Source organism: Muricaecibacterium torontonense (assembly GCF_004793925.1).
In the GTDB taxonomy this organism is placed as follows: Bacteria; Actinomycetota; Coriobacteriia; order Coriobacteriales; family Atopobiaceae; genus Leptogranulimonas; species Leptogranulimonas caecicola.
Genome location: NZ_SRYE01000002.1, coordinates 288358 through 345179, shown reverse-complemented (window position 1 = coordinate 345179; position 56822 = coordinate 288358). Strand labels below are relative to the sequence as shown.

Annotated in this window: 57 protein-coding genes and 6 tRNA genes (2 of these 63 only partly in view); 2 read left to right on the top strand and 61 right to left on the bottom strand. The window is 58.0% G+C overall.

Annotated features, from left to right (window positions below; translation table 11 throughout):
* The 52 genes from secY to tatA form a co-directional block, all read right to left on the bottom strand.
* Positions 1 to 346 carry the 5' portion of a preprotein translocase subunit SecY gene (secY, locus tag E5334_RS04500; protein ID WP_136012398.1) on the bottom strand. It extends 944 nt beyond the left edge of the window, so the window shows 346 of its 1290 coding nt (coding positions 1-346); the start codon lies at positions 344 to 346; its stop codon lies off the left edge, out of view.
* Between the two features lie 2 nt (positions 347 to 348).
* Positions 349 to 789 carry a 50S ribosomal protein L15 gene (rplO, locus tag E5334_RS04495; RefSeq protein WP_136012397.1) on the bottom strand — a complete coding sequence of 147 codons (441 nt, stop codon included), beginning with the start codon at positions 787 to 789 and terminating at the stop codon, positions 349 to 351.
* A 12-nt stretch (positions 790 to 801) separates the two neighbouring features.
* Positions 802 to 987 (bottom strand): 50S ribosomal protein L30, encoded by a 186-nt coding sequence (gene rpmD / locus E5334_RS04490; protein WP_136012396.1) that lies wholly within the window; start codon positions 985 to 987, stop codon positions 802 to 804.
* Between the two features lie 2 nt (positions 988 to 989).
* Complete coding sequence (gene rpsE, locus E5334_RS04485; RefSeq protein WP_136012395.1) at positions 990 to 1511, bottom strand: 30S ribosomal protein S5; 522 nt, start codon at positions 1509 to 1511, stop codon at positions 990 to 992.
* 12 nt (positions 1512 to 1523) lie between these two features.
* Positions 1524 to 1892 carry a 50S ribosomal protein L18 gene (gene rplR, locus E5334_RS04480; RefSeq protein WP_136012394.1) on the bottom strand — a complete coding sequence of 123 codons (369 nt, stop codon included), beginning with the start codon at positions 1890 to 1892 and terminating at the stop codon, positions 1524 to 1526.
* Positions 1893 to 1956: 64 nt separating this feature from the next.
* Positions 1957 to 2493 carry a 50S ribosomal protein L6 gene (gene rplF, locus E5334_RS04475; RefSeq protein WP_136012393.1) on the bottom strand — a complete coding sequence of 179 codons (537 nt, stop codon included), beginning with the start codon at positions 2491 to 2493 and terminating at the stop codon, positions 1957 to 1959.
* A gap of 24 nt (positions 2494 to 2517) precedes the next feature.
* On the bottom strand, positions 2518 to 2916 hold the full coding sequence (rpsH, locus tag E5334_RS04470) for a 30S ribosomal protein S8 (RefSeq protein ID WP_136012392.1): 399 nt from the start codon (positions 2914 to 2916) through the stop codon (positions 2518 to 2520).
* Positions 2917 to 3023: 107 nt separating this feature from the next.
* A complete protein-coding gene (locus E5334_RS04465) occupies positions 3024 to 3209 on the bottom strand; it encodes a type Z 30S ribosomal protein S14 (protein WP_136012391.1) in 186 nt (61 codons plus the stop codon).
* 73 nt (positions 3210 to 3282) lie between these two features.
* Complete coding sequence (rplE, locus tag E5334_RS04460) at positions 3283 to 3849, bottom strand: 50S ribosomal protein L5 (RefSeq protein ID WP_136012390.1); 567 nt, start codon at positions 3847 to 3849, stop codon at positions 3283 to 3285.
* Positions 3850 to 4106: 257 nt separating this feature from the next.
* Positions 4107 to 4424, bottom strand: a complete 318-nt coding sequence (gene rplX / locus E5334_RS04455; RefSeq protein ID WP_136012389.1) for a 50S ribosomal protein L24 — start codon at positions 4422 to 4424, stop codon at positions 4107 to 4109.
* Positions 4425 to 4439: 15 nt separating this feature from the next.
* Positions 4440 to 4808, bottom strand: a complete 369-nt coding sequence (gene rplN / locus E5334_RS04450; RefSeq protein ID WP_136012388.1) for a 50S ribosomal protein L14 — start codon at positions 4806 to 4808, stop codon at positions 4440 to 4442.
* Positions 4809 to 4892: 84 nt separating this feature from the next.
* Positions 4893 to 5153 carry a 30S ribosomal protein S17 gene (rpsQ, locus tag E5334_RS04445; protein ID WP_136012387.1) on the bottom strand — a complete coding sequence of 87 codons (261 nt, stop codon included), beginning with the start codon at positions 5151 to 5153 and terminating at the stop codon, positions 4893 to 4895.
* A gap of 22 nt (positions 5154 to 5175) precedes the next feature.
* Positions 5176 to 5385, bottom strand: coding sequence for a 50S ribosomal protein L29 (gene rpmC, locus E5334_RS04440; protein ID WP_136012386.1), 210 nt, complete (start codon positions 5383 to 5385; stop codon positions 5176 to 5178).
* A 5-nt stretch (positions 5386 to 5390) separates the two neighbouring features.
* Positions 5391 to 5816: a 50S ribosomal protein L16 gene (rplP, locus tag E5334_RS04435; RefSeq protein WP_136012385.1), complete on the bottom strand. Its 426-nt coding sequence runs from the start codon at positions 5814 to 5816 to the stop codon at positions 5391 to 5393.
* Entirely contained in the window at positions 5816 to 6523 is a 708-nt protein-coding gene (gene rpsC / locus E5334_RS04430) for a 30S ribosomal protein S3 (RefSeq protein WP_136012384.1), read from the bottom strand. Before rpsC ends, rplP begins: the two co-directional genes overlap by 1 nt.
* Positions 6524 to 6530: 7 nt before the next feature.
* A complete protein-coding gene (gene rplV / locus E5334_RS04425) occupies positions 6531 to 6893 on the bottom strand; it encodes a 50S ribosomal protein L22 (RefSeq protein ID WP_136012383.1) in 363 nt (120 codons plus the stop codon).
* A gap of 17 nt (positions 6894 to 6910) precedes the next feature.
* The gene (gene rpsS, locus E5334_RS04420; protein ID WP_135978847.1) at positions 6911 to 7168 is read right to left on the bottom strand and encodes a 30S ribosomal protein S19; all 258 of its coding nucleotides are present in this window, start codon (positions 7166 to 7168) and stop codon (positions 6911 to 6913) included.
* Between the two features lie 30 nt (positions 7169 to 7198).
* Entirely contained in the window at positions 7199 to 8032 is an 834-nt protein-coding gene (gene rplB / locus E5334_RS04415) for a 50S ribosomal protein L2 (protein ID WP_136012382.1), read from the bottom strand.
* A gap of 167 nt (positions 8033 to 8199) precedes the next feature.
* Positions 8200 to 8496 carry a 50S ribosomal protein L23 gene (gene rplW / locus E5334_RS04410; protein ID WP_136012381.1) on the bottom strand — a complete coding sequence of 99 codons (297 nt, stop codon included), beginning with the start codon at positions 8494 to 8496 and terminating at the stop codon, positions 8200 to 8202.
* The gene (gene rplD / locus E5334_RS04405; protein WP_136012380.1) at positions 8496 to 9122 is read right to left on the bottom strand and encodes a 50S ribosomal protein L4; all 627 of its coding nucleotides are present in this window, start codon (positions 9120 to 9122) and stop codon (positions 8496 to 8498) included. The genes rplW and rplD overlap by 1 nt, the downstream gene beginning before the upstream one ends.
* A gap of 47 nt (positions 9123 to 9169) precedes the next feature.
* Positions 9170 to 9790, bottom strand: a complete 621-nt coding sequence (gene rplC, locus E5334_RS04400) for a 50S ribosomal protein L3 (RefSeq protein WP_136012379.1) — start codon at positions 9788 to 9790, stop codon at positions 9170 to 9172.
* A gap of 396 nt (positions 9791 to 10186) precedes the next feature.
* Positions 10187 to 10501: a 30S ribosomal protein S10 gene (gene rpsJ, locus E5334_RS04395; protein WP_136012378.1), complete on the bottom strand. Its 315-nt coding sequence runs from the start codon at positions 10499 to 10501 to the stop codon at positions 10187 to 10189.
* Between the two features lie 41 nt (positions 10502 to 10542).
* Entirely contained in the window at positions 10543 to 12639 is a 2097-nt protein-coding gene (gene fusA / locus E5334_RS04390; RefSeq protein ID WP_136012377.1) for an elongation factor G, read from the bottom strand.
* A 30-nt stretch (positions 12640 to 12669) separates the two neighbouring features.
* Positions 12670 to 13140 carry a 30S ribosomal protein S7 gene (gene rpsG / locus E5334_RS04385; protein WP_136012376.1) on the bottom strand — a complete coding sequence of 157 codons (471 nt, stop codon included), beginning with the start codon at positions 13138 to 13140 and terminating at the stop codon, positions 12670 to 12672.
* Between the two features lie 40 nt (positions 13141 to 13180).
* Positions 13181 to 13549 carry a 30S ribosomal protein S12 gene (gene rpsL, locus E5334_RS04380; RefSeq protein WP_136012375.1) on the bottom strand — a complete coding sequence of 123 codons (369 nt, stop codon included), beginning with the start codon at positions 13547 to 13549 and terminating at the stop codon, positions 13181 to 13183.
* Between the two features lie 344 nt (positions 13550 to 13893).
* Positions 13894 to 14109, bottom strand: a complete 216-nt coding sequence (locus E5334_RS04375) for a helix-turn-helix domain-containing protein (protein WP_136012374.1) — start codon at positions 14107 to 14109, stop codon at positions 13894 to 13896.
* Positions 14110 to 14335: 226 nt separating this feature from the next.
* On the bottom strand, positions 14336 to 18754 hold the full coding sequence (locus E5334_RS04370) for a DNA-directed RNA polymerase subunit beta' (protein WP_136012373.1): 4419 nt from the start codon (positions 18752 to 18754) through the stop codon (positions 14336 to 14338).
* Between the two features lie 4 nt (positions 18755 to 18758).
* A complete protein-coding gene (gene rpoB, locus E5334_RS04365; RefSeq protein ID WP_136012372.1) occupies positions 18759 to 22268 on the bottom strand; it encodes a DNA-directed RNA polymerase subunit beta in 3510 nt (1169 codons plus the stop codon).
* Between the two features lie 290 nt (positions 22269 to 22558).
* A complete protein-coding gene (gene rplL, locus E5334_RS04360) occupies positions 22559 to 22939 on the bottom strand; it encodes a 50S ribosomal protein L7/L12 (protein ID WP_136012371.1) in 381 nt (126 codons plus the stop codon).
* Between the two features lie 129 nt (positions 22940 to 23068).
* The gene (gene rplJ, locus E5334_RS04355; RefSeq protein ID WP_136012370.1) at positions 23069 to 23602 is read right to left on the bottom strand and encodes a 50S ribosomal protein L10; all 534 of its coding nucleotides are present in this window, start codon (positions 23600 to 23602) and stop codon (positions 23069 to 23071) included.
* Positions 23603 to 24047: 445 nt separating this feature from the next.
* Positions 24048 to 24752 (bottom strand): 50S ribosomal protein L1, encoded by a 705-nt coding sequence (rplA, locus tag E5334_RS04350; protein WP_136012369.1) that lies wholly within the window; start codon positions 24750 to 24752, stop codon positions 24048 to 24050.
* A gap of 117 nt (positions 24753 to 24869) precedes the next feature.
* Complete coding sequence (gene rplK, locus E5334_RS04345) at positions 24870 to 25301, bottom strand: 50S ribosomal protein L11 (RefSeq protein ID WP_136012368.1); 432 nt, start codon at positions 25299 to 25301, stop codon at positions 24870 to 24872.
* A gap of 144 nt (positions 25302 to 25445) precedes the next feature.
* The gene (gene nusG, locus E5334_RS04340; protein ID WP_136012367.1) at positions 25446 to 25988 is read right to left on the bottom strand and encodes a transcription termination/antitermination protein NusG; all 543 of its coding nucleotides are present in this window, start codon (positions 25986 to 25988) and stop codon (positions 25446 to 25448) included.
* 1 nt (position 25989) lies between these two features.
* Positions 25990 to 26340 (bottom strand): preprotein translocase subunit SecE, encoded by a 351-nt coding sequence (gene secE, locus E5334_RS04335; protein ID WP_136012366.1) that lies wholly within the window; start codon positions 26338 to 26340, stop codon positions 25990 to 25992.
* Between the two features lie 78 nt (positions 26341 to 26418).
* Positions 26419 to 26494: transfer RNA gene (locus E5334_RS04330), tRNA-Trp, on the bottom strand.
* 18 nt (positions 26495 to 26512) lie between these two features.
* On the bottom strand, positions 26513 to 26662 hold the full coding sequence (gene rpmG, locus E5334_RS04325; RefSeq protein ID WP_136012365.1) for a 50S ribosomal protein L33: 150 nt from the start codon (positions 26660 to 26662) through the stop codon (positions 26513 to 26515).
* Positions 26663 to 26889: 227 nt separating this feature from the next.
* Positions 26890 to 28080 (bottom strand): elongation factor Tu, encoded by a 1191-nt coding sequence (gene tuf / locus E5334_RS04320; protein WP_136012364.1) that lies wholly within the window; start codon positions 28078 to 28080, stop codon positions 26890 to 26892.
* Positions 28081 to 28185: 105 nt separating this feature from the next.
* Positions 28186 to 28262 (bottom strand) — tRNA-Met (locus tag E5334_RS04315).
* A gap of 10 nt (positions 28263 to 28272) precedes the next feature.
* Positions 28273 to 28348 (bottom strand) — tRNA-Thr (locus E5334_RS04310).
* A gap of 1 nt (position 28349) precedes the next feature.
* Positions 28350 to 28433, bottom strand: a tRNA-Tyr gene (locus E5334_RS04305).
* Between the two features lie 191 nt (positions 28434 to 28624).
* Positions 28625 to 28700 (bottom strand) — tRNA-Thr (locus E5334_RS04300).
* An 80-nt stretch (positions 28701 to 28780) separates the two neighbouring features.
* On the bottom strand, positions 28781 to 29341 hold the full coding sequence (locus E5334_RS04295; RefSeq protein ID WP_265592072.1) for an NYN domain-containing protein: 561 nt from the start codon (positions 29339 to 29341) through the stop codon (positions 28781 to 28783).
* On the bottom strand, positions 29334 to 30467 hold the full coding sequence (rlmB, locus tag E5334_RS04290; protein WP_275438924.1) for a 23S rRNA (guanosine(2251)-2'-O)-methyltransferase RlmB: 1134 nt from the start codon (positions 30465 to 30467) through the stop codon (positions 29334 to 29336). The genes E5334_RS04295 and rlmB overlap by 8 nt, the downstream gene beginning before the upstream one ends.
* Before the next feature lie 107 nt (positions 30468 to 30574).
* Positions 30575 to 32056, bottom strand: coding sequence for a cysteine--tRNA ligase (cysS, locus tag E5334_RS04285; RefSeq protein ID WP_136012363.1), 1482 nt, complete (start codon positions 32054 to 32056; stop codon positions 30575 to 30577).
* A 2-nt stretch (positions 32057 to 32058) separates the two neighbouring features.
* Complete coding sequence (gene cysE / locus E5334_RS04280; RefSeq protein WP_136012362.1) at positions 32059 to 32862, bottom strand: serine O-acetyltransferase; 804 nt, start codon at positions 32860 to 32862, stop codon at positions 32059 to 32061.
* Positions 32863 to 32876: 14 nt separating this feature from the next.
* Positions 32877 to 33359 carry a 2-C-methyl-D-erythritol 2,4-cyclodiphosphate synthase gene (gene ispF, locus E5334_RS04275; protein WP_136012361.1) on the bottom strand — a complete coding sequence of 161 codons (483 nt, stop codon included), beginning with the start codon at positions 33357 to 33359 and terminating at the stop codon, positions 32877 to 32879.
* The gene (gene ispD, locus E5334_RS04270) at positions 33360 to 34124 is read right to left on the bottom strand and encodes a 2-C-methyl-D-erythritol 4-phosphate cytidylyltransferase (RefSeq protein WP_136012360.1); all 765 of its coding nucleotides are present in this window, start codon (positions 34122 to 34124) and stop codon (positions 33360 to 33362) included. It lies immediately after the preceding gene.
* Between the two features lie 2 nt (positions 34125 to 34126).
* Positions 34127 to 35194 carry a DNA integrity scanning diadenylate cyclase DisA gene (gene disA / locus E5334_RS04265; RefSeq protein ID WP_275438923.1) on the bottom strand — a complete coding sequence of 356 codons (1068 nt, stop codon included), beginning with the start codon at positions 35192 to 35194 and terminating at the stop codon, positions 34127 to 34129.
* Positions 35195 to 35345: 151 nt separating this feature from the next.
* Positions 35346 to 37925: an ATP-dependent Clp protease ATP-binding subunit gene (locus E5334_RS04260; protein WP_136012359.1), complete on the bottom strand. Its 2580-nt coding sequence runs from the start codon at positions 37923 to 37925 to the stop codon at positions 35346 to 35348.
* A 17-nt stretch (positions 37926 to 37942) separates the two neighbouring features.
* Positions 37943 to 39442, bottom strand: coding sequence for a lysine--tRNA ligase (gene lysS / locus E5334_RS04255; protein WP_136012358.1), 1500 nt, complete (start codon positions 39440 to 39442; stop codon positions 37943 to 37945).
* Positions 39443 to 39547: 105 nt separating this feature from the next.
* Positions 39548 to 40027, bottom strand: a complete 480-nt coding sequence (greA, locus tag E5334_RS04250) for a transcription elongation factor GreA (RefSeq protein ID WP_136012357.1) — start codon at positions 40025 to 40027, stop codon at positions 39548 to 39550.
* A 171-nt stretch (positions 40028 to 40198) separates the two neighbouring features.
* On the bottom strand, positions 40199 to 40423 hold the full coding sequence (tatA, locus tag E5334_RS04245; protein WP_136012356.1) for a twin-arginine translocase TatA/TatE family subunit: 225 nt from the start codon (positions 40421 to 40423) through the stop codon (positions 40199 to 40201).
* Positions 40424 to 40947: 524 nt separating this feature from the next.
* Between tatA and E5334_RS04240 the strand changes: the two genes are divergently transcribed.
* Positions 40948 to 42810 carry a carbon starvation CstA family protein gene (locus tag E5334_RS04240; RefSeq protein WP_136012355.1) on the top strand — a complete coding sequence of 621 codons (1863 nt, stop codon included), beginning with the start codon at positions 40948 to 40950 and terminating at the stop codon, positions 42808 to 42810.
* Between the two features lie 115 nt (positions 42811 to 42925).
* Here E5334_RS04240 and E5334_RS04235 read toward each other — a convergent pair whose 3' ends face one another.
* The 9 genes from E5334_RS04235 to E5334_RS04195 form a co-directional block, all read right to left on the bottom strand.
* Positions 42926 to 43984, bottom strand: coding sequence for a TDT family transporter (locus tag E5334_RS04235; protein ID WP_167604295.1), 1059 nt, complete (start codon positions 43982 to 43984; stop codon positions 42926 to 42928).
* Positions 43985 to 44063: 79 nt separating this feature from the next.
* Positions 44064 to 45167, bottom strand: coding sequence for a VanZ family protein (locus tag E5334_RS04230; RefSeq protein WP_136012353.1), 1104 nt, complete (start codon positions 45165 to 45167; stop codon positions 44064 to 44066).
* 204 nt (positions 45168 to 45371) lie between these two features.
* A complete protein-coding gene (locus tag E5334_RS04225; RefSeq protein WP_275438922.1) occupies positions 45372 to 45932 on the bottom strand; it encodes a methylated-DNA--[protein]-cysteine S-methyltransferase in 561 nt (186 codons plus the stop codon).
* A 170-nt stretch (positions 45933 to 46102) separates the two neighbouring features.
* Entirely contained in the window at positions 46103 to 49609 is a 3507-nt protein-coding gene (locus E5334_RS04220; protein ID WP_136012352.1) for a UvrD-helicase domain-containing protein, read from the bottom strand.
* Positions 49610 to 49611: 2 nt separating this feature from the next.
* Positions 49612 to 52596: a PD-(D/E)XK nuclease family protein gene (locus E5334_RS04215; protein ID WP_136012351.1), complete on the bottom strand. Its 2985-nt coding sequence runs from the start codon at positions 52594 to 52596 to the stop codon at positions 49612 to 49614.
* 105 nt (positions 52597 to 52701) lie between these two features.
* On the bottom strand, positions 52702 to 54048 hold the full coding sequence (locus E5334_RS04210) for a coiled-coil domain-containing protein (protein ID WP_136012350.1): 1347 nt from the start codon (positions 54046 to 54048) through the stop codon (positions 52702 to 52704).
* Between the two features lie 234 nt (positions 54049 to 54282).
* Positions 54283 to 54359 (bottom strand) — tRNA-Pro (locus tag E5334_RS04205).
* 127 nt (positions 54360 to 54486) lie between these two features.
* Entirely contained in the window at positions 54487 to 55392 is a 906-nt protein-coding gene (ispE, locus tag E5334_RS04200) for a 4-(cytidine 5'-diphospho)-2-C-methyl-D-erythritol kinase (protein ID WP_136012349.1), read from the bottom strand.
* Positions 55393 to 55467: 75 nt separating this feature from the next.
* Positions 55468 to 55770 (bottom strand): Veg family protein, encoded by a 303-nt coding sequence (locus E5334_RS04195; RefSeq protein ID WP_136012348.1) that lies wholly within the window; start codon positions 55768 to 55770, stop codon positions 55468 to 55470.
* A gap of 220 nt (positions 55771 to 55990) precedes the next feature.
* On the opposite strand from E5334_RS04195, the gene E5334_RS04190 reads away from it, so the two are divergent.
* Positions 55991 to 56822 carry the 5' portion of a M24 family metallopeptidase gene (locus E5334_RS04190; protein WP_136012347.1) on the top strand. The gene runs 248 nt beyond the window's last position, so the window shows 832 of its 1080 coding nt (coding positions 1-832); it begins with the start codon at positions 55991 to 55993; the stop codon falls past the right edge of the window.

Genomic DNA, 56822 nt, shown 5'->3' with positions numbered 1-56822 from the left:
ACTGCGCGATCTTGCGCTGACCGGCGTCGCCCTCCTTGGCCATCTCGCCCAGAGAAGGAATCACGGCCTGAAGCATCTGCATGATGATTTGGGCAGTGATGTAGGGCATGATGCCCAGAGCGAACACCGATACGCGCGCGAGCGCGCCGCCGCTGAACAAGTTCAGGAGAGCGAGCGCGCTCTGGTCATCCAGGGCAGTCTGAAACTGGTTCAGCATGCCCTGGAAGGGAATACCAGGCACCGGCAGATAAGCACCGATGCGATAGATCACGAGGATGCCGATCGTCAGCAGGATCTTGTCACGGAGCTCCTTGACATGGAACGCGTTGGCAATACCTTTGAGCACGATTAGTCGACCTTTCCTCCTGCGGCCTCGATCTTGGCCTGGGCGGAGGCAGACACCTTGTCTACCTTGACAGTAAGGGCCTTGGTCAGCTCACCGTCGCCGAGAACCTTCACCGGTTGAGTGGCCTTCTTGATGATGCCCTTCTCAACCAGAGTAGCACCGTCTACCACATCGCCGTCGTTGAAGCAGGCCTCAAGGCGAGCAATGTTTACAGGCGCATACTGGATACGGTTGTGATTGGTGAAGCCGGGGAGCTTAGGAAGGCGCATAGCTAGAGGGTTCTGACCGCCCTCGAACCCAGCACCCTTGCCGCCGCCGGAGCGTGAAAGCTGACCCTTGGTGCCGCGGCCGGCAGTGGTGCCGTTACCGGAAGAATTGCCGCGGCCCACGCGCTTGCGATTCTTACGGGAGCCCTCGGCGGGGCGAAGATCATTGAGTTGCATTGCTATTTACTCCTAGTTCTCTTCCACCTCGACCAGGTGCTTGATCTTGAAGATCATGCCCCTGATGCTCTCGTTATCAGGCTGCTCGACAACGTCGCCAATGCGGCGGAGACCCAGGGCACGAGCGGTGCGAGTCTGGTCCTGCTTCACCTGGGTGACGGCGCTCCTCACGAGCTTAATCTTGAGGGTGTTCGCCATGGTTAGGCCTCCTTCGTGCCGAACATCTTGGCAACGGTGATGCCACGACGATCAGCGACTTGCTCGGGGCTTTCCAGTTGCTTGAGGCCCTCTGCGGCGGCCTTGATAACGTTCATGGAGTTAGCGGTGCCGAGGGACTTGGACATAACGTTCTTGATGCCAGCCAGCTCGAAGAGAGGACGCACGGAGCCACCGGAGATGACACCGGTACCCTCGATAGCTGGCTGAATAAGTACACGACCGGCGCCAAAGTGGCCAGTCACGGCGTGGGGCACAGAGCCCTCGTCGGTCACAGGAACATGGAACATATTCTTCTTGGCATCGTCGACGGCCTTCTGGATAGCCAGAGGCACCTCGGCGGACTTGCCCATGCCAAGACCCACGTTGCCCTTGCCGTCGCCTACGACTACCAATGCGACCAGGGAGAAACGACGACCGCCCTTAACTACCTTGGACACACGGTGAATGAAGACAACGCGCTCCTGAAGATCGGAGGCGTCGCGCTGCTTAGGATTACGAGCCATCTGCAATACCTCCTAGAACTTCAGGCCCGCTTTGCGGGCACCATCAGCGAGGGCCTTAACACGGCCATGGTAGATGCGACCGCCACGATCGAAGGTGACGGTGGTAACGCCCTTGTCCAGAGCGCGCTTGCCGATAAGCTCGCCTACGAGCTCGGCAGCTTCCTTGTTGGAACCGAGCTTACCGGTGGCACGGAACTCGGGATCAAGGGTAGAGCAGGTGCAGACGGTCTTGGAATCGACATCATCGATGACCTGCGCATAGATGTTTGCGTTAGTGCGGTGCACGGAGAGACGGGGACGCTCAGCGGTACCGGTGATTTTGCTACGGACGCGACGCTCGCGGCGCTTGAGCCCGAGCTTCTTCGCCTTCTGCTTGTTCATGCGGACTTACTCCTTCTTTCACGCCGCCACCTGACGGGGTAGCGGTCTTTTAGAGGCAGAATCGCTACTTAGCAGCCTTGCCGAGCTTACGGCGGACATGCTCATCTATATAGCGGATGCCTTTGCCCTTGTAAGGCTCGGGGGGACGCTTGGCGCGAATCTCAGCAGCCACTTGGCCCACCTGCTCCTTGGAAATGCCCTTCACTACGATATGGGTGTTATCAGGCACCTCGAAGGTGATGTTCTCAGGGGCGGGCATAATCACAGGATGAGAGTAGCCCAGAGAAAGATCCAGGTCGCGGCCTTTAAGGGTGGCACGGTAACCAACGCCAACCAGTTGCAAACGCTTCTCAAAGCCTTCGGATACGCCTAGCACCATATTGTGCACCAGGGTACGGGAAAGACCCCACTGGGCGTTGGCTTCCTTCTCCTCATTCTCAGGGGTGACAACAACCTCGTTGTCCTTGACCTCAAAGCTCACCAGAGGAGAGAAGGTACGAACCAGCTCGCCCTTAGGACCTTTTACAGTCACAGTCTTGTTGTCAACTGTCACGGTGACTCCGGCTGGAATCTGGACAGGCATTTTACCGATACGGGACACGGTAGCTCCTTTCAGTCCTGCCGGTTACCAAACGTAGGCGATGATCTCGCCACCGATGCCCTGGGTACGAGCATCGCGGTCACACATCATGCCCTTAGAGGTGGAAATGATGGCAGTGCCCAATCCGCCCAACACACGGGGCAGGTCAGCGGCTGCAGAATACTTACGCAGACCAGGCTTAGAAATGCGTTTGATGCCCTTGATGACACGAGCGCGCTTCTTACCATACTTGAGCGTAATGACAAGGGTCTTCTGAGGCTTGGTGTCGTTTACGACATAGCCCTCGATGTAGCCCTCCTCGGCCAACACGCGGGCAACCTCAACCAGCACCTTGGTGGAAGGCATAGAAACATCTGCCTTGCCTGCGCTGTTGGCGTTGCGAATGCGTGTGAGCATATCGCTGATGGGATCGTTCACGTTCATTGAGATTCTCCTTCGTACCAGATGAAATCCCTGCATGCGGTTCGTCTGCACCCGTGGCACAGACGCCTAAATGCGGGTTCTCCTTGAGGTCTTAGAGGCAGCAGAAATTACCAACTGGCCTTGCGGACACCAGGGAGATCGCCCTTGTTCGCCAGCTCACGCAGGCAGACACGGCACAGCCCAAACTTGCGGTACACCGAGTGCGGACGACCGCAGCGCTGACAACGGCGCTGAAGACGCGTCGAGTACTTGGGCGTGCGCTGGGACTTGACGATCATCGAAGTCTTAGCCACAAATCCTCCTTCACATTGCAGCCCCTCGCTTTTCTGGGGCAACAAAGATTGAAACCTGTTGACGCTTATAAAGTTACTTGCCGTTCTTCTTGAAGGGGAAGTTGAAGCCCTCAAGCAGGGCTTTGCCCTCCTCATCAGTCTTGGCGGTAGTAACGATGGTGATATCCATACCGCGCACGTGATCGACCTTGTCAAAATCGATCTCGGGGAAGATGGTTTGCTCAGTGACGCCCAGCGAATAATTGCCACGGCCGTCAAAGCTCTTGACTGGCAAACCACGGAAGTCGCGGATACGAGGGGTGGCAATGTCAATAAGGCGGTCCAGGAAGTCCCACATACGGTCCTTGCGCAGAGTGACCTTGGCGCCAATGGGCATACCGGCACGCAGGTGGAAGGTGGCGATGGACTTACGAGCACGGGTTACCATGGGCTGTTGACCAGTGATCTGACGTAGGTCAGCCACAGCGGCGTCTATAGCCTTAGCATCGGTAGCGGCCTCGCCCACACCCATATTGACTACGATCTTCTCAATCTGAGGAACGGTCATGGGGTTGGTGTAGCCAAACTGCTCTACGAGCTTGGGACGAACCTCTTCCTCATAGCGGGTCTTGAGACGAGGAACATACTTCTCTTCTGCCATGTAAAACTCCTTTGGGGTATTTCAGCGCGGGGTGTCTTGGCAGCCCAAGATCCTCGCACCCCCACAACCTATTGGCATAAAGGTAGTGGGGCCAGACACAGTGCAATTCCAAATCATAGGCCATAGCAAGGGTAATTAGAACGAGAAATTCTCTTTGTGTAGCCGCATTCATGCTTTGGCCATCTGAGCCTCATTCAAAAGAAAAAGCGCCTCGATACCAAAGCATCGAGGCGCTTAACCACATTAAGGGTGTGTGCTTAGAATTGATTGCCGCACTTCTTGCACACGCGGACCTTCTTGCCCTCGTCGTTGACGGCATGGCCAACACGAGTGGCCTTGTCGCAGGAAGGGCATACCAAAGCGACGTTAGACACATCGATGGCAGCCTCCTGGCTTACAAAACCGCCCTGCTGGTTGGTCTGAGTGGGACGCTGAGCCTTTTTGACCAGCGCAACACCCTCAACCACGACTTTGCCGTCGGCGGGAAGAGCGCGCAGCACGTGGCCACGGGCACCCTTATCCTTGCCGGAGAGGACCTCGACGAGGTCGCCCTTCTTGATGTTCATCTTAGGCATGTCGTCTCACTCCTCTTACAGCGTCTCGGGTGCGAGCGAGACGATCTTCATGTACTTGTGGTCGCGCAGCTCGCGGGCGACGGGCCCAAAGATACGAGTACCTACGGGATTGCCGTCTTTATCGATCAGAACGCAAGCGTTCTGATCGAAACGAATGTAGCTGCCGTCCTTACGACGGTTCTCCTTGACGGTGCGCACGACGACGCAACGTACTACGTCGCCTTTTTTCACGTTGCCGCCAGGAGTAGCCTCCTGCACAGCGGCAACGATGACGTCGGCGATGCCGGCGTAACGGCGCTTGGAGCCGCCGAGGACCTTAATGCACTTCACCTTACGAGCGCCGGAGTTATCGGCGACGGTGAGCATGGTCTCCTGCTGAATCATGTTTCTATCCTCCGTGCCTTAAAAGTACCAGAGGTGCGCCCTGGCGTGCGACGCACATGGTCTTCTGGGCCATATTGCGGGTGGCTACTTGGCCTTCTCGACGATCTCGACGAGGCGCCAGCGCTTGGTCTTGGACAAGGGACGAGTCTCCATTACGGTGACGGTGTCGCCGAGGCCAGCCTCGTTGTTCTCGTCATGGGCGTGGAGCTTCTTGGAGACGGTGATCATCTTGCCGTACTTGGAGTGCGGCTTGCGCTCGGTGATCTGGACCGTGATGGTCTTGTCGCCGGAGATGGACGACACGACACCGGTGCGAACCTTGCGCGAATTGCGGGAATCGCTCATGTTTCTTCTTCTCCCCTCGCGTCTAGTTTGCAGCATTGGCGGCCGCGATCTCGCGGGCGCGCATCTCGGTCTGAATACGAGCAATGTCACGCTTGACATGGGACACTCGGGCAGTGTTGTCAAGCTGGCTCGTGGCCATCTGGAAGCGGAGGTTGAAGAGCTCCGCGCGGGCCTCATCGAGCTTCGAAGCGAGCTGCTCGTCAGTAAGCTCGCGAATCTCTTTGGACTTCATAGGGATTACTCCTCCTCGGCCTGGTCGGCGCGGGAGACGATCTTGGTGCGGATGGGAAGCTTGTGCTGCGCCAGACGCAGAGCCTCCTTGGCAACCTCTTCGCTCACGCCGTCGATCTCGAACATAATACGGCCGGGCTTGACGACGGCCACCCACTCCTCGGGGTTACCCTTACCGGAACCCATGCGGGTCTCAGCGGGCTTCTTGGTAATGGGCTTGTCGGGGAAGATGGTGATCCAAACCTTACCGCCACGCCTCATCTGACGGGTCATGGCGATACGGGCAGCCTCAATCTGGCGGTTAGTGATCCAGTGAGCCTCCTCGGCACGGATGCCCCAGGAACCAAAGTTGAGCTTGGTGCCACCCTTGGCGTGGCCCTTCATAGAGCCACGCTGAACCTTACGGTGAAGGACGCGTTTAGGAGCCAGCATTAGTTGCCCCTCCTCTCATTGCGGCGACGAGGACGAGAAGTGCCCTCGAGTGCGGGATTAGGTGCAGGCTGGCCAGGGAGCTTCTCGCCCACATAGATCCAGGTCTTCACGCCGCAGGCGCCCATGATGGTGCGGGCGGTAGCCTCGGAGAAGTCAATCTTGGCACGCAGGGTCTGCAGAGGCACGCGACCCTCGCGGTACCACTCGCGACGACCCATCTCAGCGCCGCCAAGACGACCGGAGCACTGAATACGGATGCCCTTGGCGCCGGACTTGCGAGCAGACTGCACGGCCTTGCGCATGGCGCGACGGAAGGCGATGCGCTGCTCCAGCTGCTCAGCGATGGACTGAGAGACCAGGCTGGCATCAAGCTCGGGGCGCTTGATCTCAATGACGTCTACGTTGACGTCGCCCTTGCCCACACCGGCGATCTTCTCAAGCTCGCGGCGCAGAGCGTCGATCTCGGAACCCTTCTTGCCAATGACCAGGCCGGGACGGGCGGTATAGATGGTGACCTTCACCTTTTTGCCAGCGCGCTCGATGTCCACGCGAGAGAGGGCAGCACGCTCGAGGCGCTTGGTCAGATACTTGCGGATCTTGAGGTCGTTGCCGACGTTCTTGGAGTAGTCCTTATCGGCGTACCAACGGGAGCGCCAGTTCTCAGTGACGCCCAGGCGGAACCCGGTGGGAGATACCTTGTGTCCCATGGATCTGCTACGCCTCCTTTCGAGGAGCAACGGTGACGGTAATGTGGCTGGTGCGCTTGTTGATGCGCGAAGCCGAACCCTTGGCGCGAGGACGGATGCGCTTGAGAGTGGGACCCTCGTCCACATAGGTCTCAACGATTACGAGGTCGTCGGGACGGAAACCCTTGTTCTCATAGGCGTTGGCCACAGCAGAACGCAGGACCTTCTCGACGTCCACGGCTACTGCACGGTTGGAGAACTGAAGAATCTCCACGGCCTGGGCCACGGACTTATTGCGAATCTGGTCTACGACCAGGCGTGCCTTACGGGGGGCAACGCGAACGTACTTGGCGGTCGCGGAAACGTGCGACGCGTTATCGGAATGCTTCATGCCTGTTCATCCCCTCTTTAAGCCTTGTGCCCGCGGAAGGTGCGGGTCGGGGCGAACTCGCCGAGCTTGTGCCCGACCATGGACTCAGTAATGTACACGGGCACGTGCTTGCGGCCGTCGTGCACGGCAATGGTGTGGCCCACCATGTCGGGGAAGATGGTGGAGGCACGAGACCAGGTCTTGATGACCTCCTTGGTGCCAGCCTCGTTCTGCGCGACCACGCGCTGGAGGAGGCGGGTCTCGACGTACGGGCCCTTCTTGAGACTCCTGCTCATAAGTGATGACTCCTACTTCTCGCGGATGCGCTACTTCGTCTTGCGACGACGGATGATGAGGCGGTTCGAACCCTTCTTGGGATCGCGGGTCTTGGCGCCCTTGGAAGGCTTGCCCCAGGGGGACACAGAGGGACGACCAGAAGTGTGGTTCTTGCCCTCGCCGCCGCCGTGGGGATGGTCCACAGGGTTCATGACGGTACCACGGACGGTGGGACGTACGCCCTTGTAGCGGTTGCGGCCGGCCTTGCCGATGGTGATGTTGGAGTGCTCGGCATTACCCACTTCGCCTACAGTGGCACGACAGGTGATGAGCACGCGACGCATCTCGGAGGAAGGCATGCGCAGCACGGCGTAATTGCCCTCCTTGCCCATGAGCTGCACCGAGGTGCCGGCAGATCGGGCGATGGCAGCGCCTTTGCCCGGCTGGAACTCGATGGCGTGGACAAGAGTACCCACGGGGATGTTGGCCAGAGGCAGTGCATTGCCAGGCTTGATGTCGGCATCGGGGCCGCTCAGCACGGTGTCGCCAACCTTAAGGCCGCGAGGGGCCAGAATGTAGGCCTTGGCGCCGTCTGCATAGTGGAGCAGGGCGATGCGAGCAGAGCGGTTGGGGTCATACTCGATGGTGGCAACCTTGGCAGGTACGCCGTCCTTGTTGCGCTTGAAGTCAATTTTGCGGAACTTGCGCTTCACACGGCCGCCCTGATGGCGGGTGGTGATGCGACCGGTGTTGTTGCGACCGGCCTTGACGGGCAGCGGCTCGAGAAGGGACTTCTCGGGCGTGGTGCAGGTGACCTCAGAGAAATCCGAGATCGTCTGGAAACGCCTGCCGGGGCTCGTCGGCTTGAGGTGCTTGATTCCCATAGTTAGATTCCCTTTCGTATGTTCCGATGGCCACAGGCTTCTAAGGGAAGAGGGCTACCGATAAGCCCAAACACCTGTGACGCCGGATTACCACGGCTCCGCGCGTATCCATAGCAGAGCCGTAAAGGCAGGCCCTCAGTGGTTGCAGAGCCTGGCATTGACGGTGGTTACTCAGCGACCGATTGGCCGAAGATCTCAATGGAGTCGCCCTCGGCCAGCGTGACGATGGCCTTCTTCCAGCGACGAGTCTTGCCAGCGACATAGCGCACGCGCTTGGTCTTAGGCTTGACCCAGGCGGTGTTCACCTTGGTGACCTTGACGTCAAAGATCTTCTCGACAGCCTGAGCGATTTCCTCCTTGGGGGCCTGGGGGGCCACCTCGAAGGTGTACTTGTTCTCGCCCATCTGATCGAAGGTGCGCTCAGACACGACAGGGCGAATGATGACGTTGTAGACGGAGTTCATTAGACGAGCGCCTCCTCAAGGGTCGTAACAACGGCCTCAGGCATGACCAGGGCGGCGTTGTCAACGAGATTGTGGGTGTTAGCCTCGCGCACACCAATGACACGTACCTTGGGAAGGTTGCGGAAGGACAGGAAGGCTTCCACGGCGTCATTGGGGAGTACCACAGTGACGCGTTTGTCGGCAACGCCCAGAGCAGCCAGCAAGGCCTTAGCCTGCCTGGTGCAAGGCTTGTCGAAAGCCATCTCGTCTACCACAAGGAGCTCGCCGTCGGCCAGCTTGGCGGAGAGGGCCGAACGCATAGCCAGCTTGGCCTCTTTGTTGTTGGTGCGCTTGTTGTGAGTGCGAGGGGTGGGGCCAAAGGGCACGCCGCCGCCTACCCACTGGGTGGCACGAATGGAACCCTGGCGGGCACGACCGGTGCCCTTCTGACGCCAGGGCTTCTTGCCGCCACCGGAGACCTCAGAACGGCCTTTGGTGTCGTGGGTGCCTTGACGCAGCGAAGAGAGGTAGTTCTTCACGACCAGGTGCATCACCGGGATATTTGGCTCAATGCCAAAGACGCGAGAGTCGAGCTCGGCCGTGCGAACCGCCTGCCCCTCTGCGTTCTTGATTTCGATGTTGGACATCTTCACTCCTTGAATAGCCTAAGAGGTTCTACTAGAGATAAGGGCCCTTAGGCCATGCGGATCTGAACCAGCGCGTTCTTGCCACCAGGTACCGCACCCTTGATGAGCATGAGGTTTTGCTCGGGATCGACGGAGACCAGCTTGAGGTTCTTGACCGTGACGCGCTCGTCGCCCATGTGACCGGCCATGTGCAGACCCTTGCGCACGCGAGCGGGATAGGCGCACTGACCAATGGAGCCGGGCTTGCGCTGGTTGCGTGAGCCGTGGGTGATGGGGCCGCAAGCGAAGTTCCAGCGCTTGATGGTGCCTTGGAAGCCCTTGCCCTTGGAGGTGCCGGTGACATCTACCGCAGCAACCTCTGCAAAATCAGCCACGGTAACCACGTCGCCCACCTTGTGATCGGCAGCGTTGTCCACGCGCACCTCGCGCAGGTAGCGCATAGGCTCTACGCCAGCCTTGGCGAAATGGCCCTTCATGGGCTTATTCACGCGGGAAGGCTTGATCTCGCCAAAACCAATCTGCACGGCGTCGTAGCCGTCAGTGGCTTCAGACTTGACCTGGGAGACAACGCAGGGGCCGGCCTGAACGACCGTCACGGGAACGACGTTATCGTCCTCGTCCCACACCTGAGTCATCCCGATCTTGCGGCCGAGAATCGTGTTGACCATACGTATTCCTTACCTTTGGTGGTCATGGGACCGCAGGCGCTGTTTGTGCCTGTCCCCAGCGGACCACATCTTGTGGGAATGTGCCAATAGGGATACGCCCGGTGCCGTGGTATAGTCGCAGCACAGAAAGACCCAAATTGACAGCTTGACTAGTATAGGGCCTAGAAGCCGTATCCACGACTTCTCCCAAATCTTTTTTTGAAGCCCAAAAACCCTGCATATCACTTCTTTGAGAGGTGGGAGTGTTTCTTGGCATTGAAAAGAGCTGCTGAGAAAAGCTCTCCTTGCTCACAGCGGCCGCTTTGGGCAAGAAAAACGCTCCCCTCCTGGCTTTGGAAGGGAGCGCTGACTGTGCAGTAACCAGTGAATTACGAGCTTATCTGGGATGCGCAGGCCTTAGGCGTCAAGCTTGATGTCGATCTCCACGCCAGCAGGAAGGTCGAGACGCATAAGGGAGTCGACGGTCTCAGAGGGGGGATCGAGGATGTCGATGAGGCGCTTGTGAGTGCGCATCTCGAACTCCTCGCGGGAGTCTTTGTCCTTGTGGGGCGAGCGGATAACGCAGTAGACGTTGCGCTCGGTGGGCAGGGGGATGGGGCCGGACACGCGAGCGCCGGTCTTCTGAGCGGTTTCGACGATCTGCTTAGAGGACTGATCCACCAGTTCGTGGTCGAATCCCTTCAGACGGATCCTGATCTTTTGGCTAGACACTTGGTACCTCCATTGGTGAGCGGTAATGCCCGCGGTTATCTTTAGGCGTTGCCGCCGGCTTTGCTAATGATTTCGTCGGCGACACCCTTGGGCACCGGCTCGTACTCAGCGAACTGCATGGTATAGCTAGCGCGACCCTGCGTTTGCGAGCGGAGGTCGGTAGCGTAGCCAAACATCTCGCCCAGGGGCACCTTGGCCTTGATGACCTTGGTGTTACGACGGTCCTCCATGCCCTCGATCTTGCCGCGGCGGGAGGACAGGTTGCCCATGACGTCACCCATGTACTCCTCGGGAGTCTCGACCTCGACGGCCTCGATGGGCTCGAGCAGCACGGGCTTGGACTTGCGCAGGGCGTCCTTGATAGCCATGGAACCGGCGATCTTAAAGGCAGCCTCGGAGGAGTCGACCTCGTGGTAGGAGCCGTCGGTAAGGGTCACCTTGACGTCTACGACGGGGTAGCCGGCGACCACGCCAGACTCCAGGGCCTCCTGGATGCCCTTGTCGATGGAGGGGATGTACTCCTTGGGCACCACACCGCCCACGATGGCGTTGACAAACTCGTAGCCGGCACCGGGCTCCTGGGGCTCCAGGTCGATGATGGCGTGACCATACTGACCACGGCCACCGGACTGACGAACGAACTTGCCCTCGGCATGCTTGACGGGCTGGCCGGCGGTCTCGCGGTAGGCCACCTGAGGCTTGCCTACGTTGCACTCCACCTTGAACTCGCGACGCAGGCGGTCGACGATGATCTCCAGGTGCAGCTCGCCCATGCCGGCAATGATGGTCTGGCCGGTCTCGGGATCGGTGTGCACCTTGAAGGTGGGGTCTTCCTCGGCCAGCTTGGCCAGACCCACGCTCATCTTCTCCTGGTTAGCCTTGTCTTTGGGCTCCACGGCCACGTCAATGACGGGATCGGCGAACTCGATGGACTCCAGGATGATGGGATGATGCTGATCGCAAAGGGTCTCACCGGTGGTGGTGTTCTTGAGACCCACCACGGCGACGATGTCTGCGGTAGAGCAAGACTCGCGGTCCACGCGGTCGTTGGCGTTCATCTCGAGGATGCGGCCAAAGCGCTCGCGATCTTCCTTCACGGAGTTGTAGACATAGCTACCGGACTCGGCAACGCCCGAGTAGACGCGCACATAGGTAAGCTTGCCCACGTAGGGGTCGGTCATGATCTTGAAGGCCAAAGCCGAGAAGGGCTCGTCATTGGAAGGCTTGCGGATCTCGGTCTCGCCGGTCTTGGGGTTGACGCCTTCCACGGGAGGAATGTCCAGGGGGCTGGGCAGATAGTCGATGACGGCGTCCAAGAGCTCCTGAATGCCCTTGTTCTTGTAGGCGGAGCCCACGAATACGGGGTTCATGCCATTGGCAAGAACGGCAGCGCGGATAGCGGCCTTGAGGACGTCTACGGGGATCTCCTCGTCCTCCAGGACCAACTCCATGAGCTCGTCGGAGTAGTCGGCGGCAGCGTCTACCAGCTCGCCGCGCTTCTCCTCGGCCAGCTCAGCGAACTCGTCGGGGATGGAATCCAGGGGCTCGGGATAGATCATGCCCTTGGCGTCCTCTTTGAAGTCCCAGGCGGTCATGGTGACCAAGTCGATGATGCCCCAGAAGTTGTTCTCGGCACCCATGGGGACCTGAGCGGCCACCGCAGGAGCAGAGAGACGATCCTTCATGGTCTCGATGGCATTGAAGAAGTCGGCACCCACGCGGTCGTACTTGTTGATGAAGGCGATACGGGGGACGTTGTAGGTAGAAGCCTGGCGCCACACGGTCTCAGACTGGGGCTGCACGCCGGCCACGGCGTCAAAGACGGCCACCGCACCATCGAGCACGCGCAGGGAACGCTCGACCTCAGAGGTGAAGTCCACGTGGCCAGGGGTGTCGATGATCTGGATGACATGATCCTTCCAGAAGCAGGTGGTGGCGGCGGAGGTAATGGTTACGCCACGCTCCTGCTCCTGAACCATCCAGTCCATGGTGGCAGCACCGTCATGGACCTCGCCGATCTTGTGGGTCTTGCCGGTGTAATAAAGAATGCGCTCGGTAGTGGTGGTCTTACCAGCATCGATGTGGGCCATGATGCCGATGTTGCGCATGTTTTCTAGCGTGTACTTACTTTTGGCCATAGGTATTAGCTCTCCTCTAGGCTGTGTGGGTTACCAGCGGTAGTGCGAGAAAGCACGGTTGGCCTCGGCCATCTTGAAGACGTCCTCGCGCTTCTTCACCGAGGCGCCAACGCCGTTGGAGGCGTCGATGATCTCGTTGGCGAGACGGTCGGCCATGGTCTTCTCCTTGCGGGACCGAGAAAAGCCCACGATCCAACGGATGGCAAGCGTAGTGGAACGACGGGAGTTGACCTCCATGGGTACCTGGTAGGTGGCGCCACCCACACGCTTTGGCTTGACCTCGAGGGTGGGACGCACATTGTCCATGGCCTTCTTGAAGACGGTCAGAGGATCTTGGCCGGTCTTCTCGGCGACCTGATCGAAGGCGCTGTAGACAATGCGCTCAGCGACGGACTTCTTGCCGTCGAGGAGAACCTTGTTGATGAGCTGAGTGACTAAACGGTTGTTGTAGACGGCATCGGGCGCGATTTCGCGACGGGTTGCAGCTGCACGACGCGGCATATAAATCTCCTTAAATGTGCTTTAGTGACGGGAGCGGGTGCTAGGAGCGCTTGGCGCCGTAGCGAGAACGGGACTGCTTGCGGTTCTGCACGGCTGCGCAGTCGTAAGCGCCACGAATGATCTTGTAACGCACACCAGGCAGGTCGCGTACACGGCCGCCGCGCACGAGCACGATGGAGTGCTCCTGGAGGTTGTGGCCCTCACCAGGGATATAGGCCGTAACCTCGATGCCGTTTACCAGGCGCACACGGGCGACCTTACGGAGTGCGGAGTTAGGCTTCTTAGGGGTGGTGGTGAACACACGGGTGCATACGCCACGCTTCTGGGGATTGCCCTGAAGTGCGGGCTTTTGGGACTTAGCCTTGGTGCTCTTGCGGCCCTGACGGACCAGCTGGTTGATGGTAGGCAAGTTTTTTCTCCTTCGTACCTTTTGACGCTCACATCGACCGTATGTAAGAGGCGACGCAGCACAACATCGCCTGGATCGGCGCAAGTGAGAATACTATGACTGGTTTTATTCGATGTCAATTGCACACCGGCCCGGGCGTATCCCATTTCACTGGGCCTCCACGGAAGCCCTTCCTGAAAAGCCCTCCCCTACCCTTACACGGTATCCACACATAAAAAGAAAGCCTCCTTTCAAAGGGAGGCTTTCTTTTCAACAGGAACTCACAAGCACCTATGCGAGTGTTTCTCGGCAATTACGACGTTTAGAAGCGCATCACAAGGCGCCGCTCATCCCATAGCGCTCAATTAAGCGTTCTTGCGAGGACGGCCGCGCTTCTTGGGGCGCAGTGCCGCGGCACCGCCGTCACGATAAGAGGCACACCAACGGAAGAATGCGCTCTTGGAAGCCACACCGTGGCTCTGCATGGCGTCGCTTGCCGTCATACCGCGATCCAGATGATCCTCGACGGCCTTGAGCTTAGTCTCGTAAGTGTACGAGTTGCGCTGAGCTCCGGTTTGCATAATCTCACCCCGTTACTTTTTGACGCTTGCACGCCAGGGGCTTATCCCCCAGTTTCGCAAGTTAGTCCAGGTAATCGAACGTTGCTGATGAATGGTTACCCGTGTGAAACCTTATATTGCAAGCCAACGCAAAATAGAGCGGATAGAATCCCATTTCACACAAAAGGGAGTCAGTTTCTACGCGAACCTGACTCCCTTTTTTATGTGTCTTGAGACTTACTGAGTCTTATTCGCCCAGCATTTCCTCTTGATGGGTCACCTGGGCCAAAATGTCGTCCAGCGAGTCGATATCCTCGTTGATCGCTTGAGGATTGATGTTATCGGTCGCAGTGCCACCGATAAGCTCCTCCTCATAACCCTGGTGCGTGGAGGGGGCGCGGGTACCGATCATGATGTTGTCGTCGGGAGCAAACACCATGTTGAGCAGCTGGGACAGATCGTCCTCGTCGGCCTGGTCCTCTTCGTCGGGCTCCAGGATGTAGAGCAGGTTGCGAGCCTCCAGACCGTCGCGTAGCTCCTCGATGGCCTTGGCGCCGATGCCGTCGATGTGGAGCAGATCATCCTCGGTCTTGCCGATAAGATCGCCCACCGTCTCGATGCCGACCTCGCTGAACTTGTTGGTCCACCGCTGGGACACCCCAAGATCGTCGAAGAGATAGAGCTTGCTCTCCTCGGAGGACAGCTTGTGGCCGTTCTTGGAGTAGGTGCCGGGAATGTACTCGTCGCCAGTCCATTCAAGCTGCTGAGGCAGCTCGGACTCCAGCGCCTTGAGCTCGTCGGGGGCCCACTCGGGCAGCGCCTTGGAAATGGGAGACGTGGAGGTCTCGATGGGCTGGCCGTGGTAGGTGAGCTCCACATCGTGGTAGGCCTTGAGGCCGGTGCCGGCAGGAATCTGCTTGCCCACGATGACGTTGGACTTGAGGTCCATGAGGTTGTCCACTTCGCCCTTGATAGCGGCCTCAGTAAGAACGCCGGCGGTACGGATGAAGGAAGCGCTGGAGAGCCAGGAGTCGATGGAGCTGGCCACCTTGAGGGTGCCCAGGATGGCAGGCTCAGCGGTAGGAGGCGTGCCCCCGGCCATGGCGATCTCGTTGACCTTGTCGGCGAACTCGTAGCGGTCCACATACTGGCCAAGCAGGTACTTGGAGTCACCGGGGTTGGTGATCTGTACGCGGCGCAGCATCTGGCGAGCGATGACCTCGATGTGCTTGTCGTTGAGGTCGACGCCCTGAGAGGTGTAGACCGACTTCACCGACTCCACGAAGGTGTGCATGGTGGACTCGATGTCGGTGAGCTTGCGCAGGTTGCGGAAGTTCACGAAGCCATGGGTGAGCTGGTCGCCGGCGCGCACGATGCAGCCGTCTTCGATGCCAGGCATGAAGCGCACGGAAGCGGGCACGTCTTTGGCCCAAAGCTCGCGGCTGGGATCCTGCTCGTCCACGATGGAGAGCTTGTAGGTGTTTTGCTCAGGCACGATATGCAGCTCGCCCGAGTAGGGAGCCAGATCTGCCTCGCGGCCCAGGATTTTCTCGTTGACGTTGCCTACCACGTCGAACATACGGCCAACGGTAGGCAGGCCCTGGGTGATGTCCTCGGCGCCGGCCACGCCACCGGAGTGAATGGTACGCATGGTGAGCTGCGTGCCGGGCTCGCCGATGGACTGAGCGGCAATGATGCCCACTGCGGTGCCGATATTGACAGGACGGCGGGTGGAAAGGTCCCAGCCATAGCACTTCTGGCAGACGCCGTACTTGGAACGACAGGTGAGCAGTGCACGGAACTTGACCTTCTCAAGGCCCGCGTCCACCAGGCGCTTGATGTCATCGACGCTCTCGATGTAAGCATCCTTTTCCATAAGAATCTCGCCGGTAGCAGGATCGACCACATCCTCCAGCAGGCAGCGGCCTACCAGATCGACATTTAGGTCGTCGGTGCCAGGAAGCACCAGGCGATAGGACACACCCTCGGTGGTGCCGCAGTCAGCCTCGCGCACAATGACGTCCTGGGCCACGTCTACCAAACGGCGGGTGAGGTAACCGGAGTCAGAGGTGTGCGAAGAGGTGTCCACCAGGCCCTTACGGGCGCCATAGGTGGAGATGAAGTACTCCAGAGGACGCAGCCCCTCGCGGAAGTTGGCCTTGATGGGCAGGTCGATGGTGTCACCGGACATGTCTGCCATGAGGCCACGCATACCGGCCAGCTGACGCAGCTGGGTCTTGGAACCACGGGCGCCGGAATCGGCCAGCATGTAGATGGGGTTGTCTTCCGAGAAGCCCTTGAGCATGACGGAACCCAGCTCGTCGGTGCACTTGGTCCAGGCATCGACAACCTCGGTGTGGCGCTCGGCCTCAGACAGGAAGCCCATCTCGTAGTTCTCGTTGATGGTATCGACCTGCTCCTGGGTATCGGCCAGCATCTTCTCCTTCTCCTCAGGGATGACGGCATCCCAGACGGAGATGGTAAGGCCGGCGCGAGTGGCGTAGTGGAAGCCGGCGTACTTGATGGCGTCCAAGATGGGCTCGACGTCTGCCAACGCATAGCGGTCGCAGCAGTCGTTTACCAGACGGCCCATGTCGGAGGAGGTCATCTTGTAGTTGATGAAGGGATAGTCGGGCGGCAGGCACTGACGGTTGAAGATCACGCGGCCTGCGGTGGTCTCCACACGCACGGCGCCTTCGGTGACGTCGTAGTCAACGTGCTCGTTCTTGGAGGTCATGACACGGAAGAAGAGACGGTCATCCTCCGTCTGCACATTGGCGTCCTCAGGGCCCACACGCACGGAGATCTTGGCCTGAATGTCGAGGTCTGCGCGAGCGTCATAGGCATGGATGACGTCCTCGAAGTCTGCGAAGACGCGAGGCTCTGCCTGCTCCTGGCTGCTCTCGCTGGTGAGGTAGTAGACGCCAAACACCATGTCCTGAGAAGGCACGGTGAGCACCTTGCCCGAGGCGGGAGTGCGAAGGTTGTTGGAGGACAGCATGAGCACGCGGGCCTCTGTTTGAGCCTGCGTGGACAGAGGCACGTGCACAGACATCTGGTCGCCGTCGAAGTCTGCGTTGAAGGGCTTGCAGACCAGCGGGTGCAGGTGGATGGCCTTGCCCTCGGTGAGGACCGGCTCAAAGGCCTGGATGGAGAGACGGTGCAGCGTAGGAGCGCGGTTGAGGAGCACCAGACGGTCTGCGATGACCTCTTCCAGCACGTCCCAGACACCGGGCTCCATGCGGTCGATAGCGCGTTTGGCGCCCTTGATGTTCTCCACCTTGCCCAGCTCTACCAAGCGGCGCATGACGAAGGGCTTGAACAGCTCCAGAGCCATGGTCTTGGGCAAGCCGCACTGGTGCAGCTTGAGTTGCGGGTCGACCACGATGACCGAGCGGCCAGAGTAGTCCACGCGCTTGCCCAACAGGTTTTGGCGGAAGCGGCCCTGCTTGCCTTTGAGGGTCTCGGCGAGACTCTTGAGAGGGCGGCCACCGCGACCAGTGACAGGACGGCCACGGCGGCCGTTGTCAAAGAGGGCGTCCACTGCCTCCTGGAGCATGCGCTTCTCGTTGTTCACGATGATGGCGGGAGCATCCAGGTCCAGCAGGCGCTTGAGACGGTTATTGCGGTTGATCACACGGCGATAGAGGTCGTTCAAGTCAGAGGAGGCGAAGCGGCCGCCGTCCAGCTGCACCATGGAGCGCAGATCGGGCGGAATCACAGGAATGACGTCCAGGATCATGTTGGTGGGGTCGTTGCCGCCCTCCATGAAGGCCTCGATGATCTCCAGACGCTTTACGGCCTTCTCGCGACGCTGCTTTTGACCCTTCTCGTCCTGAAGGATGAGACGCAGCTCTTCGGCCGTCTTCTCCAGGTCAATGTCTGCCAAAAGATCGCGCACGGCTTCGGCGCCCATACCGCCATCGAAATAGATGGAGTAGTAGCGCTTCATCTCGCGGAAGAGAGCCTCATCGGCGATGAGGTCGCCCTTCTCGATCTCCATGAACTTGTTGTGGGCCTCCTGGCGAAGCTCGATCTCCTCTTGGTACTCGGCCTCGATATCAGCCTTTTCCAGACGAAGGTCCTCGTCGCTCATGGCCTCTAGGCCCTCGGCGCGATCCTCGGCCACCTGCTCCTCGAGCGCGGCGATCTGCTCGTCGCGCTCAGTCTTGAGTTCCTCGATATCTGCAGCGCAATCGGCCTCAAGCTCGGTGACGTCAGCCTCGCGGGCTTCTTTGTCAACGCGGGTGATCACATAGCTGGCGAAGTAGAGGATCTTCTCCAGATCCTTGGACTTCATGTCCAGAATGCGGGCCAACGGGAAGCTGGTAGGGCTCTTGAAGTACCAAATGTGGCTTACAGGAGCGGCCAGCTCGATGTGGCCCATGCGCTCGCGACGGACTTTGGAGCTGGTGACCTCCACGCCGCAGCGGTCGCACACGATGCCCTTGAAGCGGATGCCCTTGTACTTGCCGCAGGCGCACTCCCAGTCCTTGGAGGGACCGAAGATCTTCTCGCAGAAAAGACCGTCGCGCTCGGGCTTCAAGGAGCGGTAGTTGATGGTCTCGGGCTTTTTGACCTCGCCATGAGACCAGGAGCGGATCTGATCGGCAGACGCCAAAGAGATCTTAATCGCGTCAAAATCTGTGGTATCGAAATCTGCCACGAGGCTACTCCTTCTCGGAATCGATGTCGGCAACGAGGTCTACGGTGGGGGCGCCAATAAGGTCGTCTGCACCAGCAAACACGTCTACGGCATCCTCGGTGACCTGAACGGGCACCTGGGAAGGCGCCTCCTCGGTCTTGTAGACAATAGGCTCGATATCCAGGGCGAGCGAACGGATCTCTTTCACCAGCACCTTGAAGGCCTCGGGGATAGAGGCGTCGGGGACGTTCTCGCCCTTGACGATGGCCTCGTAGGCCTTCACGCGACCGTTGGTGTCGTCGGACTTGATGGTGAGGATCTCCTGGAGGACGTTGGCCGCACCATAGGCATAGAGGGCCCAGACCTCCATCTCGCCGAAGCGCTGGCCGCCAAACTGCGCCTTGCCGCCCAGGGGCTGCTGAGTGATGAGGCTGTAAGGACCAGTGGAGCGGGCGTGGATCTTGTCGTCGACCATGTGGCCCAGCTTGAGGATGTAGCTGGTGCCCACGGTGATCTTGTCGTTGAACGGCTCGCCGGTGCGGCCGTCATAAAGGGTGGTCTTGCCAAAGGAGTTGAGCTGAGGCACGAAGGACTCCATCATGGCGTCGCCGTACTCCTCCTTGGCGCGGTTGATGAGATTGGTGTTGGTACGACGGATGCACTCAGCCACCTCGTCGCCAGTGGCGCCGTCGAAGACGGGCGTAGAGACCGGCATGGGACCAGGCACATAGGTCTCAGAGTTGGCGTTCTCGGTATCCCAGCCATTGGCGGCGCACCAACCGATGTGGCACTCGAGCAGCTGGCCCACGTTCATACGGGAAGGTACGCCCAGGGGGTCCAGAAGGACGTCTACGGGGGTGCCGTCGGCCATGTAGGGCATGTCTTCCACAGGCAGCACCTTGCAGACCACGCCCTTGTTGCCGTGACGGCCGGCGATCTTGTCACCCTGCTGGATCTTGCGGCGCTGGGCCACAAAGACGCGCACCATCTCGTTGACTCCGGGAGGCAGCTCGTCGCCGTTCTCACGTGCGAAGCGCACCACGTCTACCACTCGACCATAGGCGCCGTGAGGCATCTTGAGGGAGGTGTCGCGCACATCATGGGCCTTAGCGCCAAAGATGGCGTGCAGCAGGCGCTCCTCCACTGTGGGGGTAGTCTGACCCTTAGGCGTCACTTTGCCCACCAAGATGTCGCCCGGGCCTACCTCGGCGCCGATACGGATGATGCCGTCTGCGTCCAGATTGGCCAGCATATCCTGGGAGAGATTAGGGATCTCGCGGGTGATTTCCTCAGAGCCCAGCTTGGTGTCGCGGGCGTCGATCTCATGACGGGAGATGTTGATGGAGGTTAGCAGGTCCTCTTGCACCACGCGCTCAGAGATGACGATGCCGTCCTCGTAGTTGAAGCCCTCCCACGGCATATAGGCCACCGTGAGGTTAGCGCCCAGCGCTAGCTCGGAGTGGTCCACAGAAGTGGAGTCGGCCAGGGGCTGCCCTGCTACCACGCGCTCGCCCACCTCGACGATAGGACGATGGTTGATGCAGGTGGACTGGTTGGAACGCTCGTACTTGGGCAGGTCGTAGCGCTCAAGGCCCTCGTCGCCGGCATCGACCACGATGTGAGCGGCGTCTACCTCTACTACGGTGCCGTCGTGTGCCGAGCAGATCAACTCGCCGGAGTCCAGAGCGGCGCGGTACTCCATGCCGGTACCCACCAGAGGGGCCACAGGACGGATGAGGGGCACTGCCTGACGCTGCATGTTGGCGCCCATGAGGGTACGCTTTGCATCGTCATGCTCCAGGAAGGGAATGAGGGTGGCAGCTACAGAGAGCATCTGGCGAGGCGACACGTCCATGTAGTCGATGTCTGTCACGGGAGTCTCAGCAGGGGCGCCAAAGGAGCCGTCATAGTCGCGGGTACGGGCTACGACACGCTCGGCTTCTACCAGCTTGCCCGAGGGATCCAACTCCACGAAGCGGCCGGTCTTGTTGTCGATGGGAGTATCGGCAGGGGCAATGATGTGATCCTCTTCCTCGTCTGCCGTCATCCAGTCGATGATGTCGGTGGCGCAGCCGTCCACCACGCGACGGTAGGGCGTCTCGATGAAGCCGTACTCGTTCACGTGGGCAAAGAGCGCCAACGTGCCGATAAGACCGATGTTGGGGCCTTCGGGCGTCTCGATGGGGCACATGCGTGCATAGTGGGAGTTGTGGACATCGCGCACTGCGGTAGGCACGTTGGTGCGGCGGCTGGAGCCAGACTTATGGCCCGCCAGACCACCAGGTCCCAAGGCAGAGAGACGACGCTTGTGAGTAAGGCCAGAAAGGGGGTTGGCCTGATCCATGAACTGCGACAGCTGAGAAGAGCCAAAGAACTCTTTGATAGCTGCCACAATGGGGCGAATGTTGATGAGAGACTGAGGCGTGATGTCATCGGGATCCTGGGATGCCATGCGCTCGCGCACCACGCGCTCCATACGGCTCATACCGATGCGGAACTGGTTTTGCACCAGCTCGCCCACGGTACGCACGCGACGATTGCCAAAGTGGTCGATGTCGTCCACTTTCTTGGTGGCATCGCCGTCACGCAGAGCCAGCAGGTAACGAAGGGCAGCCACGATATCCTCTGGGGTGAGCACGTTGACGCCTTCAGCCACATCAAGATCGAGCTTCTTGTTGATCTTGTAGCGACCTACGCGAGCCAGGTCGTAGCGCTGAGGATTGAAGTACAGGCTGTCCAAAAGCGAACGGGCAGCATCCACTGTGGCAGGTTCGCCGGGGCGCTGACGCTTGTAGAGTTCGATGAGCGCCTCTTCACGGGTCTTAGCAGTATCAGAGGCCAGAGCGTCAGCCAACACGTCAGACTCGCCCAGAAGCTCGGTGATCTCCTCGTCGGTCTCAGCGAGGCCCAAAGCGCGAAGCATCAAGGTGGCGCTCTGACGACGCTTGCGGTCAACGGAGACGATGAGCTTGCCCTTCTTGTCAATCTCAAACTCGAGCCAAGCGCCACGTGCAGGAATGAACTGCACCTTGTAGACGTCGACATTGTTGTCGAGCTCTTTAGAGAAGTAGACACCGGGGGAACGTACGAGCTGGGATACCACCACGCGCTCAGTGCCATTGATGATGAAGGTGCCGCGGTCTGTCATAAGCGGGAAGTCGCCCATGAACACCAGCTGCTCCTTGATCTCACCGGTCTCCTTGTTGGTGAAGCGAACCTCCACCAAAAGAGGGGCCTGGTAGGTGAGGTCTTTGGCGCGGCACTCGGCCAAAGTATGGGCCGGATCGCCAAACTCGTGGGTGCCAAAGGTAATCTCCATAGTGCCAGCGTTGTTTTCGATAGGAGAGCTCTCTGCGAAGGCATTCGCGAGCCCCTCCCCCATGAAACGCTCGAAAGATTCCTTTTGGACGGTGATGAGGTTGGGCAGCTCCATCGCAGGGCTAATCTTGCTGAAGCTCACGCGGCCCGTAGCGTCTGTGGAGGTGACGGGAGAGTTTGCGGTACGCACCAGGCATTTCCTCCTTTGAAACGGCATATAGCGGCAATTGTCGTAAATTAGTAATCTAGCCAAGAAACAAAGCTGAGTCAATGCAACTATTGACATCAGAACAGATTCAGATAAACTACAGCACTTTAGGCTCTGAGCTGGGGTCTTGTGATCTTAATATATGAAGATTATGTGGATGGCTTTTCTCGGCCAGAATTGACGCCGAGAAAATCATCCACTCCTTTTATGCCAAAAAAGCGGGCCCCCTTCTCCAAAAGAAGAGGACCCGCAAGCTCTTTATGAAAACTAAAAGCTAAGGCCTAGAGATAAGGCACCAGTTACTTGACGGTAACGGCAGCGCCAACCTTCTCGAGCTGCTCCTTGGCGGCCTCGGCCTCGTCCTTCTTGACACCCTCGAGGATGGGCTTGGGAGCAGACTCCACGAGCTCCTTGGCCTCCTTGAGGCCGAGCTTGGTGAGGCCACGGACCTCCTTGATGACGGCGATCTTGTTGTCGCCGAAGCCCTCGAGGATGACGTCGAACTCGGTCTTCTCCTCGGCGGGCTCAGCGGCGCCACCGGCGGCGGGCATAGCGCCCATCATGACGGGAGCGGCGGCGGAGACGCCGAAGGTCTCCTCGAGCTCCTTCACGAGCTCAGAGAGCTCCAGGGCGGGCATGGCCTTAATGGCCTCAATGATCTCATCTTTGGTGACAGCCATTGCTGATCTCCTTCTTAAGTAAGCGGGACACAGATGATGTCCCCCAACGAATGGGTCTGATTAGACCCCTGAAAGACAGTGCGGGCCAACCATGCGGTTGGCGTGCGGGCGCCTGATCGAGCAGACAGGCTAGGCAGCCTGCTGACCAGACTCTGCGTTCTCGGCGACAGCCGTGAGCGCGGTAACCAGACCCTGCATAGGACCGTTGCACACACGGGCGATACCGGTGAGCGGAGCAGCGCAAGCTGCAGCCAGACGAGCCAGCATTTCCTCGCGAGAGGGAAGGTCTGCGATGGCCAGCGCCTGGTCGGCGTTGATGGCCTGACCGTCAGAGATACCACCCAGGAACTCGACCTTGTTGAGCTCCTTAGAAGTGGTCTTGATGGCCTTGGCAGCCTCTACGGGATCCACGGCGTAGAACACGCAAGCCGTGGTGCCCTCGAGATATTCGTCGATATTGGGCATATCGTGCTCAGCCAAAGCGATCTTGACGATGTTGTTCTTGTACACCTTCATCTCGGCGTCGGCCTCATGAAGCTTGCGGCGAAGCTCCTGGGCCTCCTTTACGGTAAGGCCGCGATAATCGATGACAAACAGACCCTTGGAGGAGTCCAGGGAGTTGTTGACCTCCTGAAGCATCTCCACGTTTTTCTTAGACGGCATAGGTACACCTCCTTTATGGGCGGATCGGGCATATCCGTGCGAGCACGGGACCTCTCTGCTCCACAAAGAAAGCCCCGTCCGAAAACCAGACGGGGCCCCGAATGCGATGTATCGAGAACCACCTCGGCAGGCGGGATATCCCATTAAGCCGCAAGGGCGGCGCCGGCTGTCTCTGGCAGCGGACATGCGATGGCATGACGTTGCTAGTATGGACGTTTCTCACTCCCTGTCAAGCAAAAGCGATTCACAGCATCTCTGTTCACGGAGCTTCCACGAACCCTCAGCTCACAGATGCTTACAGGCTCCAACCTTGCCGAGAAACCCTTCCCACCCACCGGTATCCGCCTCCTGGGTGAGGGTTTCTCGGTAAAAAGAAAGCGCCCTGTGGTGAGCAGGGCGCTACACGTGCGATGGCGGGACGGCAAAGTGGCCGTCAGATGGATCCCTAATCCTCCAGGAGGTTGCGGATCATGGTGGGGTCGACCTTGACGCCCGGGCCCATGGTAGAGGAGAAGGCTACGCTCTTGACATACTTGCCCTTAGCAGAAGAGGGCTTGACGCGAATGAGCTCGGTGATGAGGGCGGCGTAGTTCTCGGTGAGGTCCTCGCAGGAGAAGGAAACGCGGCCCATGGGGACATGCACGATGCCGTAGCGGTCGGCACGATACTCCACACGACCAGCCTTGAGCTCGCTCACCATCTTGGCCACATCCATGGTGACGGTGCCCAGCTTGGGGTTGGGCATGAGGCCACGGGGACCCAGGATCTTACCAATGCGACCGACCTTGGCCATCATGGGAGGCGTGGCGATAGCGGCATCAAAGTCGATGTTGCCAGCCTGGATGGCGGCTACCAGATCGTCGCCGCCCACCACGTCGGCACCGGCCTCCTCGGCCTCGCGGGCCTTCTCGCCCTCGGCGAAGACGGCGACGCGCACAGACTTGCCGGTGCCATGGGGCAGGGAGATGGAGCCACGAACGTTCTGATCAGCCTTACGAGTGTCGACACCCAGGCGAATGGAGGCCTCGACGGTCTCATCGAACTTGGCGAAGGAGAGTTCCTTCACAGTCTGCATGGCAGACTTGGGGGTGTAGAGGCGGTTCTCGATCTTGGCCTCTGCGTCGCGATACTGCTTTCCGTGCTTGGGCATAGGAATGCCTTCCTGTGGTCAACGGGCGCAATGGCGTCCTCCCACATCGTTGCTCTGCGGTCTGCAGAGCCGCGCATCTGAGGTGCGCTACAGGACAAAGAGTTCCCCTTGATGAGGCTACTCGGCGATGGTGACGCCCATGGAACGGGCGGTGCCGGCAACGATACGCTTGGCATGGTCGATGTCGTTGGCATTGAGGTCGGGCATCTTGATCTCAGCGATCTTGGTGAGCTGCTCGTCGGTGAGCTGGCCGACCTTGTCGCGCTGAGGGACGGAAGAACCGCTCTTGATGCCCAGCTCCTTCAAGATGAGCTTGGCTGCGGGAGGGGTCTTGCACACGAAGTCGAAGGTGCGGTCTTCGTAGACAGAGATCTCCACAGGGATGATGTCGCCAGCCTGATCCTTGGTGGCAGCATTGAACGCCTGGCAGAACTGCATGATGTTGACCTGGGCAGCACCCAGGGCGGGGCCTACCGGAGGAGCGGGGTTGGCAGCGCCAGCGGGGATCTGAAGCTTGATGAACTTAGCGACCTTTTTCTTAGGGGCCATCGTTAGTGCCTTTCGTACGTTGTTGCAATGCTCTATCCAAGATGCCCCACAGAAGCGTTTCTCACCAAAACGAAGGACATCAAAGAAGCCTTGTAGTCATGCCTAAGGCGCCAGGGCATCCTCGCGCCTTAGGCAAAGCTATGATTAGTGGATGATAGACACCTGGTCGGCATCTACTTCCACCGGAGTCTCGCGCCCAAAGATCATGACCATGACCTTGAGCTTGCCAGTCTCCGGATTGACCTCGGATACCGTACCATCGAAATCTGCCAGGGGGCCAGATTCCACATGGACCGCTTGACCGGGCTCAAAATCAGTGACGGTACGACGAGGAGCTGCTTCGCCCTCCTTGGCGCCATGGCCCATCATCTTTTTGAACTCGGCGCGAGTAAGAGGCGCGGGCTTGCCGTCAATGCCCACGAAGCCGGTCACGCCCGGGGTGTTACGCACTACAGACCAGGAATTGTCGTCTGCCTCCATGCGCACAAGCACGTAACCCGGGAACACTTTGTTCTCCTTGGTCTCGCGCTTGCCGCCCTCCTTGACCTCCGTGACCTCCTCTACGGGGATCTGGATGTCAGTCACTTGACGGCCCAAGCCATAGGACTCGATTCGACGTTCAAGGTCGTTCTTGACCTTGTTCTCGTAACCGGAGTAGGTGTGGATGACGTACCAATGCTTGGCCATGTTAGCCCCTCAAGCCAGAGAAGCCGATAAGGGCAGCCACAACGCCAGAATCGATGAGCCAGGTCGCAACGCCAAAGATCATCAGGATCACAATGACAGCCACTGTGTAGCTCTTGAGATCGGCAGGAGTGGGCCAAGAGACGCGGCGCATCTCTGAGCGGACATCGCCAAAGTAGTTGCGCACACGCTGGAAGAAACCAGGCTTGCCGCTCTTCTTCACAGCCTTAGTGCTCGTATCCTTGGCGGGGGCTGCAGGCGTCTGGTTTTGCGCCAGGGTCTGAGCCTCGGCGCGCTGACGCTCAGCCTGACGTGCCTTACGAGCAGCTCGCTTGTTGCGCTCCTTGTTTGCCATGGACGGCATCCTCCGAGAATCAGTGTAGACAGATAAAAAAACCGGCCCGTCCCTTGAGGGAGGGCCGGTGGTAATAGCTGGCAGGCCAGGTAGGACTCGAACCCACAACAAACGGTTTTGGAGACCGCCGCTCTACCATTGGAGCTACTGGCCTGTGAGTGACCCTCTTATCTTAGCGGGTCTCTTTGTGCACCGTGTGGTGACCGCACCAACGGCAGTACTTCTTGAGCTCCATACGCTCAGGATGAGTGCTCTTGTTCTTATAGGTGGTGTAGTTGCGACGCTTGCAATCGCTGCAGGCGAGGGTGACGAGAGTACGCATGAATAAGTCCTTCCAGAGGTGCAGGCCGCGATGAGCATGCAGAGCCACGGCGCGAGTGATTACGCTACCATCATTGCGACGGTCCGTCAATGGTAGATAGTGCGAAATCCATCGATACACGGATTGGCCGCAATTGACCCTCCTCTAGAGGGCGTGTGGCGCAGCCATTAAAAAGCCCGACGCATCTGGAAAAGATGCGCCGGGCTCACAAAAATCAAAGAGAGAAGTTACTCAATGATGGTGGCAACACGGCCGTCGCCTACGGTGTGGCCGCCCTCGCGGATAGCGAAACGCAGGCCCTCCTCCATGGCGATGGGGTGAATGAGCTCGCCGGTAATGGTGACATGATCGCCAGGCATAGCCATCTCGACGCCCTCAGGCAGGGAGATGTTGCCGGTTACGTCAGTGGTGCGGAAGTAGAACTGAGGACGATAGCCATCGAAGAACGGGGTGTGACGGCCGCCCTCCTCCTTGGTCAGAACGTAGACCTCAGCGGTGAACTTCTTGTGAGGGGTCACAGAGCCGGGCTTGCAGAGAACCTGGCCGCGCTCGATCTCCTCGCGCTTAACACCACGGAGCAGGATGCCCACGTTGTCGCCAGCCTCGCAGAAGTCCATGGACTTGCGGAACATCTCGATGCCGGTGGCCACGGAAGAAGAGGTGGGCTTGATGCCAACGATCTCGACAGGGTCGTTGAGACGCAGCTGACCGCGCTCGACACGGCCGGTAGCAACGGTGCCACGGCCAGAGATGGTCATGACGTCCTCGACGGCCATCAGGAAGGGCTTCTCGTTGTCGCGGGCAGGGGTGGGAATGTAGTTGTCCACCTCGGTCATGAGGGCACGAATCTGCTCGACCCACTTCTCCTCGCCGTTGAGGGCGCCCAGTGCGGAGCCGCGGATGATAGGCAGGTCGTCGCCGGGGAAGTCGTACTCGGACAGGAGGTCGCGGGTCTCCATCTCGACCAGGTCGATGAGCTCCTCGTCGTCAACCATGTCGCACTTGTTGAGGAACACGACGATGTAGGGCACGCCCACCTGACGGGCAAGCAGGATGTGCTCGCGGGTCTGAGCCATGGGGCCGTCGGTAGCGGCGATAACCAGGATGGCACCGTCCATCTGAGCTGCACCAGAGATCATGTTCTTGATGTAGTCAGCGTGGCCAGGGCAGTCCACGTGAGCATAGTGACGATTCTCGGTCTCGTACTCAACGTGAGCGACGGAGATGGTAATACCACGCTCGCGCTCCTCGGGAGCCTTATCGATGTCCTCGAATGCGGTGAAGTTTGCCTTGCAGCCAGGGGTCTCGGAGAGAACCTTGGTGATAGCGGCCGTCAGCGTGGTCTTGCCGTGGTCGACGTGGCCGATAGTGCCAATGTTGACATGCGGCTTAGTACGCTCAAACTTCTCCTTGGCCATGTGAGTTCCTCCTTCTGGAAACAGGGTTCTCTGTTTCGCAGCCAATGATGCCTAACTTTATATGCCTAACGGCACGCGCCTAGAAGGCCCGTGCCGCTTGAACGCTGGTAGCGGTGACTGGATTCGAACCAGTGACGCCGCGGGTATGAACCGCGTGCTCTGACCAACTGAGCTACACCGCCGTGCTTGAAATGGAGCCCGCGACCGGATTCGAACCGGTGACCTCTTCGTTACCAACGAAGTGCTCTACCGACTGAGCTACACGGGCATGGTGGGGATACTTGGACTCGAACCAAGGAACCCAGAGGGAGCGGATTTACAGTCCGCCGCAGTTGCCGCTGTGCCATATCCCCAAGTTTTCAAGCAGTGCAAGGCTCGCGGCCCTGCAACGCGGAAAGAATACTACGACCTACGGAGAAAGATGTCAACGTATTCCCCTGAGCCGGGCGTATCCCTCCCATTAGTTCTTCACAGGTGGCATAAACCCCCAGGTAAACGAAGTGCCCACACTACCTATTTAGGGTACTGTGGGCACGCAATTGCCTGGAGCTGATGACAGGATTCGAACCTGCAACCGGCTGATTACAAGTCAGCTGCTCTACCGTTAGAGCTACATCAGCGACACGGAAGACATTCTAACCCAACCTTGCCCAAGGCTCTACCGTCGCCAAGAACCCAATCTGGCTCTGTTGTTAGCCTTCTAGCTTTTTCGTCTGCCCAAAAGGGCATCTAGTTTGGCGCGCGTGGCTGGATCTATGCGATCTGCCAAGGTCATCTTGGATAGAGAGCGCTCTTGGCGCTCTGCCTCGATGCCAGCGTTCATCACTTGCACCTCATGGACCATCATTCGGCTGGACATGCGGGTGACACCCGCTCCTTCCACCGTGGCTTGAATGGTGGCGTCACCGGTCACCACGGTGACAAGACGCCCTGTTTCGCGGGCTTGGGTCACCAGCTCTTCAATGACAGAGTCTGCAGACACCCCTCGCCGAGAAAAGACAACCCTCACCCCTGCGGCTCTTGTCTCCGGCCTCTCGTCGCTTTGGTTGTTGGCGCCGTCATAGACGATCACGGGGTCAAAAGAGCCTTGAGCAAAGGCAGCCACGTCGGCCAGGAGCGCCTGGCGCGCCCGATTGAATGGATCATTTCCCAGACGGCTCTGAGGAGCCTCTTTGTCGAAGAGCGCCTCATAGCGAGGGTCTGCATAGAGCACGTTGTAGCCATCTACCACGAGCAAAGGTAAAGATGAGCGCTTAGCCATTGATCTTCTCGGCCGCCTCAAACGAGCCGATGCCCGTATCGTCGCCCAGCGGATCAAAGGTATCCTGGGCCTTCGCCTCCTCGAGATCGGCGGTGTCGGCGCCTCCGGTGGTGCGACGCAGCCACTCGTAGGCCATGACCGTGGCCGCTTGGGCCACATTGAGAGACTCCACCTGGCCGCGCTGAGGCAGGCGGCAGGAGAAGTCGCAACGATCCATCACCAGGCGGCTCACACCATCGCCTTCAGAGCCCATGACCAGGCAGAAGCGACCGCCCATGGGGGCGCTCCACAGGGTATCAGCAGCGTGCTCTGAGGCTGCTCCGGCCCAGAACCCAGCTTCCTTGAGGCGGTCCACCGCCTTGGCGATATTGGGCACTTGGGCGATGGGCACATGGAACACGGCCCCTGCAGAGGTTTTATAGGCTCCCACTCCCACCGAGGCAGCGCGGTCTCGAGCGATGATAACGCCGGAGGCGCCCACGACCTCGGCAGAGCGGACGATAGCCCCCAGGTTGCCTTCGTCCACCACGTGGTCGAGCACCACTACCAAGGCGTCTCCATCGCCGGCGGCAGCGACAATGTCCTCGATGTCTGCATAGGGAAAGGCTGCGAGCTCCACCATGATGCCTTGGTGGGCGCCGTGGCTCGACAGGCCGTCCAACCGAGCTTTGGACACCCGGTCCACACGGATGCCCTCGGCCTCAAACTCCGCCGCCATGCGCGCCAGCTTGGGGTCTTGGTTGCCCTTGCTCACCGCAATGAGCGCCCGTTTGATAGGGATATTGGCTGCCAGCACCTCGTCCACCGCGCGACGGCCTTCGACCAAGTTCTTGCTGTCGACAGAGGAGATGCGGGGGCTGTTGCTTCCCTTGGGCCCCCGGGCCGAGAAACCCTTGCCGCCTCGACCTGCCTTATTTGTGCCCTTCTTGGGAGAGGCAGCCACTTTACCGGCGATGCCCGCCTTACGGCCGTCCGGGCTTCGCCACTGGCGGCCGTCCTCGCTGCTCCAGGCTCTGGTTCCTTGCGGCTTGGAGTTCTTTTTTGAAGACCCAAAACCCTGGGCGCGACCCGAGCGGCCAGACTGGGCTCCTCGAGAGCCTCCGCGTCCTTGCGTGTGCTGTGCCATGACTATCCTTTCGACCCGCGCCGATGCCTTGACGCTCCCCCTGCCTGCCCTCAAAAGCCGTGCCTCCCAAGAGCTCCTCTTGAAGGCCGGCAGAAAAGTGAGCCTGTTTAGGCCTGCTGACGCGTAATACGCGTACCGGCAGCCGTATCCTCTACTACGAGACCCAGCGCGCTGATACCGTCACGGATAGCATCGGCCGTCGCCCAGTTCTTCTCCTGGCGCGCCTGTGCGCGGGCTTCAATGAGCGCAGATACCGCTTCTGTAGGGTCATTACCCTCATAGCCGGCCACCTCGCGGGCCAGTTCGACAACTTCTAAAGGATATTCATCATCGGCGGGGCGCACAGACTCTACGCCCAAGACGCCCAGAAGCTCGATGAGAGTATCCATGGCCCGCAAGGTCACCGAGGTGGAGACCTGGTTTTTCGCCTGGTCAAGATAGGTGTTTGCCTTGGTGGCCAGCGCAAAGATGGCAGCCAGTGCCGCCGAGGTGTTGAAATCGTCGTCCATGGCGCCCACAAAGGCTGAGCGCGCCTCGTCGATGGCTGCGGCCAACTCTTGCACAGCTTGGGCATCTTGCCCAGAGGCGTCCTCGGATTGCTCGGCGGCCCACTTGAGGTTCTTGACGGTCCCGCGCAGACGCTCCAGGCTCTGGCAGGTGCCCTCAAGCCGGCTGAAGGAGAAATCCAACGGCGAGCGATAGTGGGTTTGCAGCATCAGCAAGCGCAGGGCGTCGGCGGGATAGCGGTCCAGCACCTCTTTGAGGGTGTAGAAATTACCCAGCGACTTGCTCATCTTCTCACCGTCCACCCTCAGCATGCCCGTGTGCATCCAAAGATTGGCCAGCGGCTCATGCCAGCAGGAGGTGGCCTGCGCGCATTCGTTCTCATGATGCGGGAAGATAAGGTCAGAGCCGCCGCCATGGATATCGATGGGAGTGCCCAAGTAGCGATGGACCATGGCCGAGCACTCGGTATGCCAGCCAGGACGCCCAAGCCCCCAAGGAGATTCCCAAGCCGGTTCGCCAGGTTTTGCGGCTTTCCACAGCGCAAAGTCCAGAGGGTCGTTCTTATCGGTATTTTCTTCGATGCGAGCGCCCACCAAAAGCTCATCGACATTGCGGCCCGAGAGATTGCCGTAGGTTTCGCAGCTACGTACCGAGAAGTACACGTCTCCGTTGTCGGCAGAATAGGCATGTCCCTGATCGATGAGGCCTGAGATCATGTCGATCATGGCGTCGATCTCTTGGGTGGCACGAGGGCGGATGTCGGGGGCAAGGACGCCCAGGCGGTCCATCTGCTCGATGAACGCGTCGGAGTAGGTGCGGGCCAGCTCGGAGGCAGAGACGCCCTCCTCGGAAGCTCGTTGGATGATCTTGTCGTCAACGTCGGTGAGGTTTTGGGCGAAGGTCACCTGATAGCCCTTATAGATGAGGTAGCGGCGAATCACGTCGAAGGACAGGAAGGTGCGGCCGTTGCCAATGTGAATCTGGTCGTAGACCGTGGGGCCGCAGACATACATGGAAATATGATCCGGCTCGACGGGCACGAGCTCCTGCTTCTTGTGAGTCTGGCTGTTGTAGATGAGCATGGCTACTCCTTGGAGGCGTCGGCATCGTTTGCCTGTGCCTTTGGCTTTTGGGCTGTTTGGGATAGTACCGCATCCGCTAAAGGCGCGGCGGCCGAACCGGATTGGCGCAAGGTCGTCTTTGAGGTCTCAAGCTTCGTTGGCGGCTGGGGAGACTGAGCGCGCAGTTCCGCCACTTCTTCCTCCAGCTGAGCGATGCGTGCGCTCAGGATGTCCATGGTTTGCTCGACAGGGTCTGGCAGATAGGAGCGACGACGGCCGTCGTTGGCGGCAGCGCCTCTGTGAACCCGCACGCCGCAACGGGTGGTGATATGGCCGGGGATGCCCACCACCGTGCAACCTTCCGGCACGTCTTTTACCACCACGGCACCGCCGCCCACCTTGGAGTCGTTGCCCAAGGTAATGTCGCCAAGCACGGCAGCCCCCACGCCTACCGTCACACGGTCGCCCAACGTGGGATGGCGTTTGCCCGTCTGCTTGCCAGTGCCACCCAGAGTCACCCCCTGATACACCATGCAGTCATCGCCGATGATGCAAGTCTCGCCGATAACGATGCCCATGCCATGGTCGATGATGAAACGGCGCCCAATGGTGGCTCCCGGGTGGATTTCCACGCCAAAACGGTGACGGGAGAGCGTAGAGAGGCACCGGGCCAAGAGCCGGTGGCCATGAGTCCAGAGCCAATGCTGGCGCCTATAGGCCCAGATGGCCCGCATGCCCGGAGAGTTAAGCAGGATAGAGACGGTTGAGGTAGCGGCGGGATCATGAGCGCGAAAGGCTTCGATATCTTCTTTTAGTCGAGCAAACAAAGGAGATCCAATCGTTAGCAGGGACGGCTTTCGAGAAGGCACACCGCCCAAGCCTCCATACCCTCTTCACGGCCCACAAAACCCAAACGCTCTGTGGTAGTGGCTGCGAGACCCACAGAGTCGACGGGGACCTTGAGGGCGCCTGCCATCGCCTGGCGCATGGCCTGACGATAGGGAGCCAGCTTAGGAGCCTGGGCGGCGATGGTACAGTCGCAGTCCAAAAGCTCATAACCCAGGGCGCGAACCCGATCCATCACCTGGGCGAGCAGTCCCAAGGAATCGGCTCCTTCATAGGCGGGGTCCGTGTCAGGGAACAGCTGCCCGATATCCCCTAGCCGCGCTGCCCCGCAGATCGCATCCATCAGGGCATGAACGCATACGTCGGCATCCGAGTGGCCCAAAAGCCCCCGCCCGCAAGGAATGGCGACGCCTCCCAACACCAGGGGGCGGCCCTCTTGGAATCTATGGACGTCGTATCCATGGCCTATCCTGAGCATCTAGCACACTCCTCTGAGACTTCGGGCTCCTAGCTCTGCCTCGATAAACGCAAAATCATCTGGCACAGTGAGCTTGGGATTGATGCGCTGGGCACTTACCAATGCTACCGATAAACCCATGGCCTCCACCACCGAGGCGTCATCGGTCACCGAGAGTCTATGGTAAGCGGCCTGCCGATAGGCTTCGCGCAGCAAAGGCGCCCTGAAGAGCTGGGGCGTCTGGGCGCTCCACAGGCAGGAGCGGTCTTGGGTAGACTCGATGATCCCGTCGTGAGCCCGCTTGATGGTGTCTGTGACAGGCCAGCCGGCAATGGCCCCGGCCAAATTCTCATCCTGCCGCACGCGTCGAGCCACTGCATCGAAGGTCTCTGGGGTGGTGAGAGGACGCGCCCCATCTTGCACTGAGATGAAGGGGATTTGCGGCGACACGCACATAATGCCCGCCTGGCAGCTTTCTTGACGGGTGGCGCCACCGTCCACCAGCGTCACCGGATGGGAAAGATCGAGAGCTGCCACTGCCTCAACCATGGCGAGGCGATCTTGCGGACGGCACACCAAGGTAAGGGATAGGGTGGATTGGGCCTTATCGGCAGCTAAAAGCGACCAGGCCACCAGAGGGCGTCCTGCGATGGGGACCAGCGCCTTGCCTCGGGGATCGCCAAAGCGCTCCCCTGAGCCACCGGCCACTATAACCACCGCCACGTCGCTTTGGGCCCCGCATACTTTGAGGTGGCAGGCACTAGGGGCCGTCTGGCAGAGCCCCATGGCTACTCCTTTCGACCCCACATGCGGTAAAGGCTGTCGGCCAAGATGCCGGGCTTTTGGACGCCAATGTCGTCTAGGCGGCTTGGATTGTTCTCGATGTCGTCCATGAGCTCTTGGAGGTTGCCATACTCGTCGACGATCTTGTCGGCCATACCCTCGCGCACCACCGAGATGCGGGAAAGGGTGCGCAGGCCCAGAGGCGCCATGATGGAGTCCTCGTTGAGCCCCTCGTAGCCCAATAGCGTGCCCACCTTTTTGGCGGAGTGAAGCGAGGAGGCTTCCACGTTATGGAAGAGCTCGCGCACCCTGAGGGCGTTTTCCTCGGAGGAATCGTGGGCGTAGTCGCGGATCATGAGGGTGTATTCCTCATCCATATCGCCCACCAGCTGCTCGCGCTGCATGGCGATGGTGCGGCCCTCGGTGCCCAGCTGGTCGATGAGGTCGTCCAGCTCTTCTGTGGCCACCATGAGCACCTCGAAGTAGAAGAAGATCTTGGAGATGTCTGCCAGGGTGACATAGTTGTCCAGCTCAAGGGTGGTCAGGCGCAACAGGTTGCGGTCAAGCGACTGGCGCGTGGTTTGAAGGGTCACCAGCAGCTGGTTGACCATGGTCATGAGCTCTGCAACGGTCTTGATCTCGAAGGAGCGGCCTCCTAAAAACACGTTGACCACCTGCCTGCGCTCGGAGACCGAGATCACCATGGCATTGGTAAGCAAGCTCATGCGGGCTGCGGTACGGTGACGCATGCCCGTCTCGCTGGTGGGCAGCGAAGGGTCGGGGTTCAAGTGGAAATTGGCCCTTAAGATTTGGGTGAGGTCGCGATCGATGACAATGGCGCCGTCCATCTTCGAGAGCTCGAAAAGGCGGTTGGCCGTAAAGGAGATGTTGAGCGGGAAGCCGTCGTTTCCTGCCGCAAGCACCGCCTCTTGATCGCCCACGCAGATAAGAGCGCCCAGGCGACCGGCGATGATCATGTCGAGCGCGCGTCTCAGAGCGGTGCCAGGGGCCGTTTCTCGCATGGCGCGCTCCATGCGTTGGTCTAGGGATTGCGTTTCTTGATGCTCGCCCATAACTCACCCTCTTCTGCCTATGGCCGCCCGCTGGCAGCCTTCGCCCTCGGCGCTGTTCTTACCCTAGCAAAGCCGGAGCCTCTTAGCGGCCCGCGACCATAAAGAAAAAAGCGCTCGCCCCACACAGGCGAGCGCTTGAAAGACTTGGGGCTTAGGCGCCGGCCTCAGCAGAGCCGGTACCCGCAGCGATGGGTCCTCGACGAGAAGAAGCGGAGCCCGAAGGCAGGCTCTTGGGGCCTGCCGAAAGCTCAGGGGCAGGGATGTCGCCGGTGCCGTGGGTAAAGGAGAGCTTATGGCCCTCTTCATCAAAGTCCACCAGGACGATCTCCCCTGCCGACCAGCCACCCTCCAAGAGCTCTTCGGCCAGAGGGTCCTCGATGAGGGTTTGGATGGCGCGGCGCAAAGGACGGGCACCATAGACGGCATCGGTGCCCTCTTGAGCCACAAAGTCGCGAGCAGCATCCGTGAGCTCGATGGACATGCCCTCCATCACCAAGCGTCGACGAAGGTCGGCCACCATGAGATCGACGATCTCGCGCAACTGCTCCTTGGAGAGCGACTTGAAGACCACGATCTCGTCCACACGGTTCAAGAACTCCGGACGAAACTGACGCTTGAGCTCGGCGGTCACCCGCTGTTTGATATCGGAGTCGGAGAGCCCGGCGTTGTTGCCAAAGCCCATGGGCGCGGTAGTGGCGATCTCGCGGGCACCGATGTTGCTGGTCATGATGATGACGGTGTTGGAGAAGTCCACCTTGCGACCCTGCCCGTCGGTGAGACGCCCCTCATCCAGGATCTGCAGCAAGATGTTGAAGACATCGGGATGCGCCTTCTCGATCTCGTCGAACAGCACCACCGAGTAGGGCTTGCGACGCACGGCCTTGGTGAGCTCGCCGCCCTCGTCATAGCCCACGTATCCCGGAGGCGCGCCCACCAGCTTGGAGACGGCGAACTTCTCCATGAACTCGCTCATGTCGAAGGTGATCAGCGCGTCTTCGCTGCCGAAAAGGAATTGCGCCAGGGACTTGGCGAGCTCTGTCTTGCCCACGCCGGAGGGGCCTAGGAAGATGAAGGAGCCGCCAGGACGGCGCGGGTCTTTGAGAGGCGAGCGGCTGCGGCGGATGGCTCGAGCCACAGAGGACACGGCCTCCTCCTGACCTATCACCCGCTCGTGGAGGACCTTCTCGGCACGGAGAAGCTTGGAAGCCTCTTCCTCGGTGAGGTTGGAAACCGGCACGCCGGTGATGAAGCTCACCACGTCGGCGATGTCTTGAGCACCCACCTCGACGCAGACTGAGTCCAACTCCTCGTGCCACTTCTCTTCCAGCTGCTCGCGGCGCTCTCCCAGCTCCTTCTCCTTGTCGCGGAGAAGAGCGGCCTGCTCGAACTCCTGGGCCTTGGCAGCCGCGGCCTTCTCTTCTTTGATGCGTGCCAGCTCAGCATCGCAGGCCAGGATCTCCTCGGGCACCACCACGCGGTGGACGCGGGTGCGGGCGCCGGCCTCGTCGATGACGTCGATGGCCTTGTCAGGCAGGAAGCGATCCTGGATGTAGCGGCTGGAGAGCACGGCAGCCGAGGTCAGGGCCTCGTCGGTATAGCGCACATGATGGTGCTTCTCGTAGCGCTCGCGCAGCCCCTCGAGGATCACCACAGTGTCTGCCACAGAGGGCTCGTTGATGTAGACCGGCTGGAAGCGGCGCTCGAAGGCTGAGTCCTTCTCGATGTGCTTGCGGTACTCGTCGATGGTGGTGGCGCCAATGACCTGGATCTCCCCGCGAGACAGGGGCGGCTTCAAGATGGAGGCGGCGTCGATGGAGCCCTCGGCAGAGCCGGCGCCAATGAGGGTGTGGATCTCGTCGATGAACAGGATGTCGTACTGAGACTCCATGACCTCGTTGACCACATTCTTAAGGCGCTCTTCGAACTCACCGCGGTATTTGGAGCCGGCCACCAGCGCAGCCATGTCCAGCGTCCAGATTTGCTTGTTGCGCAGGACCTCGGGCACCGCGCCGTTGGCGATGAGCTGAGCGAGCCCCTCGGCAATGGCAGTCTTGCCAACACCGGGGTCGCCCAGGATGAGCGGGTTGTTCTTTTGGCGGCGTGCCAGCACCTGCATAACACGCTCTACCTCGGAGTCGCGGCCAATGACCGGATCCAGCTTGCCCTCCTGGGCAGACTTGGTGAGGTTGCGGCCGTACTCTTCAAGCATGGAACCATCCACGCCGGAGGGACCGCCCATGATGTCAGATCCCGTACGCACATCTGCCATGGCAGGGCGGCTACGAGGATCGGGGTTCTCGTTCATGAGGCTGTTGACGGCGTTGCGCACGGCATCGCCGGAGACGCCCATGCGAGAGAGGGCCTCCATAGCCACGCCGTTACCTTCGCGCACGATACCCAGCAGCAGGTGCTCGGTAGAAATATAGGTTTGTCCGCGAGAGATGGTCTCGCGGTAGGCGCCCTCAAGCACACGCTTGGCACGAGGGGTGAAGGGGATGTGCCCGCCGGGCACGGGCTCGGCCTCGCGGCGGGTAATCTCGCGCACGATGGCCATGGTCTCGTCATAGGACACATCTAAGCCTGCCATGGCCTGGGCAGCGATGCCGTCGCCCTCTTTGATGAGGCCGAGCAGCAGGTGCTCGGTGCCCACATACATTTGGCCCAGTTCGCGCGCCTCGTCTTGAGCGAGGCTCATGACCTTGCGGGCCTTCTCGGTAAACTTGTCAAACATAGAGGTCGGGCCTCCTTTTAGTCGAAAATCTCCGGCCGCATGTGCGGGAAGGGCAGCACGTCGCGGATGGAGGGTTGATCGCATAGCAGCATGGCCATGCGGTCCATACCAATACCAATGCCACCGGTGGGCGGCATGCCGTACTCGAGAGCACGGACGTAGTCGTGGTCGTATTCCATAGCCTCGTCATCGCCGGCTGCCTTGGCAGCTACCTGGTCGGCGAAGCGAGACTCCTGATCTACCGGGTCGTTGAGCTCGGTAAAGGCATTCGCGTACTCGTGGCCGCAAATCACCAGTTCGAAGCGGTCCGTCAGGCGAGGATCGGAAGGCTTGCGCTTGGCCAGAGGCGACACCTCGACGGGATAGTCGCAGACAAAGGTGGGGTTCACGATAGTCTGCTCTACCAACTCGTCATAGAGGTTGAACAACAGTTTGCCTGCGCCCCACGAGGGCTCCCAAGCCAAGGAGTGCTTGTCATTCTCGGCACGAAGCTCTTCTAAAGAGCTGTCGATGGAGAGCTCGCGACCGCACACCTCGCTTACCAGCTCGGCCATGGTAGCCGAGCGCCAGGTGCCAGAAAGATCGACCTGGGTACCCTGGTAGACGATCTGCTCGCTGTCGCAAATCTCATGGCAGGCAGCCTTGAAGATGCCTTCGGCCAGTTCCTTCATACCCTCGATGTCGCTATAGGCACGATAGGCTTCCAGCGTGGTGAACTCGGGGTTATGGGTTTGGTCCATGCCCTCGTTCCTAAATTGGCGGCCAATTTCGTAGACGCGGTCCATACCGCCCACGATGAGGCGCTTCAAGTGCAGCTCGGTGGCGATGCGCAGGTAGAAGTCCATGTCCAGCGCATTGTGGTGGGTGATGAAGGGACGGGCATTGGCCCCGCCCAGGGTGTACTGCAGGATGGGGGTCTCCACCTCGTAGTAGCCCTCGCCGTCCATATAGCGCCTCACTGCGGCGATCATGCGAGAGCGCTTCTTGAAGGTCTCCAGCACATCCGGATTCACGATCATGTCGGCGTAGCGCTGACGATAGCGTGTCTCTTTATCCGAGAGGCCGTGGAACTTCTCGGGAAGAGGACGTAGGGCCTTGGAAAGCATCACCAGGCTGTGGGGCGCCACAGAGAGCTGGCCGCGGCGGGAGCGCATCACCGGCCCGGTAACTCCAATGATATCGCCCAGGTCCACCGTCTTGAGCAGCTCCCAGTCTGACTCGGAGAGGTTGTTGACGCGGAAGAACAGCTGGATCTGACCCTGGCGGTCCTGCAAGCTCAAGAAGGCGATCTTGCCCTGGTTGCGAATGGCGCGCACGCGGCCAGCCATGGTTACCACATCGTCGGTGAACTCGCCGTCAGGCAAGTCCTTATAACGCACTTCAAGATCTGCGGAGAACGCGGTGGGCTCAAAGTGCGACGGATAAGGACTCACTCCTGCATCCAGCATGGCCTGACGCTTGGCACGGCGCAGCGTGCGCTCGTCGGTGGTGGTTTGGGTGTCCGTATTCTCAGCCATGGTTGCTCCTTGATGGTGGAGGGATTAGTGAAGTGCCATTAACGCAAAGCGCCTGCCCCAGGTATTCCCAAGACAGGACGCTCACACCTATGAATTGCTATCAGATTAGAGGCGCTCGATATCCTCAATCTGATAAGTCCTGGTCATACCGTTGGGAGAGGTGACAGTCACGGTCTCGCCTTTGGAGTGGCCGAGAAGGGCCGCGCCTACCGGGGACTCCGTTGAGATCTTGTGCTCCAACGAATTGGTCTCTGTGGTACCTACGATAGCCAGGGTGAGCGTTTTGCCTGAATCCTTGTCAAGGACGGTGACCTTGGAGCCGATAGACACCATGTCGCCCAGTGCAGAAGACTCGATGGTGATGGCGTTGGCGAGAATCTGGCGAATCTCATTGCAACGAGCCTCATTGCGAGCCTGCTCCTCTTTAGCGGCGTCATACTCTGCGTTCTCGGAGAGGTCGCCAAAGTCTTTGGCCGTCTTGATAGCCTCAGTGATCTCCTTGGCATGTTCTCCTTCGCGCCACGCAAGCTCATCTACGAGTTTCTGACGGCCTTCGGGAGTGAGCTGGACCTGAGAAGTAGCCACGGGCAAAACCTTTCCTTAGTAAGACACAACACATAGGGGCAACGCCGGTTACCCAAGGCCCTATGATACTCGGGCCATGAGAAGACGGGGGCCTCTTCAGAGATTCCCCGTCTTCTCAAGATAATGCACTAAAGGGCGCTCAGGCCTGTGTGGACAAAGCAAAAGAGCCAGTTACTCCTGGTCGTCCTTGTCCTCATCCACCACGTCGACATCCTCTGCCTCGATCTTCTTGGGATCTTTGGCGTCCTTGGAGTCTTCGCTCTCCATGCCCTCGCGAATGTTCTTGACGGTCTTGCCCAGAGAAGCACCGAGCTTGGGGAGGTTCTTGGGCCCAAAGATGACCAGAACAATGACGAGGATGATGATAAGCTCTGCCGGACCCAAACCACCTAACATGGGGACCTCCTAGATAGTGAGCCGCGCATCTCTTAAGAAGTCAGCGGCAGGTGAGTCAAACGAATTACTCGGAAGAGTATAAGCGCCATTCATTGAAATCACAAACCCACCACCAGTCCCCTGAAATAATTCTGCACATCACTTCATCAACAGGCCTGCTTTTCTTTAAGGCTTCTTATTCATTTCTTTTTTATTAACGATACTCCTCCCCTCTTTATCCCTCGCCCCAAGCTGCGCACAATGCCTACCTAAGCAAAGGCGCACACCCGCCTATGACAAAGGGTCATTTGCGAGGAGCCTTGGTTAAGGAGTAACGCCCATGTTCGTAGCTGCCGCCCTCATTATTAGCAACCTAATTATTAGCTAGCTCGGGGTGCAGCAAGCTCGCCCCGGGCTCATCTGGGGCGGCTTTCACTGAGTACGAATGTTATAAGCCGCTGGGTATCACCGGGCGGCTTTTTTCATGGCCACCCGCAGCGGAATCGGGCGTGTCGCGCCGCATTAAGAAAGGGTTGGTTTTTCTCATGAATGGATTAGTACTCGTAGTTTTAGTGGCGGTGGCGTTAGCTGCCGGCTACCTGCTCTATGGTCGATGGCTCGCTCACACCTGGGGCGTAGATCCCGACGCTCTCACCCCCGCACGCCGCATGGAGGACGGACAGTCCTACACTCCCGCCTCTCGTTTCACCGCCTTCGCCCATCAATTTAGCTCGATCTGCGGCGCAGGACCCGTTACCGGCACCATCGTGGCCATGATGTTTGGATGGCTCCCTGTGCTTCTTTGGGTGCTGGTAGGCGGCGTGTTCATGGGCGCAGTCCATGACTTTGGCGCCCTCTACGCCTCCATGAAGAACAACGGCAAATCGCTGGCTCAATTGCTAGAGAAGTACGTTGGCCGCACAGGTCGCCGCCTCTTCCTTCTGTTCTCCTGGCTCTTCTGCATCATCGTCATCGCTGCCTTCACCTCTATGGTGGCCGGCACCTTTGCCACCGTCGATGGTCCTGATGGCCTTGTAGACTTCACCCGCTCCTATGCTGGCGGCGTCGCAGGCACCATCTCTGTGCTCTTCACTTTTGTAGCCATCGCCTTTGGTTGGGCGTGCCGTCGCTTCTCCCTCACTGGCGTCAAGCAGTTTGCCTTGGGTTGCGCCCTTATCCTTGGCATGTTCGCCGCTGGCATGGCTATGCCTATCTATCTCAACACCGTGGGCTGGGTAGCTGTAGTCATGGTCTATCTGGTCTTTGCTGCGGCCATGCCCATCCAAACGCTCAAGCAACCCCGCGACTACCTCACCGTCATCATGATGATGGCCATGATCCTCTGTGCAGTTGCTGGCATCGCAGTGCTTGCCTTCAACGGTCAAGCCACCATCACTGCACCCATGATCGTAGACGCCGCTACTTTCGACAAGCTTGCCGAGAATGGCAACTACATCTTCCCCGTGCTTTTTGTCTCTGTAGCCTGTGGCGCACTCTCTGGCTTCCACAGCCTCGTATCTTCTAACACTTCTTCTAAACAGCTCGCTAACGAGACTGACGCTCTTCCCGTTGGCTTTGGCGCCATGGTCATCGAGTCTTTTGTAGGCGTTCTGGCCATCGTGGTCGCCGGCATCATGTTTGGCGACATGAACACTGCCGGTACCGGCGCTCTCAATGCAGGTGTCGCAAGCACCCCCTTCCAGATCTTTGCTGCAGGCATTGCTCGCGGTATGACCGCTATGGGCTTCGACAACACCGTAGCTACCGTTTTCATGACCATGAATGTATCTGCATTGGCACTCACCTCTCTTGATGCGGTGGCCCGTATCGCCCGCACCTCTTTCCAGGAATTCTTCTTCGAGGACAAGGAGACCGGTGAGGTAACTGTCCCCACTTCTCTGGCTGGACGCGTAGTGACCAATGTCTGGTTCTCCACCTTCCTCACCCTCGCCTTCGGTTTGGCGCTCACCTTTGGCGGATACCTCAACATTTGGCCCCTCTTCGGAGCCTCCAACCAGCTCTTGGGTGGCATGACTATGATCTGCCTGGCCGTCTTTTGTAAGGCCACTGGCCGTAAAGGCTGGATGCTCTATGTGCCCGTCGCATTCCTGCTGGTATGCACTTTCACCAGCTTGGGGCTCTCTGCGTGGGGCTGTGTTACCGCTCTTGCCGCCGATGCAAGCTTCGCCACTCTTGCCACCAAGGGACTCCAGTTTGTTTTCGCTGTGCTTTTGATGGTGCTGGGCGTCATTGTTGCCCGCCACTGCCTAAGCCAGCTGGTTCACTGCGAGCCTGGCTCCAAGCCCGACGAGGCTCCCCTGTGGACTGAAACCGGTCGTCGCAATGTGGTCTCCCAAGGTCTCGCTTCTCATGAATCTGAAGTGGTCCCCGCAACCGATAGCGAGTAGCACTCATCCGAATAGCTCTCTAAGACCGCATTAACAAGAGACCCCCTAGGTGATTCTCACTACCTAGGAGGTCTCTTTGTGTCTCAATCGTCCTGAAGGACGGTGGGCGCCGTTCCTAGACAGCCATGTCGTCCTCATGAAGTTCGCGCTCAGCTTCCTCGGCTACATCGCGAGGATAGCCGATAAGGTTCTCTTCTTCAGGCACATCCGTAAGAGAAACCTCGTCCCAAGCCTCTTCCTCCACTGCATGAACCACAGTAGGCGTTGCCACAAAGACCACGTAACGAGAGATCACATAGACCACCAGGGCCGTTGCAATGATGGTCTGAATCACTGCAATGACTTCCATGGGTGCAAATGCGTTACCAGAGAGCGCGAGCTCTCCTGCCAACAGCTGGCTGGCCATAGCAGCGATTACAAAGGGAAAGGTAAAGGCAGCAAAGCTGGGATAGAACTGGCGACGCAAGCAAAGCACTGCATTGACCGCAGCGATCACATACATCAGGCAGGCTACGCCCCAAAGGGCCACCAACAGAGGAAGGCTTGCAGAAGGGGCGGAATTAATTGCGCCCACGATGCAAAGATTGAAAGGGGCTGCATAGATGCATATCAGGGGCAGTGTGGCTTCAGGACGGCCACGACGTGCCAGATAGCTGACAGTGACCAGCACCACCAACACCAGCAGAGCGATGAGCGCAAACCAGAACACGCCTTCGCCAAAAGCAATGAAACCAAAGGCAGGAGCGGTTACCGAAGCCACTGCGAGGCCCACGTAGGCGATGAACCAAGTCGCAAATACTTGATCAAGCTGGAAGTGGACCACAAAGCGCCAGGTAAAGAATGCGATAAGGGCCATATGCGCTCCAACTGCAGCACCCCAAATGACGGTTGCTACAGGACCCCACCAAGGTACCACCACCGCCATGAGCTGCATGATTGTCATGGGGAATGTGCCAGACACCGATGCAGAAATGGGGTTTTCCATATTCTCATGGAAGAAGTCAGACACCATCACGCATTTTGCTACTAACAAAGCCAGCATCAAAGCGGCTAGCGCGGCGCCCACATAACGGATTCCAGGAATAAATCCATTGAGCAGGTTGCCGAGAGCTATGGTACCGAGAGCCACTCCACATATAGGAAACGGGATCCGTTCGATAGCGTCCTTAAACATTGAAGCTCCTTCTCGCACCGATCCATTCAAGGGCCGATTGTCTTCGAACGCATCGATACATCTCTGTTGACGAAGGAAGCTATACCCCTTGTTCCACCCCGGGTATCTGGGGACTACCTGGCAGAAGGTCATAGGGCATGCCATGACAGAAGGGGTAGGCAAGGATACAGATAAGTGGAATCCACATTGCAGCTCCTTCAAAAATCGAAGGTGAAAATACGCAGAAGAACACCAGGGACCGCACTCCATAGAAGAGCGCACGCATCGCTCCTTTACGCTTTTTAGTCTCACAGCTCATGCGGATAAAAGAACCACCCAAGGTCGATCCTCCACGGGTCACCGGCACCAGCAGCTCAAAGATGACAAGGCAGATCCAGAAAGTAATCCAAGCTATATCGTCTGCTTTAGCCAGGGGCAGATATCCAGATAGTCCATGGCTGGCTAAGGTGAGCTGTGGCTGAGCTCCCATCATTTCTACTAAGCCATGGCGCTCGAGTATGTAGATCAGAGCAGCATAGAAGCCCACAACCAATAGGGAACAAATCTGGCAAAGACCAAAATCGATGATGGCTGCTATGCACCGACGAACAAAGCTGGGCTGATACGTAATCGGCGGCACCTCATAGGCAGATTTTGGCCGGATGACTCCTACCAATCGGGCAAAGCCCAGGCCCACTAAGGCACCCAAGGTATTTGACATAAGGTCGTCCACGTCGAAGGTGCGATAGGCATAAGGGTAGAGCCCAAAAAAGCCTGTAAGCTGCGCCGTCTCAATAAGCAGGGAAACTGCAAAGCCAGCCAAAAGTACCTTTGGCCACCACCACTGCAATCCCCTGCCAAGCATGTAGCCCAACGGCACAAACAGCGCCACGTTAGCAACTATTTGAAAGATAGCTCTTACCCCGTCTTTTTGAATGTCACCAATGAATGCAAACGGATTTAGCTGAGGGGCAACGCCGTAAGTAATGCCCAAACCAGAGCTGCCTTGAGGCATGGGATATAACGTGAAACAACCGAGTCCAAGCGCATAGAGAACCGCAAGATAGCTCCAAACTAGAGCCGAAAGCGTGAGTCGGCCGCAGCGATGGTAAATCAGTGCCAAAACCGGAATGGTAAGAAGAGCGGATATGAACGGCCATAGGGTAATAGCCATTCGAAATGGGCCAGAAAATGCATGAAGCATAGGGCGACGCCTCTCTGCATAGAATTCTTCTAAGAAAAGCTGCTATAGACAGACAGTCTTAGGTATCCTCGCAAAAGAGACTTTTAGCTTCCATGGATCTTCGTGACATCTAACTGACGTTTTTGAAAGCCTTGAAGATCTTACCCTCCCAATCAGCGCTCTTTGCCAAGACCTCGCTTCGCATATCCCTATCGCCTGGAAGCTCTATCGCTCGGAAGGTCGTACGTGATCAAGCACATTCTCATGGACCAACAAGTCATGCTTAAACCTCGTGCCACCCGCATAACCGGTGATTGATCCATTTGCCCCTAGAACACGATGACAGGGATACACCAGCGGTAGCGGATTGCGTCGCAAGGCCCCTCCAACTGCCTGCGCAGCCATGCGCCCACCGCGCTCTTCCTCCCATTTGCGAGCCAATTGTCCATAGGTGACAGTAGTGCCTTGGGGTACTTCAGCCAACGATTGCCACACCCATAAACAGAAAGCTGTTGCATCTTCCGGCCATTCCACCTCTACCAAAGCCGACGAGGGGCCGTCCCCTTGAATATAGGCATCAAGCCATGCACCAAATCCACCAAAAGAAACTGGCTCCTCGTTGCTATCGACCGGCTGCATTTTAGTGACTTCTTGGCCTAATACAGCCTTCTCTTGGTCAGAAGGCTCCCTCAGAAGCACTGCACTGAGCTTATTTGCCCCCACTGCAGTCACAGGGCCCCAAGGAGTATCGAACACTTGCCAGTACTTGATGCGGTCTTGATTCATTGTCCCTCCTTAACTAGGTAACATGCTATTAGGACACATAATCGAACATATGTTCGAATTCCAAAATAGCGGTTCACAAAGCATTCAAAAATAAGAGATGCTCAGTAACCCATAGACTTCTTGTCATAAACTGGCACCCCCGAAAAGGTCATTTCAGGGGTGCCTTTATTCTACTTACTCGTTTCCTTGACCGGCTCAGTAATGGCTCCAAGTTTTGGGGGCTCGCCTTTAAAGGTGAATCGCACAGTGAGCGGGCCTTCTGAGTCGACATTCTCGACCAGCACAAACGCTGCTTCCACCCTTTCAAAACCTTGCTTCATGAGCACATGGGCGTAGTAGCGTGCCTGCATTTCATGAAGCTCGCGTGCTTCATGTTCGCTCAACGTCCGCTCGCCGGTTTTGTAATCAACCACCAACGCGTCTCTTGAGCCATCTGTACACAGCAAATCGATGGAGCCCGTGAGGTATCCCGCTTTACCTTCTGAGGAGTCCAGGTATTCTTCGTTTCCCTCTGCAGAGAAGAACGGAGCCTCCCCCTGCACAATTGGATAGCCGAATGCCTCTTTACAGAGCGGGCTTGCAAGCCAGTTGTCCAGTGCGAGCGATAAACGATCCGTGGCCTGCTCGTTTAGCTCCCGGCTTTTTGCTACTGCCAAAATACGCTGTCGGGAAGGCTTTGCGCGCAGATTAGCCGCTATGCGCGCCAGCTCATGGAATGCATCACCAAAGCGCAACGGATCTTCTCCTGTGCTTTGAGGTGGTGCCCAAGGGGTGTAAGACTCTTGCATATTCTGCACGTCGTCTTCTGCAGCTAATGCCTCGAGAGTCTCTGCTTGATGGCGGTCAGAGGTGTAACTATGGATGTCGTCGCTGGATTTCCAACGACGGAGAGGGGTTGCGAGTTTGGGTGCTTCGTACATAGCAAAACGCTGAGCAGCGGGTACCTCTTCTATCTCCGGCTCATCCTCTGCGTCTTTTTTCTCTATTACTACAGTCTCAATCACACCCTCCTCTTGACCGCCATAATCAAATCGAGTCACACCCAGTTCTTTTGGCACTTCGCCCACTAAGGAGGACAAATAATAGGCTGTCAACTTGGGGGAGATACCACACTTATGTATATCAGTATTTATACCTATTACCAATGCCTCACGAGCACGCGTAAGGGCCACGTAAAGTAGGCGCGCAGCTTCCTGGCGATCCCTATCTTCTTTTATTTCCTCTAGGCTTAGGCGCCAATCAAGACCGGTCTTTATCTGGTCTTTTTCATAGCCAACCTTTGCAAGATCGTCTTCGGCCCAACTCTTTGCTTTGCTGATAATCCCCTCATCAAGACCAGTAAGCTTGCTTAAAGTTTTTGGATCATAGCTTAATGCGAGACTATGGATTCCCTGACTTGAACAGGCTAACAGGCGTTTTCTTTTATCGCCTGAACTGTCATCAAAGGCCTCAGCGATTGCTACTACGGGAAACTCTAGGCCCTTCGAAGCATGAATGGTCATTATCTGAACCGCATCCGCATTTTCAGTAGAGAGGGTTGAAGGGCCTTTCTTCGCTACGCTCAACCAATCTGAAAAAACCTTTGGAGCACGACTGTAGCCGAGACCTCGCTTGTCTATGATCTCATCTATGCAACGAACACACTCCAGAAGGTTAGCCTGCCTTGCGAGGCCTTGAGGGCCTTCGTGGCCCAAACGAGCCAACCATCCAGATTGCTCACACACGTCTCTTACTGTTTGAGACACAGGCTTTGAAGCCATGGTTTCCCTGGCTTTTTGCAACACCGCAATTGCATTCATCAAACGTGGAGAAGGGGTTCTTCCTAACACTCGTTCTATATCGGGAGCTGGAGTAAGCAGAGCGTCGGCAAAACCTTTGGCACGTCCCCCCTTCGATAAAAACAGGAGATCTTCGTCGCTCAAATCAAACATGGGACTCTGCAATAGAGGCAGCGTTCCTCTATAGCTATCGCGCGGATTGGCTAAGGTCCATAAAAGGGCTTGAATGACGTGGACCTCAAGAGAACGGGCAAAAGAAGAGCCAGCAGTCACTAAGGCTTCCAGGCCGTGTTCTCGCAGCGACTTAATATAAATATCCACATTATTAAGGCCGCGTAATAAGAGCGCCATGGAACCTACGGATACACCCTGCTTATGAAGAATCTGGAAACGATTCGCTATCTGATCTGCCACCGACTTTATAGCAAGACTCTTTTTTGCCCCGTAATTAGCTGTGTGTTCTATCACCACACGGGGCTCTTCCGCAGGAGGATAGCCATCTTTCCTTTCGTCGAAGGCTTCCAAATCCATAAATCCTTCCAGGATTCCAGAATCCCCTAACGAATGCTTTACAAAGCGAAGTATGTCGTCATGGCTTCGATAGTTGTGATTCATGCGCACCAGACGATCTAAAGACCTATCGCGAACCCGTCGATATTCTTCGACGTCGGCACCTCGGAATCCATAGATCGACTGTTGCCCATCACCTACATAGCAAATATGGTCATCTCCGCCTGCGAGAAGCCGCACTATTTTGAGCTGCTGAGGATCTGTGTCTTGGGACTCGTCGACCATCACCAGTCGGAATCTATTGGCATAGCGCTTGGCAATAACTGGGTTACTCTCAAGAGCCCTAAGCGTAAGAGAAAGCAAATCGTTATTGTCTACAACACCACGTTCTACCTTAAGATGGTTATATCGTCCACCAATAAGCTGTGCAAGTTTTAGAAGATTATTCTCCTGCTGACGTAAGGGTTCATAGGCAACCTGCATAAGCGCATCACCAAGCTGTCCTCTAAAAGTATAAAACAGCGCCTTGGCATCCTTTGAAAAAGAGCCAGCTTTAAGATCTGCCTCTAGAAACCTCTCGGAGAAGTCAATCAATCCCTCTTTTTTTACCTCTGGCATGTCAGCCAACAATGCCAATTCTTCTGCCAGTTGAGTGACCAAAGGCATCTTCTTATAACCCGCAGTACCTTTATTAGGTCTCCATACAGCCAGTAGATCCTGTAATGCCAAAGAGCACTGGGTCACAAGATAGCGGAGAGAAGGCGCCTCTCCAGGAAAACGGATGCCAGAAAAGCCTTCAGGAGAAGAAGCCGCTAGCTCTGCAATAGCCAGCGCCATCTCTAGCGCAGAAGGCGTGTTGTTACTGCCGGATTTAGACTCTTCAGCAACACCTTCTTCTGAAGCAGCATTCATAGCACTGCCATAGAGCCTATAAAGCTCTGCAAACTCCGGATCAGAACGGGTAACACTTGCAACATCGCTCGCAGCCCGAGAAAGCAGATAGCTCTGCTCATGACCTTGGACTACCTCAAAGCTGGGATCTATGCCGGCTTCAAGCGCACTCTCGCGCAGGATGCGCTCGCACATGCCATGAATGGTAGAGATCCATGCTCGATCAACTTCAAAAGCCGCTTGATGCATCCCTCGTGAGACGAATTCTTCGCGTACACGTTCGCGAATCTCAGAAGCCGCCTTATTGGTGAATGTAATGATAAGCACTTGATCCAAGTCATCTAGGTAGGCTCTTCCGGTTTCTGGATCAGGAGTAAGCGCATGAACCAATCGCTGCACGAGTGTAAATGTCTTGCCAGATCCGGCACCCGCTTCTACAAAAAGGCCTCTGTCGAGAGTGTCCACAATAGATTGTTGAGCATTATCAAGCGTGGGCATAGTTATTTCCTCTTATCGCAGCCGAGCACCGGACAATTCTTGCAAGCATTGCTATCAACAGGCTTGGCGTATACATCACCAGCGAACATGCCGTTGATAGCTTGAGCAGCACATTCTTCAGCTCGACCGAGCACCTCATCGAAAGTCGCAGAAAGAGTTCTTGGATTCATGCGAGCATAGCTACCCTCATACATCGGATGCAGAGAGGATCTCACCAGAGCCATATCTGCCATGCCCTCTTGTCCCGGGTTTGATCCCGTCATGAGATAGAGGCCACCTACGGCAGTAAGCTCAGGGAAGAGCTGCTTTAAGACCGATGCATAAAGAAATGCCTGAATATATCGGGGTTGCCACTCCTCCAGTGCTATGGGAGGAGCATCCTGTTTCCTTGAAGGCAAAAGATAGTTGCCAGCAGCAGAGCTGCTCTTGTAGTCAATTACTAATGCATGCCCCTCGGCATCCACATCGATACGATCGATGTATCCGCGAAAACGAGTTCCTCCATAGGTAATGACTTGGTCTTCAAAGCCAAATCGGTACTCGAAAGCCTGAGGGGTAAAGCCATCAAAGAAGAGCCAGTTGTCTGTCACAAGTTTCTCAAGATTGGTCTCAGTAAAGGCCAGATCCTGCTCTTCTGCATAACTGTGTGGGATGGGCATGGTGTTATCAGACTCACCCAACATCCCCTCTGTGACCGCCTCAGCAAAACAATGCTTAAGAGTCTCGATCATAGATTGCTCGTCTTTGATGCCCTCTTGCACCGCTGAGCGAACAGTCCTCTCCAAGGTCTTATGAACCAAATTGCCCTTTTCCAGCGGAGAGAACTCTGCATCCAGCGTATTGGTAGGCAGTCCATACTCGAAGAACCATCGCCTAGGGCACGCCATATAATGCTCGAGTGCAGTAGGTGACAGTACGGGTACATCGGTTTGCTGCCCACGCTTCTTGAGCGCCAATTCCAAGGTCTCACCTTTAAGTAACTCGGGGCCTGAAGATTCCTCCACCAGGCTTGGCTCCGGCTCAAAACCATTAAGCGATAGGTTGGCCGCCACCAGATCCTCTCCGCGCTTTACCGACGTTGGCTTCTCCTTATAAAGCGACAGAAGCTCTGAGAGCGCCGGAGAAGGATGAGTGGGCGTAGCCTCGGTATCTCTAAGGCTTCTTTCAATCAACAGACGGTGAGTAGGAATAGCCCAGATGGTAAAGGCCTGCGACCTCACCACCTCGTCTGGCGCCACGCCTTCGGGCATACCGAGAAGAGCCAACAACTCAGGCAGAGCTCCACGAGGAGACGACACGGGATTCTCGGCAGAAGTTTGTCCACTCCAAAGCACAGTCCCTACAGATTGGGGAGCCCAAGCTTCGGCTGCAGCTGGATTGATCATCTCCACTCGACAGCGCACATCTCCCTCAAACACGCCGCGTTCAAAGGAGCAAGGAAGGTTTTTCACCTCTAAGAGCGACAGGATGAGCGCTGCGTGGGTCTGAGGATCATCGGGGACGATGTCTGCAATTTCTAACTCGTAGGCTGCCTGGGCTACCAAGCCAAGGGCAGAAAACACCTCAGGCTGCTTGGCGTTCTTGGCATTTGCCTGCATCACTGCAGCTGCTTGCACCCAATTGTTCTCTCCAAGGGCTTCGAGGGCAGCTTTCAGCGGAAGATTATGGGCCGCCAGCGCATGGAGGTCTTCCAAGACTTGGGCGGGAGCCAATGTGCGCAAACCACGCCAGACCTGATCGGCTTTGTACGCCTCAGTTTGATCTACTCCAGAGAATGAAGAGAGCAAGAAGTCCACAACGTCTCGGGGTGGCCACCAGCGCCTGTCGGCTTCTGCAGACTCTTCCAAAAGACGGGCCGCCTCCTCATCCACAGAGGAAGACTCTTTCTTTTGGGCCCATTGCCAATGGTCTTTAAGAGCCAGGAGCTGACTCACTTGGATGCAAAATCCCAAAAAGATGTTAACTGCTTTGTTTTGAGCAGCAGAGGCGACCCACGAAGCTCGAACACCAAGACCGCGAGCTGCGAGTTTTGATGACAGCAAATCCCAAAGATGCTCGACGTCTTGGGTAATGGCCAATATGTGGTCGGCGCCCTCATCGGCTACTTCTACCAGCGCGCGAGCCATAAGCTCCGCCTCCGCTTCAGGGCCTGCTGCTTCCAACAACACAACCGAACCCTGGGGATCGATGCGGGCACCTTCTTCGCCAAAGGCATTGCGAACCAGCTGGGCAAGCTCAGGAGTGCGCAAATCAAGGGCCACACGACTTGGCACCTCTTGCAGAGCCCCTACTTGAGCACCTGCCTGATTCGCGCTACGACTTACCAAACCAGCACTGGAAAGGGCGGCGCTCCCTGCAGGATTATCTGGCGCAGAACAGGCATAGTGCAGATCCCGAACGCTCGCAAGCTGGCCCAGTAGCCCCGCAGTTAAAGGATCAATGTTGGAAAATCCAGTGGCCACCATACAATAGGTGGGCTCCGTACTATCCTCACCCAACGCAGCAGGAATTGCGGCATACAGATCAGAGCGGGTGATGAGCTGCTGCGACTCAAGAAGGCTCGTCGCTTCCTGGGCTTTCGCCACTGCTTCTTTTTGTTGCTCTGAAAGTAAATCGTCCTGATAGTCATGCTTGCGTAGCAGCCCAGATGCTCGCTGGGCAAGGTTTGCTACGAGAGCCACATAGCCTCGGGAGGCTTCAAGACCCAGCACTTTCCAGGCGGCCAATCGCGCATCGCCTAAAGTTGCGGGTTTTCTGCCGTCGCCCACGCGTGCCCAGAGTCCCTGAGCCCATGCAAGAGGTGTCTGAACATCAATATTGAACGCTAATCCCAGATCTGCCAACTCTTTGCGCACTCGAAGCGCAATGGTTGAGGAGGGTACCAGCAGCACACAGGGCTCTTTTTCTTGAGCAGCCTGTCTAATAAGCCCCATAGCTGCAGTGCCGAGCACCTGACCATCATGATCAAGATAGTTATAAAGCGCCACGAATGTCCTCCCAAGCCATAAAGAACTTCCTGCGTTGCAGCCCCTAGATTGCCTGAGCCTAAGCCTTAACAATCCTGACGCGTGAAATCTCAAAACTCTCGATCGCTACCTGCGCCCCAGCGATCCAGGCACCGTTTTGGTAGGTAGATGCTTGCCGATATGTCCCACAATAATCTTTTTACGATCTGCATCGTAAAGAAGATAGATGCGCATGGCACCCTCTTGAATGTTGCCAGAGTTGCCTACCTTGATGTGGTTGACCATAAGCTGGTCTTTGCCCTGGTACCTAAAGGTGCGCGCCCGCCTGCATTCCTCGATGGCCAGCGTCTCTTGAGACTCATTGGCGGCGTACTCAAACCCGCTCTTATTGCGAAACTCCCGTGCCACATCGACACCGTACTCGCGATTGGTGGCACGCAGAGGCCAGAGCACATCGTGCAAAGACAAGAGGCTTCTCCAATAGCGGTCCAAATCGCCTCCGCGATAATTGCGAGCAGACTCATAGGCGCTCTCAAGGAACTCCACCCGGTCTTGAAGCCCCGCAAACAGCCGCACACACTCTTCGAGGTTGGTGGGCAGCGTACGAATCACGTCCAGAGGCCCTGCCACCGGAGTTATGTCCACCTCGTCTTCTTGACCCGCCTGAGCCAACGACGCCCTGAGCCTTCTCGCCTCATTTTCTAGAGTAGAAATTTGAATGGCATGAGCTCGATCTTGAGCCTCTCTGGCCGCACGCTCCTGCTCCAGCTGGTCGCCGGCGTCTCGCAGCTGCTCTAGCTCTTCTGTCATTGCAGCCACTGCGATTTCTGCCTGTTGCAAAGCCTGCCGAGCTTCTCGATATTGAGCCTCTGCCATGCGCGTGCGTTCCAAAAGCTCTTGGCGCACTTCGCGTCGAGCAACATCCACCGCCGCATCTTCACGCACTTTAGCCGCACGGCGCTCCTGAGCCACAGCCTTGCGCACTGCCTCTCGCAGAGCCTCCTCTTGAGCTGCCTGTTGTCCATAAAACGAGGCAGAGACGCTTTCAAGCGCCTCCCCAAAGCTTTGGAACTCCAGCTCTGGCCGAGAAGAGCCCGCCTCCTGAGCTTCCTCTTCTTTGGCAGATCCCGGTCTTTGAGAAGCCAGCGACTTTTGCGTGCGGCCCAGCTGCTCTGAAAGCCATTGGGAGATCTCGCTCGCGCGCTTCTCAAGGACTTCGTAGTCAGTGGTTGTGCGAGCTGATGCTTCTTCTGGCTGCTCTATCAAAAACTTTTCGAGGTTTTGAGGCCAGTCCACCTCCAGCGGACTCGCTACAGGCGCTTTGGGGGCCAGCAATAGTTTTATTGTCCAGGGGCGAGCACCAAAGGGGGCCGCACTGGCAAATAGAGGGTCTTTTGCAGGTAGAAGCGGTTTTTTGGACCTATCGCGAGCAGATGCTTCTTGAGCACCGTTTTCATAACCAGCTTCTGTCATATCGCGACCCTCCTCCCAAAGATAACGCGCTCCTCATTACCACTCACTATAGCCAATATATCTCTCAGCAAGTCCTGTTACCGTACATTTGTTTGTACTTACTACGGGACACCCGCGCTCTAGCAGCTCAAATAGCTAAGGGTTTCTCGGCCTGTAAGGCGCTCCCCATGGAGCCTTCACGTATCGAAGAATAAAAAAGCCGAAGACCTTACAGGGCCTCCGGCTGTCATTGACTGGTCGGGTTGACTGGATTTGAACCAGCGACTTCTGCGTCCCGAACGCAGCGCTCTACCAAGCTGAGCCACAACCCGAACGGGTGAAAATTCTAACACGTCGGCGACCCGCGCGCAGCCTAAACTTGCGCTTCTGAGCAAACTCACCAGACAGAACAACCGACACGCACGCCACTTGAGACTGCGAAGCAAAACGCCTCGATGCCTACGGCAGGGCGCGCCAGCCGTCCTCGACGATGCGGCAGCCATAAGGGGTGGAAGACACGGCCCTGGACCACCAGCCAAGACGGGCGGCCTCGGTGGCTGCGACGTCGGCGGCGCCAGCGTCGCGGCAAAGCCCAAACACGCAGCTCCCCGAGCCTGTGACCAGGGCGTTTAACACTCCTGGCTGGGCCGATAAAAACTGCGCCACCTGACGGGTCGCAGGCAAAAGCTCGAAGGCAGCGGGCTCCAGGTTGTTGGCACAGGCTGCGGCCATGGCATCTACATTGGCAGCAGCGACGGCGTCCACCAGGGGCTCCAGCGGGGCAGCCGGCTCTGGATGGGCGTCAAAGGCCTCATAGGCTCGGGGCGTGCTCACGCCCACTCCCCCAGGGCGCACCAGGACCGCATGGAACGGCACTGCCGAGAAGGTCTCCTCAAGCTGGTCGCCTGCACCGCCCATTAGCGCAAGGCCGCCGGTCAAGAAGAAGGGGACGTCGGCGCCAACGGAGGCTGCCACTCCGTGGACCAGAGGGTCGAAAGGATCGATGCCCCAGGCAGCACAAAGGCCCAACAAGACGGCGGCAGCGTCGGCAGAGCCGCCGCCTAGGCCGGCTTGGGCGGGAATGGTCTTGTCGAGGGTGATGGCCACATCTGCGGGGCGATCCAGGGCCTCGGCAAAAAAGAGGGCAGCCATGGAGGCCGTATTGTTCTCCATAGAGGTGCGCACCGAGGGTCGGCAGATCAAGGAAAGCCGGTCTGAGGGCTCAAGGGTCACTTGGTCATAAAGACCTACCGTGCCCATAAGAGTGGAGAGGCGATGGTATCCCACAAGCGTGCGCTGCAAGCTCACTCCCAGATAAAGATTGATCTTAGCCGGTGCCTGCACCACGATACGCTGGATAGCCATAGCCCCTCCATTGCGCGAGGGCGGCTCCAAGGGTATCCCCTGACAGCCGCCCCAATGGTTCTTGCTGCTTGTAAATTACTCCTGCGCCTGCTGCTCGCCCACAAAGTCAAAGAGGGGATCGCCGGACTCGGTATCAAAAAGCTCCACGGTGCCGGTAAGCACATCCACATACTGGTAGCTCTGGCGGGCCTTGCGGCCGCGACGCTCCTCTACCTCGACCATAAACAGCGACGGATGAGCGGAGACCAAGGTGCCCGTGCGCTCGACAATGCGGGAGCGGCCCATGTTGGCGCGCACCTTGATGCGGGAACCCGTGAGATGAGCCAGAGACTTATGAATCTGGTCTACGCGGTTTACGGACGGAATTTCGTTCTCCATGCCTTCACTCCAAACTTAGGCCCGGCCCTTCGCAGGCGCCTCAAAACCGCTGGGCACCAAAAGGCCATATTGCGGCCAATGATGATTAGCAAGGATCTATACTAACTCTTTGCGCCAAAAGGAGAAAGTACTCCACCGACCACGCATATCCTAAGGCCTGAGGGGCAATAAACCTTCGTTGCAGCTCTTGCACCTCACCTATCGAGAGAAGGTTACATCTATGAATGAACAGCGCCTTCAGCAGGTACGAAGCAATTTGCGCCTTATGGACCTCGACCAGATGGTCATTGTGGACCCCGTCTCCATCGCCTACCTCACCGGTTACAAGAATGATCCCATGGAGCGCTTCCAGGCTCTCTATGTAGCCGCAGATAACGAGCCAACAATCTTTGTGAACAAGCTCTTCCCCGACCCGTCGGACTATGTGGACTCCATCATCACCCTGGATGACACCGACGATCCCATCGACGCTTTGGCCCAGCTCTGCATCCACGATGCCCCACTGGGCATCGACCGCGGCCTTGAGGCCCGCTGGCTGCTCCCCCTCATGGACGCCCAGGCCGCCAGCGCCTATCGTCTGGCTTCAAGCGCGGTAGACGACGCCCGCGCCCACAAGGATCCCACCGAGCAGCAAGCTATGGCAGAAGCCTCGGCCATCAACGACCAGGGTATGGCATGGCTCGAGTCCCAAATTCGCGAGGGCGTCACCGAGCGCCAGATCGCAGAGGGCCTTGAGGCCGAGTATCGTCGCCTAGGTGCCTGGGGCAACTCCTTTGCTCCCATCGTCTCCTTTGGCGCCAACGCGGCAGACCCTCACCACGAGCCCGACGACACCAAGCTTACCCGCGGCCAGTGCGTGCTCTTTGACGTGGGCTGTGCCGCCAACGACTACTGCGCCGATATGACCCGCACCTTCTTCTTTGGCGAGCCCTCAGAGGAGTTCGAGCGCGTTCACGCCACCGTGGTGGCCGCCAACCGCGCCGCCGAGGCCATGGTTGCCCCCGGCGTCACCTTCGCCCAGATCGACGCCGCTGCCCGCCAGGTCATCGAAG

What these genes read in the sequence shown, in the direction of transcription:
- rplO (WP_136012397.1), bottom strand. Translation starts at nt 789, where the DNA reads ATGCAACTCAATGATCTTCGCCCCGCCGAGGGCTCCCGTAAGAATCGC.
- rpmD (WP_136012396.1), bottom strand. Translation starts at nt 987, where the DNA reads ATGGCGAACACCCTCAAGATTAAGCTCGTGAGGAGCGCCGTCACCCAG.
- rpsE (WP_136012395.1), bottom strand. Translation starts at nt 1,511, where the DNA reads ATGGCTCGTAATCCTAAGCAGCGCGACGCCTCCGATCTTCAGGAGCGC.
- rplR (WP_136012394.1), bottom strand. Translation starts at nt 1,892, where the DNA reads ATGAACAAGCAGAAGGCGAAGAAGCTCGGGCTCAAGCGCCGCGAGCGT.
- rpsH (WP_136012392.1), bottom strand. Translation starts at nt 2,916, where the DNA reads ATGAACGTGAACGATCCCATCAGCGATATGCTCACACGCATTCGCAAC.
- rplE (WP_136012390.1), bottom strand. Translation starts at nt 3,849, where the DNA reads ATGGCAGAAGAGAAGTATGTTCCTCGTCTCAAGACCCGCTATGAGGAA.
- rplX (WP_136012389.1), bottom strand. Translation starts at nt 4,424, where the DNA reads ATGCCTAAGATGAACATCAAGAAGGGCGACCTCGTCGAGGTCCTCTCC.
- rplN (WP_136012388.1), bottom strand. Translation starts at nt 4,808, where the DNA reads ATGATTCAGCAGGAGACCATGCTCACCGTCGCCGATAACTCCGGCGCT.
- rpsQ (WP_136012387.1), bottom strand. Translation starts at nt 5,153, where the DNA reads ATGAGCGATTCCCGCAATTCGCGCAAGGTTCGCACCGGTGTCGTGTCG.
- rpmC (WP_136012386.1), bottom strand. Translation starts at nt 5,385, where the DNA reads ATGAAGTCCAAAGAGATTCGCGAGCTTACTGACGAGCAGCTCGCTTCG.
- rplP (WP_136012385.1), bottom strand. Translation starts at nt 5,816, where the DNA reads ATGCTGGCTCCTAAACGCGTCCTTCACCGTAAGGTTCAGCGTGGCTCT.
- rpsC (WP_136012384.1), bottom strand. Translation starts at nt 6,523, where the DNA reads ATGGGACACAAGGTATCTCCCACCGGGTTCCGCCTGGGCGTCACTGAG.
- rplV (WP_136012383.1), bottom strand. Translation starts at nt 6,893, where the DNA reads ATGAAGCATTCCGATAACGCGTCGCACGTTTCCGCGACCGCCAAGTAC.
- rpsS (WP_135978847.1), bottom strand. Translation starts at nt 7,168, where the DNA reads ATGAGCAGGAGTCTCAAGAAGGGCCCGTACGTCGAGACCCGCCTCCTC.
- rplB (WP_136012382.1), bottom strand. Translation starts at nt 8,032, where the DNA reads ATGGGAATCAAGCACCTCAAGCCGACGAGCCCCGGCAGGCGTTTCCAG.
- rplW (WP_136012381.1), bottom strand. Translation starts at nt 8,496, where the DNA reads ATGAACTCCGTCTACAACGTCATCATTCGCCCTGTCGTGTCTGAGCGC.
- rplD (WP_136012380.1), bottom strand. Translation starts at nt 9,122, where the DNA reads ATGTCCAACATCGAAATCAAGAACGCAGAGGGGCAGGCGGTTCGCACG.
- rplC (WP_136012379.1), bottom strand. Translation starts at nt 9,790, where the DNA reads ATGGTCAACACGATTCTCGGCCGCAAGATCGGGATGACTCAGGTGTGG.
- fusA (WP_136012377.1), bottom strand. Translation starts at nt 12,639, where the DNA reads ATGGCCAAAAGTAAGTACACGCTAGAAAACATGCGCAACATCGGCATC.
- rpsG (WP_136012376.1), bottom strand. Translation starts at nt 13,140, where the DNA reads ATGCCGCGTCGTGCAGCTGCAACCCGTCGCGAAATCGCGCCCGATGCC.
- E5334_RS04375 (WP_136012374.1), bottom strand. Translation starts at nt 14,109, where the DNA reads ATGCAAACCGGAGCTCAGCGCAACTCGTACACTTACGAGACTAAGCTC.
- rpoB (WP_136012372.1), bottom strand. Translation starts at nt 22,268, where the DNA reads ATGCCGTTTCAAAGGAGGAAATGCCTGGTGCGTACCGCAAACTCTCCC.
- rplL (WP_136012371.1), bottom strand. Translation starts at nt 22,939, where the DNA reads ATGGCTGTCACCAAAGATGAGATCATTGAGGCCATTAAGGCCATGCCC.
- rplJ (WP_136012370.1), bottom strand. Translation starts at nt 23,602, where the DNA reads ATGCCGTCTAAGAAAAACGTGGAGATGCTTCAGGAGGTCAACAACTCC.
- rplA (WP_136012369.1), bottom strand. Translation starts at nt 24,752, where the DNA reads ATGCCCAAGCACGGAAAGCAGTATCGCGACGCAGAGGCCAAGATCGAG.
- rplK (WP_136012368.1), bottom strand. Translation starts at nt 25,301, where the DNA reads ATGGCCCCTAAGAAAAAGGTCGCTAAGTTCATCAAGCTTCAGATCCCC.
- nusG (WP_136012367.1), bottom strand. Translation starts at nt 25,988, where the DNA reads ATGGCCAAGCATTGGTACGTCATCCACACCTACTCCGGTTACGAGAAC.
- secE (WP_136012366.1), bottom strand. Translation starts at nt 26,340, where the DNA reads ATGGCAAACAAGGAGCGCAACAAGCGAGCTGCTCGTAAGGCACGTCAG.
- rpmG (WP_136012365.1), bottom strand. Translation starts at nt 26,662, where the DNA reads ATGCGTACTCTCGTCACCCTCGCCTGCAGCGATTGCAAGCGTCGCAAC.
- tuf (WP_136012364.1), bottom strand. Translation starts at nt 28,080, where the DNA reads ATGGCCAAGGAGAAGTTTGAGCGTACTAAGCCGCATGTCAACATTGGC.
- E5334_RS04295 (WP_265592072.1), bottom strand. Translation starts at nt 29,341, where the DNA reads ATGGCTAAGCGCTCATCTTTACCTTTGCTCGTGGTAGATGGCTACAAC.
- rlmB (WP_275438924.1), bottom strand. Translation starts at nt 30,467, where the DNA reads ATGGCACAGCACACGCAAGGACGCGGAGGCTCTCGAGGAGCCCAGTCT.
- cysS (WP_136012363.1), bottom strand. Translation starts at nt 32,056, where the DNA reads ATGCTCATCTACAACAGCCAGACTCACAAGAAGCAGGAGCTCGTGCCC.
- ispF (WP_136012361.1), bottom strand. Translation starts at nt 33,359, where the DNA reads ATGCTCAGGATAGGCCATGGATACGACGTCCATAGATTCCAAGAGGGC.
- ispD (WP_136012360.1), bottom strand. Translation starts at nt 34,124, where the DNA reads ATGGGGCTCTGCCAGACGGCCCCTAGTGCCTGCCACCTCAAAGTATGC.
- disA (WP_275438923.1), bottom strand. Translation starts at nt 35,194, where the DNA reads ATGGGCGAGCATCAAGAAACGCAATCCCTAGACCAACGCATGGAGCGC.
- E5334_RS04260 (WP_136012359.1), bottom strand. Translation starts at nt 37,925, where the DNA reads ATGTTTGACAAGTTTACCGAGAAGGCCCGCAAGGTCATGAGCCTCGCT.
- lysS (WP_136012358.1), bottom strand. Translation starts at nt 39,442, where the DNA reads ATGGCTGAGAATACGGACACCCAAACCACCACCGACGAGCGCACGCTG.
- tatA (WP_136012356.1), bottom strand. Translation starts at nt 40,423, where the DNA reads ATGTTAGGTGGTTTGGGTCCGGCAGAGCTTATCATCATCCTCGTCATT.
- E5334_RS04240 (WP_136012355.1), top strand. Translation starts at nt 40,948, where the DNA reads ATGAATGGATTAGTACTCGTAGTTTTAGTGGCGGTGGCGTTAGCTGCC.
- E5334_RS04235 (WP_167604295.1), bottom strand. Translation starts at nt 43,984, where the DNA reads ATGTTTAAGGACGCTATCGAACGGATCCCGTTTCCTATATGTGGAGTG.
- E5334_RS04230 (WP_136012353.1), bottom strand. Translation starts at nt 45,167, where the DNA reads ATGCTTCATGCATTTTCTGGCCCATTTCGAATGGCTATTACCCTATGG.
- E5334_RS04225 (WP_275438922.1), bottom strand. Translation starts at nt 45,932, where the DNA reads ATGAATCAAGACCGCATCAAGTACTGGCAAGTGTTCGATACTCCTTGG.
- E5334_RS04220 (WP_136012352.1), bottom strand. Translation starts at nt 49,609, where the DNA reads ATGCCCACGCTTGATAATGCTCAACAATCTATTGTGGACACTCTCGAC.
- E5334_RS04210 (WP_136012350.1), bottom strand. Translation starts at nt 54,048, where the DNA reads ATGACAGAAGCTGGTTATGAAAACGGTGCTCAAGAAGCATCTGCTCGC.
- ispE (WP_136012349.1), bottom strand. Translation starts at nt 55,392, where the DNA reads ATGGCTATCCAGCGTATCGTGGTGCAGGCACCGGCTAAGATCAATCTT.
- E5334_RS04195 (WP_136012348.1), bottom strand. Translation starts at nt 55,770, where the DNA reads ATGGAGAACGAAATTCCGTCCGTAAACCGCGTAGACCAGATTCATAAG.